This window comes from Streptomyces sp. NPDC014764 (assembly GCF_043082785.1).
Lineage (GTDB): Bacteria > Actinomycetota > Actinomycetes > Streptomycetales > Streptomycetaceae > Streptomyces > Streptomyces althioticus.
In genome coordinates, this window is the sequence record NZ_JBIBXY010000003.1 from 338,946 (window position 1) to 395,240 (window position 56,295).

A 56,295-nucleotide genomic window follows, 5' to 3' on the forward strand; every position below is an offset into this window, starting at 1 on the left:
ACCTGCTGCTGGGCATCGGCGGCACCCCCGAGGGCATCATCTCGGCCTGCGCCGTGAAGTGCCTGGGCGGCACCATCCAGGGCAAGCTGTGGCCGAAGGACGACGAGGAGCGGCAGCGGGCGATCGACGCGGGGCACGATCTGGACCGGGTGCTGACCACGGAGGACCTGGTCACCGGGGACAACGTGTTCTTCGTGGCGACCGGCATCACCGACGGCGAGCTGCTGCGGGGTGTGCGGTACCGGTCCGAGACGGCTACGACCGACTCGATCGTGATGCGGTCGAAGTCGGGGACGGTGCGGCGGATCGACTCCGAGCACCGGTTGAGCAAGCTGCGGGCGTACAGCGCGGTCGACTTCGACCGCGCCAAGTAGCGGCGCGGTGCCTGCGGCGCTTGGCGGGTGCGGGTGCGTGGGGGTTGGCCGCGCAGTTCCCCGCGCCCCTGAGGGTGCCGCTCCGGCCGGTGTCGGGACGGCATCGGCGTCCCCGCGCCCCCGGGTGAGCTGAAGAAGGGCGTTCCCTGTGCGGAGGGGACGCCCTTTTTCGCTGCTCGGCGGTCAGCCTGCCGCGGGTATGCGGTTCTGGCGGGTGGCCTTCTTCAGTTCCATCTCGCGGCGCCTGCGGCGGGCCAGGACGACGCGGCGCTCCGCCGCGGTCAGGCCGCCCCAGACGCCGTAGGGCTCGGGCTGGAGCAGGGCGTGCTCGCGGCACTCCACCATGACCGGACAGCGGGCGCAGACCCGCTTGGCCGCCTCCTCGCGGGACAGCCGCGCGGCGGTCGGTTCCTTCGACGGCGCGAAGAACAGGCCCGCCTCGTCGCGCCGGCACACCGCCTCGGTGTGCCAGGGGGCGTCCTGGTCCCTGTCCCGCGCTGCCACTCGCTGGGCCGGAACGGCGGCTACCTGCAGGGACGAATGCGGCGGTTGCAGCACGGTCTACTCCTGACGACGGCTTCGCGAGCTGGCGAGTGCCGTGGATGCACGTGGGTCGGCCCGGCGTGAATCCCTGGCGCCCTCCAAGGAGACGATGCGTCAAGGCTTACCCGATGTGCGCGCGCCTATGCACAGAGTCCCCAACGGGCCTCGGCCCGCGCCGTGTTCAGTGCCCCAGGTGCTTGCGCATGCTGCGGTCGACCGTGCGCTGCACGCGGTCGAGGATGTCCTTCACGAGCTTGCCGCGCCTGGGACGGGCCTCAACGCTGCCGAGGATCGCCCACCCGTCGACGTAGACCACGGGGGCGTTGTCGTCCGGCGAGTCCTGCGGGGTCACCTCGAAGGCGCCGAGCACGCCGCCGCCGGTGCCGCGCAGCGACACGTTCTCCGGGACGCGGATCTCGACGCTGCCGAAGACGGAGAACGCCTTGATCATCACCTGCTGGTGGTCGAACAGCGCCTCGCTGAGGTCTATCTCCACGCTGCCGAAGACCGCGTACGCGTGGATGCGGCGGCCGGTGCGCCAGCGGCCCTTGCGGGCGGCGGCGCTGAACACCGCGACGACGTTGTCGTCGGGGTCGGCCGGGAAGACGCCGGCGGCGGGGCGCCCGGGCGCGGAGAAGGGGGCCGCGCGCCGCTCGTGGGCGGCGGGAAGGTCCTGGATGAACCCTTCCAGCTCACCCAGCGTCTTGGCGGTCAGCACACCCTCGACGCGCTCGGCGTGCTCGTCGGCCGTGAGCCGGCCCTCGGCGTGCGCGTCGTGCAACAACTCGACGATGCGGTCCCGGTCGGCGTCGGAGGCGCGCAGCTCGGCGCTCCGCGGCGTCGTGTCCGGCTGCTGGGCGTGCTTCTGAAGGTCCACGACAGCAGCGTACCCAAACGCGATAGATCGCGACTACCCCGCGGCGCGGACAACTGAGGACAACCTCACAGGATCGGCGCCCGGGGCAGGTCCTAGGCTGGGAAGGCCCGCCGACGGAGGCGGGCGGTCTTCCGTCGAGTGAGGAATGGGCGAGATGCCTGAGTTCGAGTACGCCGATCTGCTCCCCATGGGAGAGGACACCACCCCCTACCGGCTGGTGACCTCCGAAGGTGTGTCCACCTTCGAGGCCGACGGCCGGACGTTCCTCAAGGTCGAGCCGGAGGCGCTGCGCAAGCTCGCCGAGGAGGCCATCCGCGACATCCAGCACTACCTGCGCCCCGCGCACCTCGCCCAGCTGCGCCGCATCATCGACGACCCCGAGGCGTCGGGCAACGACAAGTTCGTCGCGCTGGACCTGCTGAAGAACGCGAACATCGCGGCGGCAGGCGTGCTGCCCATGTGCCAGGACACCGGCACGGCGATCGTCATGGGCAAGCGCGGGCAGAACGTGCTGACCGCGGGCCGCGACGAGGAGGCCCTGTCGCGGGGCATCTACGACGCGTACCAGAAGCTCAACCTGCGCTACTCGCAGATGGCTCCGCTCACCATGTGGGAGGAGAAGAACACGGGCTCCAACCTCCCCGCGCAGATCGAGCTGTACGCGACGGACGGCGACGCCTACAAGTTCCTCTTCATGGCCAAGGGCGGCGGCTCCGCCAACAAGTCGTTCCTGTACCAGGAGACGAAGGCCGTGCTGAACGAGGCCTCCATGATGAAGTTCCTGGAGGAGAAGATCCGTTCGCTGGGCACGGCCGCCTGCCCGCCGTACCACCTGGCGATCGTCGTCGGCGGCACCTCCGCCGAGTACGCGCTGAAGACCGCGAAGTACGCCTCCGCGCACTACCTGGACGAGATCCCCGCCGAGGGCTCGCCGCTCGGGCACGGCTTCCGGGACAAGGAGCTCGAGGAGAAGGTCTTCGAGCTGACGCAGAGGATCGGCATCGGCGCGCAGTTCGGCGGCAAGTACTTCTGCCACGACGTGCGTGTGGTGCGGCTGCCGCGGCACGGCGCCTCGTGCCCCGTCGCCATCGCCGTGTCCTGCTCCGCCGACCGCCAGGCCGTCGCGAAGATCACCGCCGAGGGCGTCTTCCTGGAGCAGCTGGAGACGGACCCGGCGCGCTTCCTGCCGGAGACGACGGACGAGCAGCTCGACGAGGCCGGCGACGTCGTGAAGATCGACCTCAACCAGCCGATGAAGGCGATCCTCGCCGAGCTGTCCAAGTACCCGGTGAAGACCCGGCTCTCGCTGTCCGGCCCGCTGGTCGTGGCGCGCGACATCGCGCACGCCAAGATCAAGGAGCGGCTGGACGCGGGCCAGGACATGCCGCAGTACCTCAAGGACCACCCGGTGTACTATGCCGGCCCCGCGAAGACGCCCGAGGGCTACGCGTCCGGCTCCTTCGGCCCCACCACGGCCGGGCGGATGGACTCCTACGTGGAGCAGTTCCAGGCGGCCGGCGGCTCGCTGGTGATGCTGGCGAAGGGCAACCGCAGCAAGCAGGTCACCGACGCGTGCGCCGCGCACGGCGGCTTCTACCTGGGCTCCATCGGCGGTCCCGCGGCGCGGCTCGCGCAGGACTGCATCAAGAAGGTGGAGGTCGTCGAGTACGAGGAGCTGGGGATGGAGGCGGTCTGGAAGATCGAGGTCGAGGACTTCCCCGCGTTCATCGTCGTCGACGACAAGGGGAACGACTTCTTCCAGGACCCGGCGCCCCAGCCGACGTTCACGTCGATTCCGGTGCGGGGGCCTGGGCTCGCCTGAGCCTGTACCGGCCCTGACGGGCCTCGTCCTCAAGCGCCGGACGGGTTGCCAACAGCCCCTCCGGCGCTTGAGGAGCGGGGTCCGAGGCAGCACCCCGGGGACGGGAAGGGGCGGAGGGGGCGAACTCCCCGGGCCCGCCCCCGCCCGTGTCCGCATACCGGAATCCCTGTACCACTTTCGGACAAACCTCGCCCCGCCCACCCCGTGCCGTTGATTCGATCAACAACCACTGTGACTCTTCCTGACAGCCCGGCATGCACATGCCATGCATGGGCCACCGCGTGGCAACCCCACAGCCACCGTCCGGAGGAGTCCAGGTGAAACGAAGATTCGCCATGGCGGGCACCCTGCTCGCCGCCCTCGTGCTCGGCTTCGGCACACTCCCCGCCGCGGCCACCCCGTCCGGCACGTCCCCCGCCTCCACCACCGCCCTCGCCGCCCCCGACATCAGCGTCGCCGCGGTCCGGGCCCACCTCGACGAGCTCAGCGCCATCGCCGCCCGCAACGGCGGCAACCGCCGGTCCACGACCCAGGGCTACCGCGACTCCGTCGCCTACGTGAAGGGCAAGCTGCAGGCCGCCGGATACACCGTCACCGAGCAGCCCTGCACCTCCGGCTGCACCAGCGGCGCCGGCCCCAACCTGATCGCCGAATGGCCCCGGGGCGACGCGAACAGCGTCTACATGTTCGGCGCCCACCTCGACGGCGTCTCCGCCGGACCCGGCATGAACGACAACGGCTCCGGCTCCGCCGCCCTGCTGGAGAACGCCCTGACGCTCGCCCGGGAGAACCCGGACATGCGCAACCGCGTCCGTTTCGCCTGGTGGACCGACGAGGAGCAGGGCCTCAACGGCAGCTACTTCTACGTCCGCACGCTGTCCTCGGCGGAACGCGCCAGGATCAAGGCGTACTACAACTTCGACATGGTCGCCTCGCTCAACGGCGGCTACTTCATCAACCACATCACCTCCGCGGCCGCCGCGCCGATGAAGGCGTACTGGGACTCGCTCGGCCTCCGCCCCGAGGAGAACACCGAAGGCGCCGGCCGCAGCGACGACTACTCCTTCCAGCGGTACTCCATCCCCACGTCCGGCTACGCGATGGGCGCGAGCGCCCGCAAGACCTCCGCGCAGGCCGCCAAGTGGGGCGGCACCTCCGGCTCGGCGTACGACCCCTGCTACCACCGGGCGTGCGACACGCTGACCAACATCAACACCACCGGTCTCGACCGCGCCGCCGACGGCATCGCGTACACCCTGTGGCAGCAGGCCGTCGGCACCGGCGGCGGAGGGGGCACCTGCGACCCGGCCGGGGCCGTCGGCAACGGCGGGTTCGAGAGCGGGACCGCGCCCTGGACCGGGACCACCGCGGTCATCGCCGCCCACTCCGGCCGGACCGCGCACGGCGGCACCCGCTTCGCCTGGCTCGGCGGCAACGGCTCCACGAGCACCGAGTCGGTGAGCCAGACGGTGACCGTGCCGGCGGACTGCACACGCGCGTCGCTGGTCTTCTGGCTGCAGATAGAGACCGCCGAGTCCGGCAGCCGGGCGTACGACACCTTCACCGTCCGGGTGAACGGGTCCACGTCGGCGACCTGGTCCAACGTGCACGCGGGCGGCGGCTGGATCCAGCGGTCGGCCGACCTGTCCGGGTACGCCGGGCAGACGGTCACCGTGACCTTCACCGCCACCGAGGACTACAGCCTGCAGACCGGCTTCCTGCTGGACGACGTGAGCCTGCAGAGCGCCTGACTCACCCCCACGGGTCCCCCGCCCCGCCGCGCTACACGCGGCGGGGCGGACGGCGTTTCGGGGAATACGCTCGTCCGACACCGCTGCTGTGCTCCACGGAGGTACACCATGACGACGACGGACGACGACCGGAACTACCGCATCGAGCACGACTCCATGGGAGAGGTGCGGGTCCCCGCGGACGCCAAGTGGCGGGCGCAGACCCAGCGCGCGGTGGAGAACTTCCCCGTCTCGGGGCAGCGCCTCGAGCGCGCCCACATCGAGGCGCTGGCCCGCGTCAAGGGCGCCGCGGCCAAGGTGAACGCCCGGCTCGGGGTGCTGGACGAGGACATCGCCGAGGCGATCCAGGAGGCGGCCGCGGAAGTGGCGGAAGGCCGGTGGGACGATCACTTCCCGGTGGACGTGTTCCAGACCGGGTCCGGCACCTCGTCCAACATGAACACCAACGAGGTGATCGCCACCCTCGCCACCGAGCGGCTGGGCCGGGACGTCCACCCCAACGACCACGTCAACGCCTCGCAGTCGTCCAACGACGTCTTCCCCTCGTCGCTGCACATCGCCGCCACCGCCGCGGTCACCCGGGACCTGGTCCCGGCGCTCGAGCACCTCGCCGCAGCGCTGGAGCGCAAGGCGGAGGAGTTCGCGGACGTGGTGAAGTCCGGGCGCACCCACCTGATGGACGCCACGCCCGTCACGCTGGGCCAGGAGTTCGGCGGCTACGCGGCCCAGGTGCGGTACGGCGTGGAGCGGCTGAACGCCTCACTGCCCCGGCTGGCCGAACTGCCGTTGGGCGGCACCGCCGTCGGCACCGGCATCAACACCCCGCCCGGGTTCTCCGCCGCCGTCATCGAGGAGGTGGCGCGGGCGACCGGGCTGCCGCTGACCGAGGCGCGGAACCACTTCGAGGCGCAGGGCGCCCGGGACGGCGTGGTGGAGACCAGCGGGCAGCTCCGCACGATCGCCGTCGGCCTGACGAAGATCGCGAACGATCTGCGGTGGATGGCGTCCGGTCCGCGCACCGGGCTCGCCGAGATCGCCCTGCCCGACCTCCAGCCCGGCTCCTCGATCATGCCGGGCAAGGTCAACCCGGTGATCCCGGAGGCCGTGCTGATGGTGTGCGCCCAGGTCACGGGCAACGACGCGACCGTCGCGGCGGCCGGCGCCTCCGGCAACTTCGAGCTGAACGTGATGCTGCCGGTGATCGCGAAGAACGTGCTGGAGTCGGTGCGGCTGCTCGCCAACGTCTCCCGCCTCCTCGCCGACCGCACGGTCGACGGGATCGTCGCCGATCGGGAGCGGGCCCGCGAGTACGCCGAGTCCTCGCCGTCCGTGGTCACCCCGCTGAACAAGTACATCGGCTACGAGGAGGCCGCCAAGGTCGCCAAGAAGTCGCTCGCGGAACGCAGGACCATCCGTCAGGTCGTGCTCGAGGGCGGCTATGTCGAGCGCGGCGACCTGACGGTGGAACAGCTGGACGAGGCGCTGGATGTCCTGCGGATGACACGGCCGTAAAGCCTGGCGCGCCGGGGGTGAACCGTGACGGGTGCCGCAGCGCTGTGTGGTCCGGCCACCTAATATCTGCGCATGACAGAGGGTGGAACCACGATGCGCGGCCACGCGGGCGGAGCGGCCCGTCACTGGGAGCCCGGGACGCAGATCCTGTGGCGGTACCGGGAGAACGGCGGCGCGCGCATCCACATCGCGCGCCCCGTCACGGTCGTGCGCGACGACTCGGAGCTGCTCGCCGTCTGGATGGCGCCGGGCACCGAGTGTGTGAAGCCCGTCCTCGCCGACGGCACCCCGGTCCACCGGGAACCCCTCGCCACGCGCTACACCAAGCCGCGCACGGTGCAGAAGGACCGCTGGTTCGGCACCGGCGTGCTGAAGCTGGCCCGGCCCGGCGAGCCCTGGTCGGTGTGGCTGTTCTGGGAGCCGGGCTGGCGGTTCAAGAACTGGTACGTGAACCTGGAGGAGCCGCTCGTCCGCTGGGCGGGCGGGGTGGATTCCGAGGACCACTTCCTGGACATCTCCGTGCAGCCGGACGGCGCCTGGCACTGGCGGGACGAGGACGAGTTCGCGCAGGCCCGGCGGGACGGCCTCATGGACCCCGCGCTGGCCCGGCGGGTGCGCGAGGCCGGGCGCGCCGCGGTCGCGGTGATCGACGCCTGGGGGCCGCCGTTCTCGGACGGCTGGGAGAACTGGCGTCCGGATCCGTCCTGGACGGTACCGTCACTTCCACAGGACTGGGACCGCACAGCGGCGCACGCGTCCCCGTGAGACCCTTGCTGCGCCCCCGGGCAGGAAACGTAGGATCGTCGTCCGCAAGGGCGCGGAGCAGCAACCACCGGAGCGCGCAGGAAGCTTGAACGGACGTCACCGAGGGGCGGCAGGACGTGAGCGAGGGGTACGGAAACACCGGCACGGGCCGACGACGGCCGGCCGGCGTCGCAGGAACAACCTCTGACCACACGCGAAATCCGTTCCGGGGGCGCCTGTTCCGGGTATCGGAGTTTCGGCGGAGCGAACCGCGCGCACGGCGTGCGCCGGACGGATGGACTCGACACGCGTGACGGAGCAGCCGACCTCCTTCGAGCGCCCCCAGCCGGGCGTGGACCCCGCGGATCCCCGCGGGGCGTTCCTGCGTTCCCCGGCCGGTACGGGGGCCGCCTTACCGGCACAGGGCCGCTCCGGCGGTGAACCGCCCGCGCCCGGCGCCGTCACCCCGGGCGGGCCCGACGCGGCGGACGGTCCCGCGTCCGAGCACTCCCAGCCGGGCGCCGGTCCGGACGCGGAGCCGGACGCCCATCGTCCGCGGCCCGCGCCGGACGGCATTCCTGTGCAGCCGGCCGACGGGCAGGGCCGGGTGGACCGGACCCCGGGCGGCAAGGACCGCCGCACCGGCCAGGTGACGCGGCCGGGCCGTCCCACGCCGATGCGGCGGGACGGGGACCGGCTGCGCTTCGTCGGCGCGGCCACCCGGCGGATCGCCCGCGGCATCGACCTGGACGAGATCGTGATGGGGCTGTGCCGGGCGACCGTGCCGACCTTCTCCGACGCGATCCTGGTGTATCTGCGCGATCCGCTGCCGGTCGGCGACGAGCGGCCGACGGGCCCGCTGGTGCTGCGGCTGCGCCGCACCGACCGTATCCCGGCCGAACGGGACACCGAGGGCGGCGGGTTCATGCCGATCGCGCCGCCGGAGCAGCCGTCGGAGCTGGACTCGGTCGGTGAGGAGCTGTGCACGGTGCGGCCCGGCAGCGCGCTCGCCGAGGTGCTGCGCGGGGTCCGTCCGGTGTTCACGGACGCCCCGGCCGCGCGGGCGGCGCTGCCCGAACTGCTCGGCGAGGAGGGCGCGGCGGCGGTGCCGGACGGCCAGCGGGCGGTTCTCGCGCCGCTGCGCGGCCGTCGCCGGGTGATCGGCGCGGCGCTGTTCCTGCGGCGTCCCGAGCGCATCCCGTTCGAGGCCGACGACCTGCTGGTCGCAGCGCAGCTCGCCACGCACAGCGCGCTGGGCATCGACAAAGCGGTGCTGTACGGGCGTGAGGCGTACATCGCGGACGAGCTCCAGCGCACGATGCTGCCGGAGACGCTGCCGCGCTGCACCGGCGTCCGGCTGGCGTCGCGGTACCTGCCGGCCGCGGAGACCGCCCGGGTCGGCGGCGACTGGTACGACGCGATCCCGCTGCCCGGCAGCCGGGTCGCGCTGGTGGTCGGCGATGTGATGGGGCACTCCATGACGTCGGCGGCGATCATGGGCCAGCTGCGCACCACCGCGCAGACCCTCGCCGGGCTCGACCTGCCGCCGCAGGAGGTGCTGCACCACCTCGACGAGCAGGCCCAGCGGCTCGGCGTGGACCGCATGGCGACCTGCCTCTACGCGGTGTACGACCCGGTCGCCCACCGCATCACCGTCGCCAACGCCGGCCATCCGCCGCCCGTGCTGCTGCACCTGGGCGGACGCGCGGAGGTGCTGCGGGTGCCCGCGGGCGCCCCGATCGGCGTGGGCGGGGTGGACTTCGAGGCCGTGGAGCTTGAGGCGCCCGCGGGGGCGACGCTCCTGCTCTACACCGACGGCCTGGTGGAGTCCCGGCTGCGAGACGTGTGGACGGGCATCGAGCAGCTGCGGGAGAAGCTCGCCGCGACCGCGCAGCTCACCGGGCCGGACCATCCGCCGCCGCTGGAGGCGCTGTGCGACGAGGTGCTCGACATGCTCGGCCCGGGCGACCGGGACGACGACATCGCGCTGCTCGCCGCCCGTTTCGACGGGATCGCGCCGAGCGACGTGGCGTACTGGTTCCTCGAGCCGGAGGACGCGGCGCCCGGGCGGGCGCGGCGTCTTGCCCGGCGGCAGCTGTCCCGCTGGGGCATGGACGAGCTGACCGACTCGGTGGAGCTGCTGGTCAGCGAGGTCGTGACCAATGCCGTGCGGTACGCGTCGCGGCCGGTGACGCTGCGGTTGCTGCGCACGGATGTGCTGCGGTGCGAGGTCGGGGACGACGTGCCGCAGCTGCCGCGGCTGCGGCAGGCGCGCGCGACGGACGAGGGTGGCCGCGGGTTGTACCTGGTGAACCGGCTGGCCCGGCGTTGGGGCGCGACCCGGCTGAGCACCGGCAAGGTCGTGTGGTTCGAGCTGAACCACGGCTAGCGGTTCGCTGACGCGTGAGGAGGGCGCCCGGTGAGGTCACCGGGCGCCTTTCTTGTGGGTCGCCGCCGAGGGCTGCCGGCCTGCTGCCAAGTGCGGGTTGTCCTGGGCTGGTCGCGCAGTTCCCCGCGCCCCTGGAAGGTCGCGACCCGCCGTGGGGGGTGCTCAGCTGTGCCGGGGGCGGGTTGTCGTGGGCTGGTCGCGCAGTTCCCCGCGCCCCTTCGGGGGCGCGGGGAACTGCGCGTGTTGTGGCTTATTCGCGGTTGTTGCCGAAGGGGTCGTCCGGGTCGCCCGGTAGGTCGAAGGTGGGGGTCGACGGGGGCGTCGCGGTCTGGGACGGCGGCGAGGTCGTCGGCGTCTGGGACGGGGGTTCCGTCGTCGGCGGCGGGGACGTGGTGGTCGGAGGAGCCGACGTCGTCGGCTCCTCCGTCGTCGGCGTCTGCGACGGCGTCTCGGACTCGGTCTCCGACTGCGACGGGCTCCGGGTGGGGGCCACGCCCGCGCCCTGCTCGGTCTCCAGGTCGAACTTCGAGACCTCGTCCATCACGCCGAAGGTGTACGCGGACCAGATCTCGGCCGGGAAGCCACCGCCGTTGACGCGGTAGTCGACGCCGCCCGCCTTGTACATCGGGACCTGCTTGCCGTTCTTCGCGTCCTCGCCGAACAGGCCGACGGAGGTGACCAGGTCGGGCGTGTAGCCGGTGAACCAGGCCGACTTGTTGTCGTCGGAGGTGCCGGTCTTGCCCGCGACCTGCTGGCCGTCGCGCAGCGGGTTGTCCCGCACGGACGTCTTCGCCGTACCGTCGTCGACCACGCCGGTGAGGACCGAGGTGACCGTGTCGGCGGCCCGCCGGCTGATGACCGACCCGCCGACCGGGTCGGGCATCTCGATGGTGCGGTCCTTGTGCTCGACCGACTTCACGATCGACGGAGTGACCTGCTTGCCGTGGTTGGCGAGGGTGGCGTAGACGCCGGCCATCTGCATCGGGCTGGCGCCCATGGTGCCGAGGGTCTGCGCCGGGAACGGGTCGAGGTTGTCGCTCATGCCGAGCGCGGAGGCCGTCTTCATCACGTCCGTCATGCCGACGTCGACGCCCATCTGCGCGAAGACGGAGTTGACGGACTTGTTCATCGCCTCCTGGACGGTGATGTCGCCGTAGTCCCGGTCGTCCTCGTTGGGCGGGGCGAAACCGACCTTCTCGCCGTCCTCGACCACGGGGCGCTTGCTGTCGCCGTCGTAGATCGTGTCGGCCGTGATGGGCACGCCGTCCTGCGTCTCGGCGCCCCGGTCGAGGGCCGACGCGAGGATCACCGGCTTGAAGGTGGAGGCCGGCTGGTAGTCCTTGCGGGTGGCGTTGTTGGTGTAGTGCTTCACGTAGTCCACGCCGCCGTACATCGCCACGACCTTGCCGGTCTTCGGGTCGACGGAGACGGCGCCGGCCTGGACGTCGGCGTCGACGGCCCGCTTCTTCGGGTCGAGCTTGCTGGTGAGCCGGTCCTTGACCGCCTTCTCCAGCGCCTTCTGCTTCTTCTTGTCGATGTTCAGCGTGATCGTGTAGCCGCCGCGGTCCAGCAGCGCCTTGGCCTGTTCCAGGTCCTCGGCGACGCCCTGCTCGACGAGCTGCTGCTTGACGGCCGTGTTGGCCGCCTCGACCAGGTAGCCGGTCTGGCCCTCCATGCCGGGGGCCGCCTTGGGCTCCTTCGGCACGGGGAACTTCATGCCGGCGCGCTCGCCGGCGTCCAGCCACTTCTGCTGGACCATGTTGTCCAGGACGTAGTCCCAGCGTTCCTGGACGAGCTTCTTGCCCCGGTCGCTGGCGATCGCCCAGTCGTACTGGTTGGGCGCCTGGAGCAGGGCGGCGAGGTAGGCGCCCTGCTCGACGGTGAGGTCCTCGGCGTCGACGCGGTAGTAGGCCTGGGCGGCGGCCTGGATGCCGTAGGCGCCGCGGCCGTAGTAGCTGGTGTTGATGTACCCGGCGAGGATGTAGTCCTTGGACTTCTCCCGGTCGAGCTTCAGGGAGATGACCAGCTCCTTGAGCTTGCGGGAGACGGTCTGTTCCTGCGTCAGGTAGTAGTTCTTGACGTACTGCTGGGTGATCGTCGAGCCGCCCTGCGCGCCCTTGCCGGACAGGGTGTTGAGGACACCGCGGGCGGTGCCCTTCAGGTCGACGCCGGAGTCCTTGTAGAACGTCTTGTTCTCGGCGGCGACGAACGTGCGCTGAACGGGCTTGGGGACCCGGGCGAGGTCGACGATCTCTCGGTTGCGGTCGCCGTCGCGGGCCATGAGGCTGCCGTCGCTGTACTCGTAGACGTTGCTCTGCAGCTCGGCGTCGGCGTTCCCCTCCGGGATGTCGATCATCATGTACAGCACGATGAAGGCGCCCATGCCGAGCAGGCACAGGGCGAAGAAGGTGCCGACGATCTTCTTCCAGGTGAAGAGGCGGCGTATGCCGGTGCGGCCGCCCGCGGCGGCAGCGCGGCGGCCCTTGGGTGCCGCACGGCGCCCGCCGCGCTGTCGTGCGCGTCTTTCTTCCGCTCGTCCCATACGCCTGTTCCGCTCCGCTTCGTATCCGTGTGCTCATGCGGCACACACGTTCGCCGCTCAGGTCAGCTCAGCAAGCTAACACCGGGAGCTATGACAAAGGGCTGCCGATCCTGCCTTTACGGACGTGACAATCAGCACCCACCCCAACGGAACCGACGTGCGAGAGACGCGGGAGGTTGCCATGAACAGGTAATGTGATATCACTTAGATAGAACGTCGATAGACAGAGCGACAGACACAGAGAAGACCGCGCCGAGGCGCGCGGAGAAGCGGGGATCCTCCATGACCACACACGACCCGCAGGTCACGGCCGACGTGCCCGAGATGCCTGCCCCGCGCGTGCGGGAGACCCCGGCGCACAGCATCGGCGGCGGACTCGCCCTGCTGCTGGGCCTGCTCGGACTGCTGGGCGGCGTGGCGATGATCATCGTGGCCACGGCGGTCGAGAGCACGGGCGCGAAGGCCGGCCTCATCACCGGCGGCATCCTCGTCGCGCTCGCCTCGTTCGTCGCGATGTGCGGGCTGAACATGGTGGCGCCGGGCGAGGCGCGGGTGGTGCAGCTCTTCGGCCGCTACCGGGGCACCATCCGCCAGGACGGCCTGCGCTGGGTGAACCCCTTCACCTCCCGCACCAAGATCTCCACCCGGGTGCGCAACCACGAGACCGCGGTGCTGAAGGTCAACGACGCCTACGGCAACCCGATCGAGCTGGCCGCGGTCGTGGTGTGGCGGGTCGAGGACACCGCGCAGGCCACCTTCGAGGTGGACGACTACATCGAGTTCGTCTCCACCCAGACCGAGGCGGCCGTGCGGCACATCGCCATCGAGTACCCCTACGACGCCCACGACGAGGACGGCCTGTCGCTGCGCGGCAACGCGGAGGAGATCACCGAGAAGCTGGCGGTCGAGCTGCACGCGCGCGTCGAGGCGGCCGGCGTGCAGATCATCGAGTCCCGCTTCACGCACCTCGCCTACGCCCCCGAGATCGCCTCGGCGATGCTGCAGCGGCAGCAGGCGGGCGCGGTCGTCGCGGCGCGGCAGCAGATCGTGGAGGGCGCCGTGGGCATGGTCGAGACGGCCCTGGCCCGCATCCAGGAGCAGGACATCGTGGACCTCGACCCGGAGCGCAAGGCGGCGATGGTGTCCAACCTGATGGTCGTGCTGTGCGGTGACCGCTCGGCGCAGCCGGTCCTCAACACCGGGACGCTCTACCAGTGACCTCACCGTCCGGGGGCCCGGCCCCGCAGCGCCGGCCGCAGCGCAAGCAGATGCTGCTGCGGCTGGACCCGGCGGTGTACGAGGCGCTGGCGCGCTGGGCGGGCGACGAGCTGCGCTCGGCGAACGCACAGATCGAGTTCCTGCTCCGCCGCGCCCTGGCGGAGGCGGGCCGCCTTCCCGGCGAGACGGGCCCCCTCCGCCGCCGGGGCCGGCCCCCTGGCACCCGCCCCCCGACGGACGGGACCCCACCCTCCGGCTGAACCGGCCCCCGCCCCACGAGGCGGGGGCCGGACGCGTGTCCGATGCCGGTGACAGAACCGTGACAACCAGCCCTCACCTGCGGTGTCCTCGGTTCGGTCGTGATCTGCACACAGCGTGTATACATACTGCGTATACACACTGTGTAGAGTGCTCCGCATGTCCATCGGTCACACCCTCCTGGGGCTCCTGGAGTCGGGTCCGCGTCATGGTTACGACCTGAAGCGCACCTTCGACGAGAAGTTCGGTCACGACCGGCCGCTGCACTACGGCCAGGTCTACTCGACGATGTCGCGGCTGCTGAAGAACGGCCTCGTCGAGGTCGACGGCATCGAGGCCGGCGGCGGCCCCGAGCGCAAGCGGTACGCCATCACCGAGGCCGGCGTCACCGACGTCGCCCAGTGGCTCGCCACGCCCGAGAAGCCCGAGCCGTACCTCCAGTCGACGCTCTACACCAAGGTCGTCCTCGCCCTCCTCACCGAGCGCGACGCCGCCGACGTCCTCGACACGCAGCGCTCCGAGCACCTGCGCAGCATGCGCGTGCTCACCGACCGCAAGCGCAAGGGCGACCTCGCCGACCAGCTGATCTGCGACCACGCACTCTTCCACCTCGAGGCCGACCTGCGCTGGCTCGAACTGACCGCCGCGCGCCTCGACAAACTCCGTGAGGCGGTGGCCCGATGACCACGTCCGCACCCGCCGGCTCCCTGCTCGCCGCGAGTGACCTGCAGAAGACCTACGGCCCGACCAAGGCACTCGACGGGGCCGCGTTCTCGATCCACCCGGGCGAGGTCGTCGCCGTCATGGGCCCCTCCGGCTCCGGCAAGTCGACGCTGCTGCACTGCCTCGCCGGGATCGTCACCCCCGACGCCGGGTCCATCACGTACAACGGCCGCGAGCTGACCGCGATGAACGACTCCGAGCGCAGCGCCCTGCGCCGCTCCGCGTTCGGCTTCGTGTTCCAGTTCGGCCAGCTCGTGCCGGAGCTGACCTGCGTGGAGAACGTCGCGCTGCCGCTGCGGCTGAACGGCACTCCCCGCAAGGAGGCCGAGCGCACCGCCCTCACCTGGATGCAGCGCCTGGAGGTCGACGACGTCCGCGGGAAGCGGCCCGGCGAGGTGTCCGGCGGTCAGGGCCAGCGGGTCGCGGTCGCCCGCGCGCTGGTCACCGGCCCGCGCGTGGTGTTCGCCGACGAGCCGACCGGCGCGCTCGACTCGCTGAACGGCGAGCGTGTGATGGAGCTGCTCACCGAGGCCGCCCGCTCCACCAACGCCGCCGTCGTCCTCGTCACGCACGAGGCGCGGGTCGCCGCGTACTCCGACCGCGAGATCGTCGTCCGTGACGGCAAGGCGCGCGACATGGAGCGGGCCGTATGAACACCCGTCAGTGGGCGCGGGACCTCGCGCTCGGCGCCCGCTTCGCCGTCACCGGCGGCCGCGAGGGCTGGACCCGGGCGCTGCTCACCGCCGTGGGCGTGGGCCTCGGCGTGGCGTTGCTGCTGCTCACCGCCGCCGTGCCGAACCTGCTCGACGGACGCGACCGGCGGGAGGACGCCCGCCAGGACCGCGCGTACTCCCAGGACACCTTGCGCCCGTCGGACGACACCCTGCTCATCGCGCACGCCAACAGCGACTTCCGCGGCGGCGACCTGCGCGGCCGGCTGGTGGAGCCCGAAGGGCCGGACGCCCCGGTGCCGCCCGGCGTGAACGAACTGCCGAAGCCCGGCACGATGGTGGTCTCCCCCGCACTGAAGGAGCTGCTCGGGTCCGACGAGGGCAAGCTGCTGCGGGACCGGCTGCCGTACGACATCGTGGGCACCATCGGCGACCCGGGACTGATCGGCTCCCAGGAACTCGCCTGGTACGCGGGCGGAACGGGCCTGGCCGAGCGGCTGGACAGCCCGACGGTCATGCGGATCGACGCCTTCGGGGCGGACCGCAGCCAGTACACCGAACCGCTCGACCCGGTCCTGGTGATGCTGACACTGGTCATCTTCGTGGTGCTGCTGGTGCCGGTCGGCGTGTTCATCGCCACCGCCGTGCGGTTCGGCGGCGAGCGGCGCGACCGGAGGCTCGCCGCGCTGCGGCTGGTGGGTTCGGACAGCCGGATGACCCGGAGGATCGCCGCGGGCGAGGCGCTCGCCGGCGCGGTGCTCGGGCTGCTCTTCGGCACCGTGTTCTTCCTGGCCGGACGCGAATTCGCTGCGTCTGTGGAGCTGTTCCGCATCAGCGTCTTCCCGAGCGACCTCAACCCCTCCCCGCTGCTGGTGCTGCTGGTCGCGGTCGCGGTCCCGGCCGCCGCGGTGGTCGTCACCCTGCTCGCACTGCGCGGCGTGGTGATCGAGCCGCTGGGCGTGGTCCGCACGGCGCGGCCGGCCCGCCGCCGGCTGTGGTGGCGGCTGCTGCTGCCGCTCGCCGGCATCGGCATGCTCGTGCCGATGCTCGGCCAGGGGCGCCACAACGGCGACTTCAACCAGTACCTGGTCGTCGGCGGTGTGCTGTGCCTCCTCGTCGGGGTCACCGCGCTGCTGCCGTGGCTCGTGGAGGCGGTCGTCGCCCGGCTCGGCGCGGGTGGTCTGGCGTGGCAGCTCGCCGTGCGCCGGCTCCAGCTGAGCAGCGGCACGGCGGCCCGCATGGTCAACGGCATCGCCGTGGCCGTGGCCGGCGCGATCGCCCTGCAGATGCTGTTCACCGGCGTCGACAGCCAGTACACCCGTGACACCGGGCAGGACGTGTCACGCGCCCAGATGCAGGTCGAACTGCCCGACGGCGTCCCGGTGGCTCCGGCCGCGGCAGCGTTCGAGAAGACCGAGAGCGTGCGCGACGTCCAGGCGCTCTCCTACGGATACGCCTACGAGAAGCTCACCGACGACCCCGAGGAAGCGGTGCGGGGAGCGCAGCTGACCGTCGGCGACTGCGAGGCGCTGCGCATGCTGGCGAAGCTGCCCGGCTGCCGGGACGGTGACGTCTTCGCGCTCACCGGCGCCGACTACGACCAGGACACGCCCATCCTCAACAAGCCCGGCCGCACCCTGCACATGCAGGCGAACGGCGACCCCGCCGCCCCGCAGCAGGACGTCGTCTGGACGGTGCCCGAGGGCGTGAAGAGCGCGGCGACCATCGAGGACCCGACCGGGATGCTGAGCAGCGGCTTCCTGCTGACGCCGGGCGCCGTGACGGCCGGTGTCGAGAAGCGGGTGTCCGGAAGGCTGTGGCTCGCCATCGACGAGTCGGTGGCCGACGCGCAGGAGCTGGTGCGCAACACGGCCGCCTCGGTCGACCCGCTGGCCCACGCCTCGACCTGGGCCGCCACCGAGCGCACCAACCGGTTCGACTCCATCCGCACCGGGCTGTTCGTCGGAGCCACCGCCGTGCTGGTGCTCATCGGGGTGAGCCTGCTGGTCTCCCAGCTCGAGCAGTTGCGGGAGCGCCGCAAGCTGCTGTCGGCCCTGGTCGCCTTCGGCACCCGGCGCCGCACGCTGAGCCTGTCGGTGCTGTGGCAGACGGCGGTGCCGATCGGGCTGGGCCTCGCGCTCTCGGCGGTGGTGGGCACCCTCCTCGGCGCGGTCCTGCTGCGGATGACGGCGACACCGGTCCAGGTGGACTGGGGCAGCGTGCTCGGCATGACGGGCGTCGGCGCGGGCGTGGTCGCCCTGGTGACCGCGCTGAGCCTCCCGCCGCTGCTGCGCATGATGCGCCCGGACGGTCTCCGCACGGAGTGAGCCCGGGGGGGGGCGTCAGTCCTCCGCCCCGTCGTCCACCGTGCGGACCGGCAGGTCGCGCATCGCTCCGCGGAGCGCCGCCGCCAGCTGTTCGTACTCCGTCGCCCTCGCCGTGCCCGTGCGCATGGCGAGGGCGATGCGGCGTTTCGGGGCGGGGTCCGCGAAGCGCGCGGTGAGGAGGCGGTCGGCGCGGCTGGTCTCCACCTCGACGGCGGTGCGCGGCAGCAGGGTGACGCCGAGGCCGCCCGCGACGAGCTGGACCAGCGTGGAGAGTCCGGCCGCCGTGGTGGTGGCCGCGACCCCCGCGCTGCCTGCCTCACGGCAGATGTCGAGGGCCTGGTCGCGCAGGCAGTGCCCTTCGTCGAGCAGCAGCAGGTTCAGCTCGCGCAGCACCGTGCGGGGTATGCCGTCGCGCCCGCCGAGCCGGTGTCCGGGCGGGGTGACCAGCACGAAGTCCTCGTCGAACAGCGGCAGCTCGGCGACCCCGGCGACGCCGAGCGGCACGGCGAGCAGCAACAGGTCGAGCCGTCCCGCGGCCAGCCCGTCGAGCAGACTCGCCGTGTGCTCCTCGTGCACCTGGAGGTCCAGGCGGGGATAGCGGTCGTGGACCAGCCGCAGCACCGTCGGCAGCAGATACGGCGCCACGGTCGGGATGACGCCGAGCCGCAGCACCCCGGTGAAGGGCGCCCGCAGGGCGTCCGCCTCCTCCATGAGTGCGCCGACCTCCGTGAGCACGGACTTCGCCCGTGCGGCGAGCTGTTCCCCGGCCGGGGTGAGCAGCACTCTGCGTGTCGTACGCTCCACGAGCGTCACACCGAGTGTCTCCTCCAGCGCGGACAGCGCCCCGGACAGCGCGGGCTGACTCATCCCCAGGGCTCCGGCGGCGTCGCGGAAGTGCAGATGCTCGGCCACCGCCGCGAACGCCCGCAGCTGGGCCAGGCTCGGCTGCCTGCGCCGGTCACCGACAGTCACTGATAGGTCCCTCCGATCAACCCGACCGAGTGTAGCTATTTCACTGATCAATGCACTCTGTGCCAACATCAATCAGGTCCAACCCATGGGAAACACTCGCAATTGGGGTGTTTCTTCGCTGCAAGGAGAGCGCGTGCTCACTGTCGGTGACAAGTTCCCCGAGTTCGAACTGACCGCCTGCGTCTCGCTGGAGAAGGGCAAGGAGTTCGAGACGATCGACCACAAGACCTACGAGGGCAAGTGGAAGGTCGTCTTCGCCTGGCCCAAGGACTTCACCTTCGTGTGCCCGACCGAGATCGCCGCGTTCGGCAAGCTGAACGACGAGTTCGCCGACCGCGACGCCCAGGTCCTCGGCTTCTCCGGTGACTCGGAGTTCGTCCACCACGCCTGGCGCAAGGACCACGACGACCTGCGCGACCTGCCGTTCCCGATGATGGCCGACCCGAAGCACGAGCTGATGCGCGACCTCGGCATCGAGGGCGAGGACGGCTACGCCAAGCGCGCCGTGTTCATCGTGGACCAGAACAACGAGATCCAGTTCTCCATGGTGACCGCCGGCTCCGTCGGCCGTAACCCGAAGGAGGTCCTGCGGGTCCTGGACGCCCTGCAGACCGACGAGCTCTGCCCGTGCAACTGGTCCAAGGGCGACGAGACCCTGGACCCGGTCGCGCTGCTGTCGGGGGAGTGAGCTGACATGTCCCTCGACTCCCTGAAGTCCCGCATACCGGACTACGCCAAGGACCTGAAGCTCAACCTGGGCTCGGTCATCGGCAACTCCGACCTGCCCGCCCAGCAGCTCTGGGGCTCGGTGCTGGCGACCGCGATCGCCTCGCGCTCCCCGATCGTGCTGCGCGAGCTGGAGCCGGAGGCCAAGGCGAACCTGTCGCCCGAGGCGTACACGGCCGCCAAGGCCGCCGCCGCGGTGATGGCGATGAACAACGTCTTCTACCGCACCCGCCACCTGCTGTCGGACCACGAGTACGGCAACCTGCGGGCCGGTCTGCGGATGAACGTCATCGGCAACCCCGGTGTCGACAAGGTCGACTTCGAGTACTGGTCCTTCGCCGTCTCCGCCATCAACGGCTGCGGCATGTGCCTCGACTCGCACGAGCAGGTGCTGCGCAAGGCCGGCGTGGACCGCGAGGTGATCCAGGAGGCGTTCAAGATCGCCGCGGTGGTCCAGGCCGTCGCCGCGACCCTCGACGCCGAGGCGGCCCTCGCGGAGTAACTCCGCGCCCGCCCCGTCGTGCACGGGCCCGTCCACCCCGCGGGGGTGGACGGGCCCGTCGCCGTTTGTCCCCCGGGGGGGGGCACCGGTCCGCGTGCCCGCGAAGGAGCCGGGAGCGGCTGCCGCTCGCGTTCCGGGGTCCTCCGTCAGCGCTCGCCCGACGGCCCGTCGGACTCCCCGGGCCGTTCGGACTCCGCGGCGGGGGGCTGGGGTTCGGGGTGCGCCGGGGCGGGGGCGTCCGGGGCGGACATGGCCGTCGCGCCCCGCGGCCGGGGCGACTGGGCGAGGGCGGCCTCGTGGGAGAACGCCCGCAGATAGCCGACGACGGTGTTGGAGACGGCGACCAGCGGCACGGCGACCACCGCGCCGCCGATGCCCGCCACCAGACCGCCGGAGGCCACCGCCAGCACCACCGCGAGCGGGTGGACCCGCACCGCGCGCCCGAGGATGAACGGCTGGAGGATGTGGCCCTCGATCTGCTGGACCGCCAGCACCACCACGAGCACCATCACACCGGTGAACACGCCCTGGGTGACGAGTCCGACGACGACAGCCAGCGCGCCGGACACCACCGCGCCGACGAGCGGGATGAACGAGAACAGGAAGATGAAGACGGCGAGCGGCACCGCGAGCGGCACGTCGAGGAAGTAGATGCCGAGGCCGATGAAGATGGCGTCGATCAGCGCCACCACCACCGTGCCCCGCACGTACGCGGTGAGCGTGCGCCAGGCGACCGGGCCGGCGCCGGCGACGCCCGGACGGGCCGCGGCCGGGACCAGCTTGAGCGACCACTGCCAGATCCGCTTGCCGTCGTAGAGCAGGAACAGCGTCGAGAAGACCGCCAGCAGGATGCCGGTGAGCGCCTCGACGACGACCGTGACGCCCTCCAGGCCGGCCGAGGTGATCTGCTCGGTGTTGGCGCCGACCGCCTCACGCAGGTTCTTGGCGATCTCGTTGATCTGCTTGTCGGTGACGTGGAAGGGGCTGTTGAGCAGCCAGTTGCGCAGTTCGTCGATGCCGTCCTGGATCTGGTCGGCGAGGGTGTCGACGTTCTCCATGACCTGCCAGGTCACGAACCAGCCGATGAGGCCCATCACGACGAAGCCGAACAGCGCGGTCAGCGCGGTGGCCGGTCCGCGCGGCACCCCGAGCCGCCGCAGCCGGGCGACGGTGGGCTGGAGCAGCGCGGTGATGAGCAGCGAGGCGACGAACGCCAGCACCACCAGCTGGACGGCGCTGATGATGCGCATCAGCACCCAGACGGTGCCCGCGAGGATCAGCAGGCGCCAGCCGGCCTCGGCGGCGACCCTGACGCCCCAGGGCACGGCCTGCGCCGGGTCGGGGCGCGCCGGGAGCACCACCTGGGTGTACTCGGAGGGCGGAAGCGTCCGGTCGGGGTCGGCGCTGTCGCGCGCGGGGTCGTCGTCCGGCCCCTGGTCGCGCGTGACTTCGGCGCGGCGCTCCTCCAGCCGTTTGCCGACCTTCGTCAGTCCGGCTCCGACCCGGTCGAGCCACCCTGGCAGTCGCGACATGATCCGTCCTCTTCCCCCGTTTCCGCCCACCAGTCCCCCTGGCACCGTCGGTCAGACGGTACAGGGCGACAGCCCCGCACCGTAGGACGGTGCGGGGCTGTCGAGGGGTCGAGCACGCCGCGGGGCGGCGGGACGGTCCGGAGGACCTAGTACCAGTGGTTGGCCTGCCAGAACTCCCAGGCGCCGCACGGGCTGCCGTAGCGGCTGTCCATGTAGTTGAGGCCCCACTTGATCTGGGTGGCCGGGTTGGTCTGCCAGTCGGCGCCGGCGGAGGCCATCTTGGAGCCCGGCAGGGCCTGCACGAGGCCGTAGGCGCCGGAGGAGGGGTTCTGGGCCTGGTAGTTCCAGGTGGACTCGTGGTCCACGATGTTGCTGAAGCACTGGAACTGGTCGGCGGGCACCATCTGGCGCGCGATGGCCTGGACCTCGGCGACCGAGTAGGAGGCCTGGGCGGCGAAGGAGGACGCGTCACGCGTGGCGGAGCGGCTGGCGGCCTTCTCGGCCTCCTCGCGCTCCTTGGCCTCCTGTGCGGCCTTCTCGGCTTCCTTCTTCTTCGCGATCGCGGTGTCGGCGGCGGCCTTGCGGGCTGCCTCCTCCGCGTCCTTCTTGGCGGTCGCGTCGGCGGCGATGGCCATCGTCTGGGCCTGCTGCGTCAGCGACGCGGTCTGCACCTGCGCCTGCTGCCCTGCGGGGATGTCCGCGAGCAGCGTGGTGCCGGCTGCCGTCGCTTCGGCGTCGTTGTTCTGCGCTGCGGTGCTGCCCGAGGCAACGCCGACGACGCTTCCGACAGCGGTGACCGCCGTGGCAGAGGCCACTGCGAATCCCCGGACCGAGATCCGGCTCACACGGTTTCCTTCCAGCATCGCCCGCTTCGGTGACCCTCGCGGACGCAATCGTGCCCCTGACACTGGCCTCCCCAACTACGGGTCACGGGAGGCACGGGCCCGGTGGGCAACTCCTTCGACGGGAGCGCCGCGTGGTGCTCGGGCGGCATACGACGACGCTATGGAGTTGAAGCAGTGTTCCTGGTGGTTCTGCAACGCTGGGGTTGCAGCTGTGTCGTATGCGGGGCCTGACAGGAGTGAGACTCTGCCGTAACCAGGCGGCGCAAGGCAATTCTCTGTTGCGTGTGAAAGCTCACATGTCGTTTGCCCCTCGGGATTACCGGAAAGCCGCACACGCGCCGACGCCGCCCGGCTAGGCTCTTCGCCTTTCCCGGACGGCGCCAACTCGCGCGTAAACACCCCGCGTTGGGGCGCGAGGGTCAGATGTGACCGTCTTCGAGCATTTCGGTCACAAGGGCCGCGATCTGGGACCTCTCGGACCGGTTCAGGGTCACGTGGGCGAACAACGGATGCCCCTTCAGCTTCTCGACGACGGCGACCACACCGTCGTACCGGCCGACCCTCAGATTGTCCCGCTGCGCCACGTCGTGCGTCAGAACGACCCGGGAATTGGCCCCGATCCGGGACAGAACGGTCAGCAGGACGTTCCGCTCCAGCGACTGGGCCTCGTCCACGATGACGAACGCGTCGTGGAGCGAGCGCCCCCGGATGTGGGTGAGCGGCAGGACCTCCAGCATGCCGCGCGCGGTGACCTCCTCGATGACCTCCCGGCTGGTGACCGCCGACAGCGTGTCGAACACGGCCTGGGCCCAGGGGCTCATCTTCTCGGCCTCGGAACCGGGCAGATAGCCCAGCTCCTGCCCGCCCACCGCGTACAGGGGACGGAAGACCATCACCTTCTGGTGCTGCCGCCGCTCCAGCACCGCCTCCAGGCCCGCGCACAGCGCGAGCGCGGACTTGCCGGTGCCGGCCCGGCCGCCCATGGACACGATCCCGACGTCCGGGTCGAGCAGCAGGTCGAGCGCGATCCGCTGCTCGGCGCTGCGGCCCTTGATGCCGAACGCCTCCCTGTCACCGCGCACCAGGCGGACGTTGCCCTCCGGGGTGACCCGGCCGAGCGCCTTGCCGCGCTCGGACTGGATGGTCAGGCCGGTGTGCACGGGCAGCTCGGCCGCCTCGGGCACGTACACATGGCCTTCCTCGAAGAGGATGTCCACCTGCTCGCCGGGCAGGGTCAGTTCGGACATTCCGGTCCAGCCGGAGGAGTCCGTGATGGCGAGCTCCGCGCGGTACTCCTCGGCGAGGAGACCCACGGAGGACGCCTTGATCCTGAGCGGGAGGTCCTTGGAGACGACGGTGACGTCGAATCCCTCCGCCTGCAGGTTGCGGGCGACCGCGAGGATGCGGGAGTCGTTGTCCCCCAGGCGGTAGCCGCTGGGCAGCACGCTGGGGTCCGAGTGGTTGAGCTCGACCCTCAGGGTCCCGCCGAGCTCCCCGGTGGGGATGGGGGCGTCGAGACGGCCGTACCGCACCCGGTAGTCGTCCAGCAGGCGCAGGGCCTGCCGGGCGAAGTAGCCGAGCTCGGGATGGTTCCGCTTGGCCTCCAGCTCTGTCACCACGACGACGGGGAGCACGACCTCGTGCTCGTCGAAGCGGCTCGGGGCATGGGGGTCGGCCAGCAGGACGCTGGTGTCGAGAACGTAGGTGCGCCGGTCTGGCTTGTGGCGCTTTGCGCTGGTCACCACGGAAGGACGAACCCCCTCGGATGAGGTCGGGGAGCGACGAGGCGGAGCTGGACCGGTCGACGGCCCTGATGCACGACGGGCCGAGAACCGGCCCTCCGCCGCTTCTTCCGTGCCGTGACCGCACGGTCGGGCTGGTGCAAAGGGCCTCCCGGGCGGACGGCTCCCGCGCCGTCCGCTGAGATCCGACACCCGTGGTTCGGGCGTCGACCTGACTGAGTTATGCCCTCGAACGAGCGCGGCCATGCCACGGCCTGTGACGGCACTCCGGTGAACGGCGCGTGACCCCTGGTGACACAAGGGGGGCGCGGGTGGAGCGGGGTGATGCGCGAGGTGCTCCGCGGTGACGCGGTGACGCCATCGTGCGGGGACGCGGTGACGCGGTCGTGCGGGGACGCGGTCGTGCGGGGAGGAGCGGGAGGCGTGGCCCCGGGGGGACGGGTGCGGGCGCTCAGCCGCCGAAGCGACGGTGGCGGGCCGCGTAGTCGCGCAGCGCGCGCAGGAAGTCCACCTTGCGGAAGGCCGGCCAGAAGACCTCGCAGAAGTAGTACTCCGAGTGGGCCGTCTGCCAGAGCATGAATCCGGACAGCCGCTGTTCGCCGCTCGTTCGGATGACGAGGTCCGGGTCGGGCTGCGCCTTGGTGTAGAGGTGACGTCCGATCATGTCGACGTCCACGGACTCGGCGAGGTCGTCCATCGGGACGCCCTTGTCGTGGGCCTCGAGAAGCATGGAGCGCACGGCGTCGGCGATCTCCTGGCGCCCGCCGTACCCGATGGCGACGTTGACGACTATTCCGTCGACGTGTGCCGTGGCCGCTTCCGCTTCCTTCAGGACCGTCTGCATCCCGGACGGCAGGAGGTCGAGGGTGCCCACGTGGTGGACCCGCCAGCGCCCGTCGGCGGCGAGGGTGCGCACCACGTCCTCGATGATGCCGAGGAGGGGGACCAGCTCCTCCTTGGGCCGGTCGAAGTTGTCCGTCGACAGCAGCCACAGGGTGACCACCTCGACGTCCGTCTCGGAGCACCAGCCGAGGAACTCCTCGATCTTCTCGGCGCCGGCCCGGTGGCCGTGCACCGTGCTGGAACCCGCGGCCTTCGCCCAGCGGCGGTTGCCGTCCATGATGACGCCGATGTGCTTCGGCACCTGAGCGGTGTCCAGGTGGCCTTCCACCCGGCGCGCGTACAGCCTGACCAGCAGGCTCCGCAGCTTGTCGCGCAGGTTCACGTGATCGTCAGCCCCTCCGTACGGATCGGACAGGCGCGGCACCCCGCCGCGTCGCGCGGCAAGCGGCCCGGTCTCGGCCGCGGGCGGCCCCTGCCCGTATGGCGGTCCCCAGGGGCGAAGCGTACCCCCGCCGGGGCAGGGGTCCCCAACGTCCGGTCTGACGCGCTTTTGTCAGCTGTGCTGCGGCGGCACGCCGTTTGGGCGGTCACAGCAGCACGCCGATCCGGACGTACGTCGCGGGCATCACGGCCTGCACCGCGGCACGGGCGGGGCCGACGAGGGCGAGGGGGTATTGGGTGGGGCGGTGCCCGGCGGAAGGCGGCGGGGCGGTGCCCGGCGGAAGGCGGCGGGACGGTGCCCGGCGGAAGGCGGCGGGACGGTGCCCGGCGGAAGGCGGCGGGGCGGAGGGCGGCGGGACGGCGCCCGACCCGATGCCCGACGGAGGGCCGGAGGGCGGCCGGACAGCGCGCCGGAGAGCGGTCGGACAGCGGGCATGAAAAAACGGGCCGGTCCGTGGGGGGGGAGACGGACCGGCCCGAGGGGGGGTTTCCACCATAACCCTTCGTAAGTGATGCTGCGTGCATCGGCGCGACACAACTACTCTCCGAAACCGCCCGACGACGCCCGGATGCCCTCGGAGGGAACGATTCAGGGGGTCTTTGTGGCCGAAAACCGGCGAAATCGTGCGAGAAAAGAGCGCTGAGGGGACTCTGTGCACGGTGTGACACCAACCCTGCACCATTCCGGCCACTCTTCCGGCCGTCCCCCCGACGGGTGACACCCACGAGGGCCGCGGCTTGACCCGAGGCGAGGCGTGGCGGCGTGGGGGAAAGAGAGCTCGGTGTGGTGGGGAGAGGGGCGATGCGAGCCCGGGAGTGCGGTCACCGCGCAGCCCCCTCCACCGCGCGGTGACCCTTCCGCGCAGCTTTGCTTGCGCGAATCAATTGGTCCGAACCTAAGCGATGCGCCGCGGCGGAGGCCAGCCCTCACCCATAACGATGCGGACACTACGCGCGTGGATCGCGGGGCCGGCTCCCTGACCTGCGGGCTTCGACGAGGTGCCGTGAGCTGTGGGCGACGAAGGGTCCCTCGGCCTCGATCCGCTCGTGCAGCTCGCGCAGTCGCGGCCGGTACGCCTCGACCGTGAAGCCCGGGACCATCCAGATCACCTTGCGCAGGAAGTGCACGACCGCGGCGATGTCGTGGAACTCCATGCGCAGCCGCTCGGCCCGCAGGTCCACGACCTCCAGCCCGGCCGCCTCGGCGTCCCGCCGCTCCCGCCCGGGGTCGCGCGCGGTGCGGCTCTCCTCGGGCAGCGGTCCGAGGAAGTACTCGACGAGTTCGAAGGCGCTGGCGGGCCCTACGTGCTGGGCCAGATAGGTGCCGCCGGGCCGGAGCACACGGGCGATCTCGTGCCAGAGCGGCCGGACGGGATGCCGGCTGGTGACGAGGGAGAAGGATGCGTCGCCGAAGGGCAGCGGCGCGTCCTCGGCCGCCGCGACGACTGTGGCGCCGTAGGGCCGGAGCGTGTCAGCGGCCTTGCGGACGTTGGGCGGCCAGCCCTCGGTGGCGGCGACCAGCGGGGGCCGCCTGGACGCCCGGCCGAGGGCGAACGCGATGACCTCTCCCCCGCCGGTCTGGACGTCGAGCACGGGCCCGTCCACCGTGCCCAGCCGGCCGGCGACCGTGGTGGCGTACCCCCAGGACGTCCGGGCCTCGGTGGCGCGCCCCTCGAACCAGGAAAAATCCCACCCCTCGGTGGGGACGGAGGCGCCTTCGGCGAGGAGCTCGTCGAAGGTGGGGGCCGTGGTTCGCGGTCGGGGCTGTCTCATGCGGCGAGGATGCCCGAGGGCGGGGCGGATCGTCGCGTGCTTTTTCCGTGCCCGGGACGGGGCGGACTACGTGAGGAGTGGCCGCACGTCCTCCGCGGCGAAGCGGACGAAGCCCTCGGGGTCGGGGTCGTCGCCGGTGGGCTGGAGGACGACCGTGTCGGCACCCGCCCCGGCCAGCCGCCGTACGGCGTCGGCGACGGCGCGGGCGTCCCCGGCGACCCCGAGGTCGGCGTCCGCGGCGTGCCCCTCGGCGACCAGCTCGGCCTCCAGCCGCTCGCGCGCCCCGTCGCCGGTCGCGGTCAGCAGATAGACGACGACCCGGTGGCCGTCCGGGTCACGCCCCGCCGCGGCGCGGCCCTCCCGGATCAGCGCGCATGCCTGCCGGACTCCGTCGGCGGAGGTGTCGGCGGTGAGGATGGTGCCGTCGGCGGCCTCCCCGGTGAGCCGTACGGTCCGGGGGCCCATGCCGCCGGCGAGGACGTCGACGGGGCCGGACGGAGGCCAGTCGAGCCTGACGCCGTCGAGGGCGACGTAGCGGCCCTTGGTCGTGACCGTCTCGCCGGCCAGCAGGGCGCGCAGGGCGAGGAGATGCTCGCGGAGCAGGGTGAGGGGCGACCCGGCGCGCGCGCCGACCTGCCCCATCCAGTCCTGCACGCCGTGCCCGACGCCGAGGATCGGGCGGCCTGGGAACATCCGGTGGAGGGAGGCGGCCTCCATGGCGGTCACGGCGACGTTCCGCAGGGGGACGGGCAGCAGTCCGATGCCGACGCGGACTCGTTCGCTCCACGCGAGGGCGGCGGCGCCGGTGGAGATGCCCCCCTCCCGGAAGCAGTCCTCCCACAGCCACAGCTCGTCGAGCCCGGCCGCGTCGGCGGCACGCACGACGGAACGCAGCCGCTCGGGAGCGAGCTGGGGGCGGAACACGGCGCCGAGTGTCGTCGTCATGCGGGTGTACCTACCCACAGGGGCCCGCCCCGGGAAACCTCGGCCGGGGCGGGCGGGGGTGGTGGTGCGCGTCGGGTCAGCGGTTGACGGACTGGATCTCCTGGACGACGACCTCCTGGGTCGCTCCGAACTCACCGTCGGGCAGGTCGCCGCCCGCGCCGCCGGAGCCGTTCCAGTGGACCTCCCAGGTGACGGTCGCCTGCAGCGGGAAGGTGCTGTCGCCCGAGGAGCGGAGGTACTTCACCCCGCACGGGGGCGTCCGGTTCGCCTTGCCCTTGGCGTAGGGCTCGCCGATCCGACCGTTGTTGATCTCGCAGACACCGGAGGCGGGGTACGTCTCGGCGTCCTTGGTGCCGGGCTCGATCTTCAGAGCGACCGGCTCGGCGGTGGCCGTCGCGTAGATGCCGATCTCCGGCACGGAGGCGGTCACCGACACCGGCTGGAACTCGGCGCCGTCCAGCCACGACCACGTCGGCAGGTTCACCTTGGTCGCCTGCGCAGGCGCGAGGGTCACCTCGGTGCCGGGTACGCGGATCTCGGAGTAAGCGAGTTCGGCGAGGATTTCCGGTGTGACCGCGTTCTCGACGTCCGCTGGCGGCGGGTCGCCACGATCCACCCAGAAATAGTCCTTGGTGCAGGAGTCCCAACCGGGCGGGAAGCTCTTGTCGACGTACGAGTCCCACCAGTAGCCCTCGCCGGACTTGTGCTTGTTGAAGTCCTTCTCGGGGTCGTCGGGGTTCGTGTACTTCTTCCGCTGCTCGTTGTCCCACTCGTGCCCCGTCGACCCGGCCTCCCAGATCGGCTCCAGGTACGCCTGCAGCTCCTCCGGCGAGTACTTGGGCGCGTACCAGCAGGGCGGAGGCGACCACGAGGTACTCGACGTGAGCGCGCCGACCTTGCCGCCTTTGCCGTTCTTGGAGTGGTCGAAACGGACGCCTCCGGCGGAGACGGAGAGGGTGCCGTCGTCTGCCAGGCCGGCGTCTTTGTCTTCACCCTGGGTCCCGTTGCCCAGGTCGTCGTCGGCGTGGGCCACGCCGGGCAGGGCCAGAAGGAACACGACCGCGCCGACGGCGGCGAACGTCCGGAAAGTGCGGGTCACGGCTGGCACTTGGCGCTCCCACTCTGCGAGACGATCTTCTGAATGACCCACACGCCCTTGTCGTTCTTCTTCAGCGACGTGTGGTAAACCACGTAACTCTTGGCGGTGACCTCGGTCTTCTTGATCTTGTTGGTCTCGAGGTACTTCACGAAGGCCTTGCCCTGGTCCTCGCAATAGCTGAGCGAAGCCGTTCCGTCCTTGCCGACATTCACTTCGGGTGCGTAGAAGCGGTAAGACCCGGTGATCGCGGCCTTGTGGTCCACGTAGTCCTGCACGAACTTCTCTGTCTCGGCCGCGGCTTCGCCCTCGTAGTAATAGAGGTACGCCTTGTCCAGTGCGTTCTGCTTGACGATCGCCTGGTCCACCGCCTTGATGGACTGCTCGCTGTCGGCCAGGACCGCGTCCTTCTCCTTGTCGCCGGTCTTCGGCCAGTCGAAGGTGTAGGAGAGGTCGCTGGGCAGCTCGATCTTCGGGCGGTCGTCCGACGCCGGGGCGGACGTGGACGGCGAGGGCGACTTCTTGCCGCCCGTGTCCGCTCCCGCGATCGTGTCCTTGTCCTTCGCGGGTGAGTCGTCGTCGCTTCCGCACGCGGACAGCGTCAACGCCGCGGTGGCGGTCAGCGCAAGCGCTGCGAGCAGGGTGGGACGGCGGTTCACAGTCGGCTCCCGGTGGGGCGAGGCGTCACATCGGCGCGCCAACGCTATCCAGCGGTCGCAGGGGGACACCAGAGCGAATGGAGCAACTGCAACACACCTAATACCGAATTGGGACGCGGGACCCCAGCCGCACTTTCGTCCTCGCATTGCACACGGTGGCGCGGGTACCGTCGCCGGGGTGAGGGGAGGCGCGGTCGTGCAGTGGCGGGACGGGCGTGGGGAGCTGGTCGTGCGGGGGTTGCCGGACGGAGGCGTCAGCGCCCGGGTGCCGTTGGAGATCGCGACCTCTTATCGGGCGCGGACGCGCGGACTGCTCGGGAGGGAGAGCCTCGAAGGCGCGCTGCTGCTCTCCCCCGCCAACAGCATCCACACCTTCCGCATGCGCATGCCCATCGACGTCGCCTACCTGGACCGGCGGCTCCGCGTCCTCGCCGTGCGCACCATGCCGCCCGGACGGCTGGGACGGCCGCGCGTCCGGGCACGGCACGTCATCGAGGCCGAGGCCGGGGCCATGGAGGGGTGGGGGCTCGGCGTGGGGGCGGTGGTGGAGGTGCGTGCACTTCCCTGAGCCGCTCAGTTCGTGCCGCGAGGGAACGAGATCTCCACCCGCCGGTTCTTCTTCCGGCCCTCCTCCGTCGAGTTGTCGGCGATCGGGTAGTCCTCGCCGTAACCGCGCACCTCGTACGTGAGGTTCGCGTCGCTCAGCTCCTGCTCGAGGATGCCGTGCACCGCGTTGGCCCGCTTGCGGGACAGCACGTCGCCGTGCGCGGACGAACCGAGGTTGTCCGTGAAGCCGAAGACACGGATGCGCGTCGCGTTCTGCGTCTTGATCTCGTTCGCGATGACGGAGATGCGGGCCCTCGCCTGCGCGGAGATCTTGGCGCTGTCCTTGCCGAAGAGGACCTCCGCCTGGAGGGCGAACGTCACGTTCGTGTTGGTGTCCTCGCGGCGCTCGTCCCCGCTCTGGTCCTCGACGACGGACTTGATGTCCAGCACCTTCGGCTCGGCGAGGGTGGCGCCGTCGGGGAGCTTCAGATCGGGGTCGTTGGGGTCCAGTTCCACAGGCGCGGACGCGCTGGCTTCCGTGCCGGGCGGGACGCTCGGTCCGTCGTCGGCCCGGGCCACGGCCGGGCCGGCGGCCAGCAGGGTGGCGACCGTGCCGATGAGTAGGAGGCGCGTGTGTGTCATCCCAGCCTCACCCAGAGATCTGGATGGTGCCGCTGGCGAACATGGGCAACTGGAGGGTCACCTCGGCCGTGTCTGTAGGCGGCGCGGGGAACTGCATGAAGACCGGCACCGACTCACCCGACTTGATTCCGGTGATGCCGGTGGTCGTCAGCGGACGGCCGTCCGTGTCGCGCAGGACGTAGTAGCGCTTCTTGCCCTTGCTGTCGACCAACGTCGCCCCTCCGAGCGAACGGCCGTTACGGATGACCTCGGTCTCGTTGCCGCTCAGTTGCGCGGGCAGGTTCAGCGACTTGTCGCTGTCGTTCTTCAGATTCCCGTTGACCGTGACGAAGCCACCGTCGTCCCGCTCAGCCGAGGTGACCTGGAGGAGCAAGCCATCCGGCCCCCTGAGCTCCGCGAGTGTCTCTGCGGCTTCGTTCTCCTGAGCGCTCGGTGCGGACCCGCGCTCCTGTGATGTGGACGCGGTGCTCTCCGGCTTGCCGTCGTCGTCCCCGCCACCGCCGCAGCCGGCCACGCCCAGGGCCAGTCCGGCCGCAACAACCAGCGCGACGGCCCCGCTGCGGGCCCTCGTCGTGAACCGAACGCTCATACCCTGCATCCTCAGTCACTCGTCGTTAGCTTGTCAGTCGGCCAGGTGAACGTCGAAAAGGTCCTCGGGCTTCGGTAGCAGATCCTTCGGCGCCTCGGGGTCCAGTTCCCAGTCGTCTCCGTCCTTGCAATTGAGCGCCGGAAGCTTCTCCTCTTCGTCGGCTTCCTCACCCTCGGCGGGGAGTTCGAAGCCACAGCGTGGCTCGATCACTGCGCTGGCTGTTGCCCGCGACTTCTTCGTCTCTGTACCGGGCACGATGGAATCGCCGACCGTCTTGTTCGTCTGCACTTCGACCGTGTAGCCGAGGAGACCGTCCCCATCACAGCTCAGGACCGTCGCGTCGTTGGCGGCGGCCAGTTGCTCGGCCCTCCAGCACGAGGGTGTCAGCCCTTCCGCCATACCATCGAAGATGTCCTGCCACTTTTCGGGGTCGAGGAGATTCTCCACCCACGCCCGGGACAGCTGGTCGCGCCTCTCCTGTGCGGCTGCGAGAGCCGCAGCGTCGGCAGCGGTCTGCGCGCCGTTCCGGTTCGCGGCAGCCTGACCGACAGCCAGGTAGGCGAACGCGAGAAAGAGCAGACCTCCCACCACCGTGATGTAGATGGGAAAGGCCTGCCCGGAATCAGCGAAGCGCCGTCGACGGGTCAGATGCCGGTGACCTCGCTGATCTTGTCGGTGATGGCGTTGAAGATCGTCTGCCCGATGTCCGTCCCCGTGATCGCCAGCACAATGGCCACCACCACCGCGATGATCCCCAGGTACTCCACCGCCGTCTGACCCCGGTCGTCGCGGCGGGATGCGCGGGACTGGAGGTACCTGACCGTCGTGTTGATCCAGTTGCCCATGGTGTTCCCCTCCGACTGACGCGGTGGCGGCCTGGGTCCCGGGGCCGCTGTCGACCTCGGCACCGTACGAGGGGTTGGTCAGGCGCCTCAAGGGTCCCGGGGCCCATTTCCGGACCCAAAGGCGGGCCCATCGCGTCGTCGGTGTGCGCCTCACCACCGGCCACCCCCGTCCCGACCCTGACTCCGTTCCTCGCCGCGCCACTTCGCGGCGGCCTCGGCGCGGCTCGTGCTGTGCAGCTTCGCGAAGATGCGGTTGATGTGGTTCTTGACCGTCTTCTCGCTGATGAAGCAGGTGGCGGCGATCTGCTGGTTGCTCATGCCGGACGCGATGAGCTCCATGATCTCCGCCTCCCTCGCGCTCAGCCCGTACGTCGACCTGTCAGACACCGACTGTGCCATATCCGGTTGCAGTTGCGAAAGGTTTTTCGTAGAAGTAGGCCCCGTTGGCGCCCAAGTACCGCCCGATTCACCACCGGAAGCGGAATCCACCGCACCCCCCTCCCGCAATTGCGCCAGCAACCTCCCCGCCGCCGTCGGCGTCAAGTGCGGCCTCCCCCGCCTCGCGTCCCGCACCGCCGTCACCAGCTCGTCCGGCGTGAACTCACCGTGCACCAGATACCCGTTCGCACCCCGGCGCAGTGCCTCGTGGACGATGTCCGACTCCCCGCTGTACGTCAGCATCAGCACCGCCGTCAGCGGCACCAGGTGCGGGAGGGCCGTGAGGCCGTCCACCCCAGGCATGCGGACGTCCAGCAGGACCACGTCGGGACGGTGGGCGAGTGTCGCCTCGTACGCCTCGCGGCCGTCCGCCGCCTCCGCGACGACCTCCAGGCCCTCCCTCCCGGTCAGGAGGGCCGACAACCCCGCGCGCACCACCGGGTTGTCGTCGGCCACGACCACGCGCAGAGGCTCGGGAGGCCGCACCTCCCCGAACGGATTCGCTTCACCGGTCATGGGCGGTCTCCGTCCTCCGTAACGCGAGCGGCCACTCCACACGCACCTCCGTGCCGCGCCCCCGCTCGCCCCGTTCGAAGCTGATGCGCGCCCCGACCGAGGCGGCCCGTTCGGCCATGCCCACCAGGCCGAAGTGGCCCGAGCGGCGCAGCCGGTCGAGGTCGGGGGCGGCGGGGAGGCCGGGCAGGCCCGTGCCGTCGTCGCGGACGCCGACCGTCAGAACGCCGCCCCGCACGCCGGCCCGTACGTCCACCCGGGCCGCCCCCGCGTGACGGTGGGCGTTCTCCATCGCCTCCTCGATGATGGAGAGGAGCTGGCGGGCCACCGCCGGGGGGACCGACGAGGGCCCGTCGCCCTCACCCGTCCTGCTGTACGTCACCGGCGCCCCGCACCTCGCGCGGAAGGCCCGCACCGCACACGCCAGTTCGGCCAGGACGTCCACCTCCCGCCCCGGCTCCCCCTCCCTCCGCAGGTCCGCCAGCAGTTCCCGCGACTCCGCCGCCGCCCTGCGCGCCGACCGTGCCACCAGTTCCGCCTGGCGTTTCACCAGCGTCGGGTCCATGCGGGCGGCCCCCGCCGAGCAGGCCAGGCCGTCCGCCGCCAGGGCGACCCCGTGCAGCGTCTTGGCCACCGAGTCGTGCATCTCCCGCGCCAGACGCGCCCGTTCGGCGTCGACCGCCTCCGTGACCGCGAGGCGGGCCCGGACCGCGGCCAGGGCGCGGGTCGCCTCCCCGAGGTGGAGCATCAGCTTGCGCAGGCTGGAGCCGACCGCCCCCGCGATCACGCACAGGCCGGGCAGGATCAGCGTCTCGGCGGGTTCGGTGTGCGGGTTGTCCAGCGTGGCGTGGACGAGCAGCAGGATCACGCCCTGGAGGGAGGCGAAGACGGCCGCGCCGCGCCAGCCGTAGATGAGGCCGGCGAGCAGGGGTGTGCAGACGCTGACGTAGGCGAGGGTGGTGTCCGGGCCGGCGGAGACCAGCAGCAGGGCGCCGAAGAGGGTGTCCGCCGCGAGGAGCGTGGGGTGGCGCAGGAGGAGAGGGCCGAAGCGCTCCCAGTCGCGGAAGAGGGCGTACGACACCATGAAGGTGACGACGACCGCGATGCCGACCAGGCGTACGCCCCAGCCGGGGCCCGCGTTGAGGAGGGCGGACGGGGCGGCCACGGCGATCATCGCGAGCCGGAAGCCGAAGGCCTGCCGGCACAGGGCCTGGAGGGCGTTCACCTGGAGCTGCGTGTCCGGGACGGTGTCCGTGGCCGGTGCGGCGAGCGGCTCCTGAGCTACGTGAGCGGTATCAGACGCACCCCCCGGGTCCGCCTGAGCTACGTGAGAGGCATCAGACGCACCCCCCGGGCCCGCCTGAGGTACGTGCGCGGCATCAGGCGCACCCCCCGGGCCCTCCGCCCCCGTCACTCCCTGCGGCGTCCGCGCACGCGCCGCCACCGCCGCCACCGCCGCCACCGCCGGGCCCGGCGCCACCGTCGCGCCCGGCGTGACCGGCACGGACGGCCCCGCTCCGGCCCGGTGCCGAACCGCCGGGCCGCGGCGCCGCCGCCACGCCCGTCCTCTCCGTGTCCGAGTCGTCGTCATCGCGCTCCGCCTCCCGTCACTCGCCCGTGAGTGAGCCGAAGTCGGTGCCGGAGCCGAGGATCAGGCCGGCGCCGAGGAGGATCATCGTGGCCGGGACCATGAACGTGGTGATCATCAAGGTGGCCTTGGGGACCGCGCGGGCCGCCTTGCGGCGGGCGTTCTGCGCGTCCGTGCGGCGCATGTCCTTCGCGAGCGCCACCAGTGTGTCGACGATGGGCGCGCCCAGTTCCTCGCCCTGCTGGAGGGCGGTGACGAACATGGCGACCTGTTCCGAGTCGTTGCGGCGGCGCAGCTCGGCGAAGGCCTGCCGGCGGCTCATGCCGAGGTCCATCTGACGCAGGGTGATGCGCAGTTCGTCCGCCCAGGGGCCCTCGTACTGGGAGGAGACGCGTTCCAGGGCCTGCCGGAAGCCGAGTCCCGCGCTGACCACGACGGCGAGGACGTCGAGGAAGTCGGGCAGGGTCCGCTCGATGACGTCCTTGCGGACGCGGATCGCCGACAAGATGCCGACCTCCGTCCAGAACGCGCCGAACGCGAGCAGCAGCAGCGCCACGAACAGCTGGCCGCGCATCAGGAACACCAGGAAGCCGAAGCCGCCGAGGGCGCCGTAGACGGCGCGGCGGGCGGCGTAGCGGTGGATGGTGAGGCCGCCGGGGTTGCCCGCCAGGTCGATCTTGCGGCGGTACCTGGCGACCTGCTTCGGTCCCATGAGGCGCAGCACGGCGGGGGCGTAGCGCATGCCCATGCGGTCGATGAGGGAGTCGACCGCGCCGGTGCGGGTGGAGCCGACCTCCAGGGCGAGCATCAGGTCGCCGGGGAGTTTCGCCTCCGCCCGGTACATGCGGATGCCGGCGAAGATGCCGCACACGGCGAGGGCCATGAGTGCGGCGAGCAGGAGTGCCATGTCGTCGTCCCCTTTCCCGGCTCAGACGTCGATGCGGGACAGGCGGCGGATGAGCAGGAAGCCGACGGCGTAGAGGCCGAAGGCGACGAGGACCGCGATCTGTCCGGCCGTCGATCCGGTCATGCGCTCCAGGGCGCCGTCCTTCACCCCGTTCATCAGGAACAGCGATCCGACGCCGAGCACGGGCACGGCGTACGAGGTCATGCTGACCTGGGAGAGCTGGGTGCGGACCTCGCGCCGGGTCTCCTTGCGTTCCTCCAGCGTCTCGGTGAGGTTGCGCAGGGCGCTCACCACCTGGCCGCCCGCCCGGTTGGCCAGCACCAGCGTGGTGACGAGGACGACGAGTTCGCGGGAGGGGAGCCGGTCGGAGAGTTCGCCGAGGGCGTCGTCCATGGAGGCGCCCACCGCCAGTTGGTCGGCCACCTTGGCGAGTTCCTCGCCGGCCGGGGCCTCCAGCTCCTCCGCGGCGATGCCGATGGCGGTGCGCAGGGCGAGGCCCGCCTGGGTGGCGTTGGCGAGGATGCGGGCCAGCTCGGGGAGCTGGTTGATGAACCGCTCGATGCGCTTCTGCCGCTGCCAGTCGAGGAACTGCACGGCCGCCCACACGCCGAGCAGTCCCGCGATGGGGCCGAAGAAGGGCGCGAGGGCGGCCTGCCCGGCCATCCACAGCGCGGCGACGGCGACGAGCATCGCCACGGAGAACTCACCGGGTGTGACGTCCAGTCCGGTGGCGAGCAGACGCAGCTCCAGCTTGCGTCCGAGGCGGGTGCGGCGCAGCCTGCGGTCCAGCGTGGGGAAGCGGCGCCGGCGGCCGCCGGACGGGAGCTCGCCGGTGGCCGACAGCCGGTCCACCAGGGCCTGCCGCTGCGCCCGTCCGGCCGCGTGGACGTGCACGCCGGCGACCGCGAGGACGCAGGTCAGAAGGGTGACGCCGGTGGTCAGCGTGATCAGGGTCTGCAGCTCCATGGGGGCGGTACCTACCTGGCTTCTCGGGTGGCGAGCTGGTCGGCGGAGTGGGCGATGCCGAACGTCTGCGGCACGGGCTGGCCCGCCATGTAGAGGCGGTCGGCGGTCCGCCGGGGCAGGGGGTGGTGGACGAAGGAGCCGTGGACGCGGCCGTCGTGGGTCATCGGCAGCGCGTCGAAGCGGGCGACCGTGGCCAGCCGGTACGGCTCCCCGCCGTGGCTCTCCAGCAGGGCGATCTCGGTGATGCGGCGGGCGCCGTCGGCGAACCGGCTGAGCTGGACGATCACGTCGACGGCGCTGTTGATCTGGTCGTGCAGGGCGACGAAGGGGATCTCCACGTCGGACATGGAGGCGAGGGTCTGCAGCCGGGTGAGGGCGTCCTCGGCGCTGTTGGCGTGGACGGTGGCGAGTGAGCCGTCGTGGCCGGTGGACATCGCCTGGAGCATGTCCAGGGACTCGCCGCCGCGGACCTCGCCGACGACGATGCGGTCGGGGCGCATCCGGAGGGAGTTGCGGACCAGGTCGCGGATGGTGACGCGGCCCTTGCCCTCGACGTTCGGCGGGCGGGATTCCAGGCGGATGACGTGCGGCTGCTGCAGCTGGAGTTCGGCGGAGTCCTCGATGGTGATGATGCGTTCGCCCTCGGGGATCAGCCCGGACAGGGCGTTGAGGAGGGTCGTCTTGCCGGTGCCGGTGGCGCCGGACACGATGATGTTGAAGCGGGCCTGCACCAGCCCGGCCAGCAGGTACAGCATGGGCTCGTCGAGCGAGCCGAGGCCGATCAGCTCCTGGAGGGTGAAGGAGCGGGGGAAGCGGCGGATGGTGAGGACCGCGCCGGTCAGGGACAGCGGCGGGATGATGACGTTGACGCGCTCCCCTGACGGCAGCCGGGCGTCGACCATGGGGTTGGACTCGTCGACGCGGCGGTTCACGGTGGAGACGATGCGCTCGATGGTCTGCATCAGCTGGTCGTGGGAGGCGAACCGCAGCGGCAGCTGCTCCACCCGGCCGCCCCGCTCGACGAAGACGGCGTCCGGGCCGTTCACCATGATCTCGGTGACGGACGGGTCCTCCAGCAGCGGTTCGAGGATGCCGAGGCCGAGGGCCTCGTCGACGACGCGGCGGATCAGCTGGGAGCGTTCGACCGTCGACAGGACGGGGCCCTCGCGGCTGATGATGTGGCCGAGGACGCGTTCCAGCCGGGCCCGGCGCTCGGCCGGGGACAGCGCGCTCATCTCCGCGAGGTCGATCTCCTCCAGGAGCTTGGCGCGGAAGGACGCGACGAGGTGACCGTCCTCGCCCCGTCCGGTCTTCTCCTCGGGGGAGTTGATGCGTGCCCGCAGGCTCATGAGTGGCTCGCTCCTCGTCGTCCTCGTCCCGGTGCTGGTTCGTCGGGCGCTCCGGTGGTGGGGGGGGTCAGTGGTCGACGGGCATCGTGGCGCTCCTCCCCGCCGATCCGAAGTCCCAGCCGGGCACGATGGACGGGATGTCGACGCGGGCGGTGACGGTGACCTCGTCGCCCCCGCCCGACGTGCCGCAGGAGGTGCCGCCGGCCAGCCAGGAGCTGACGGCGGCGGCGCAGGCGGCCTGGGCGCCCCGGTCCAGGGAGGCGCTGCGGGCGCCCGCGCGGGCGGCGGTGCCGGCCTGCTGGGCGGTGTAGGCGATCAGACCGAGCTGCACCCCGGCCATCGCCACGATCAGCAGGATCGGAAGGAACCCCAGGTACTCGATCGCCACCTGCCCCCGGTCGCGGCCTCCGTCCTCGCGACGGTCCGGCCGGCCGGGTGCGTACGGCGTGTCGGGTCGGTGCGCCATCAGTCCGTCTCCTCCTCGACCGCGCCCGCGTGACCGGTCACGTCGAACGGGAACGACAGGGTGCCGGGGAAGAGGATCGGCACCCTGATCCTCACGTCGGCGGTGACCATGCCGCCGCCCGTCGCGCAGGTCACGGTGGCGCCGCTGCCCCAGGCGCCCGACAGCTTGTCCGTGCCGGCCGCCCGGCAGGCGCCCTGGCGTGCTCCCGGGGACGCGGCCGTCCCGGCGCGGGCCGCCTCGTCGGCGGCGTTCCCGGCGAGGGTGAAGGTGTAGCCGACGAGCACGAGCTGCCACAGCACGACCAGCGTGACGAGGATCGTCGGGGTCATGCCGAGGAACTCGACGGTCACCTGTCCCCGGTCGCGGTGCGGCCCCGTCACCCCCGCCCGCCTGCCGCCGCTCATCCCGTACCGTCCCTGCGCCGCCGGAAGCTGACCGCGCCCCGGTCGCCGCGCAGCCGGCCGCCCTTGTGACCGGTCTGCGCGGCCCGCACCAGGCCGAGTTCGCCGGCCAGCGCCCACATCGCCTGCTTCACGGTGCTCTTCGCCTCCAGTTCGTGCACGCGTCCGGCGTCCACCACCCCCTGGAGTTCCTTGAAGTGGGCGGGGACCGTGGTGGCGGCGACCGCGGTGCCGGTGATCCGCGCGATGAGCGGCGGCTGGATCTCCGTGGACCGGGTGTGCCGGTTGACGACGACCGTGGTCTCCTCCGCCTTGCGGATCTGCAGCCGGTCCCACATCCGCACGGTCCGCTTGGCGCCCCGTACGGCGATGACGTCGGGGGTGGTGACCAGCAGGGCCCGGTCGGCCATCTCCACGGCCGCCGCGCCCGCGCCGCCGAGCTGGGCGCCGCAGTCGACGACGACGACCTCGTAGCGGGAGCGCAGGGCGCCGACGATGTGGCGGGCGGCCCGGTCGGTGACCTCCTCGCCGCGTTCGCCCTCGGCGGGGGCGAGCAGCAGGGCGAGTCCGCTGTCGTGGCGGAAGACGGCGTCGGCGAGGACGCGCGGGGAGATGTCGCTGATCGCGGCGAGGTCGACGACGGACCGGCGGAACTGGACGTCCAGGTAGGAGGCGACGTCGCCGGTCTGGAGGTCCATGTCGACCAGGGCGGTGGTGCGTCCGGAGGTCTGGGCGGCGAGCGCGAGCTGCACGGCGGTGAGGGTCGCGCCGACCCCGCCCTTGGCGCCGCTGACGGTGACGACGGTGCCGCCGGCGCCGGGGACCGGGTCGCCGCCGGCGCCGAGGTGGCGCCGTACGCCGGCCGACCACTGGGCGACCGCGTGGACGCGGCCGGCGAACTCCTCGTAGCTCAGCGGGAGGGCGGCCAGGCCGCGGGCGCCGTGGTCCATGGCGGCCTGGAAGAGGACGGGGCTCGCGTCGGAGGTGACGAGGACGACGCCGACGGCGGGGAAGCGCAGGGCGACCTCACGGATCAGTTCCAGCGCGGGGACGGGGCCGATCCGCTCGTGGACGACGACCACCTCGGGCAGTTCGTCCAGGGACTCGGCGGCCAGCCGGGCAAGGGTGTCGACGAGCTGCGTGGAGTCGGTCACCGGGGCCAGCGGCTCCGCGTCGGGGAGCTGGCCGATCAGGGTGGTGAGGGACCGGACCGCGTCCGCGTCACCGACTGCCGGGAGGATCCTGGTGGACATGCGGGCCTCTCACTTGTCCTGCGCGAGTTCGTACGTCCGGTCCTTCTCGGGGACGCCCGTGTCGCCCCCGGGTCCGACCAGCGCGAGGCGCACCCGCTGGGCGAACGACTCGGCGTAGGTGATGCGCTGGGCGTCGAGGGTGGACAGCGCGAAGGTGATGGGGACGGCGTCGGCGGGCCCGCGGCGGTCGTCCTCGTCGGGCTGGAGGGCGGTGAGCCGGCCGACGTCGAGGACCTGGGCGCCCGTGACGATGATCTTCGACTGGTCGGGGTCGCCCTCGCGCCGCCCTTCGAAGGTGGCGTACACGTTGACCGTGGAGCCGGGGGTGATCTTGCCGGCCACGCCGGTCGCCGCGTCGATCATGATGGCGACCTCCTGCTGGCCCGGCTGGAGGGCGGGCCGGTCCACGATCATGTCGGTCTGCAGCAGCGAGCCCTTGCGCAGGGTGGTGACGGCGATCTTGCCGCGGAGGTCGTCGAGGTCGGTGACGGCGTTCTCCGACAGCCAGCGCTCAGGCATCTCGATCCGCTCGAACTGGTCGGCGCCGAGCGTGGTGTAGGGCGCGATGTCGGCCTTCAGGCGGTAGGCGGCGACCTCGGGGCCGACCTTGGAGCGCACGTCGTTGATGACGGAGAGCACGCCGGCGAACGCGCCGAGGGCGCACAGGACCGACAGGAGGATGAGTATCACGCCGCGGCGCTGACGGGAGTTCATGAACCGTACAACCTCGTTGGGGGGTGGCGGTCGAGCGGGACGGTGCGGGCTCGCGCGGTGGACGGACGGGTCAGGTGCGTCGGGTGAGGGCCGGTCTGGCCTCGGGGGCGGGCGGGGTGGCCGAGCAGAACACGCAGCGGTCGCCGATGACGTCGATGCCGCACCAGTGGCAGGTGCCGCGCCGTACGGACGTGACCAGTTGGTAGAGCACGGACAGGTCGGGCAGGAAGGTGCAGAACTCGACGAGCTTGCCGGTGCCCCACCAGGCGGGCGACTCGGCGGGCGGCGGGACCTCGTGCAGGCCCTGCACGCGCCAGGCGGGCGCCAGGGTGGTGGTGACCCAGTCGGACGGGAGCTGGCCGCGGGCGACGAGCATCCAGGTGCCGAACTCGGGTCCGTCCAGTTTCGCGTCGGGGCCGAGGCGGACGAGTTGCGGCTGGGGGTGGGCGAGGACGGCGAACTGGCTGCCCGGCAGCCAGGACTTGGCGTGCTGCTTGAGGTCGACGGGGACCCGGTCGAGGCGGGCGACGGAGCCCAGCAGCGCCCCGGCGTGCAGGTAGTGGGTGAGCAGCCGGCCGGCCGAGGCGAGCACGCCCGGTCCGATGTCGCAGGAGGCGAGCTGCCGTAACTGGCGGGCCAGTACGGCCACGGCGAGCGGCGGCAGGTCGGGGCGGAACAGGGCTATCCGGTCGCTCTCGAGCAGGGAGCGCAGGGTGTGGAGCCGCCGCAGGACGGGGGCCGGGGTGGCCGGGGAGCACACGACGACGACGTGGCCGTGCGCCTCGACGACGGCCTGGAGTTCGGTCAGCACCTCGTCGAGCGGCCGGCTGTCGACGTCGCGCAGCACGACGGCGGGCAGGGTCCGTTCGTCCTGCGCCGGAAGCGCCATGTCGGCGCCGGTCACGGCAATGGCGGTTGGCACGCGCGGCTCCCCGTTCTCCCCATGCCCGTCGGCCCACCGGGCGTTACTCCGGTGCACCCTCGTGACTTCACTGCGTGACTACCTCAGCACTGTATCCGCGGGTCTGTGACCGGAGAACAGCCTTTGAGCAGCCGAACAGCAACTTCTGGTACTCACAATGCGCCAAATCGGGGCAGGTCGATCATCTCGCCGGTCTCAATACGGCACCGTGCGTGTGGGTTTGGTGCACCCGGCTTGACGCCGGACCCGCCCCTGACCCTCCGGGCCACGCTTCCCACCCGTCCGTCGGCCTACTCACGCACGGGCGCTGCCGTTTCCGGTCTGGACCTATTGACAAGCGGATTGGTCTGGACCACGGTGTGACGCATCAACGGTGGCCACCGTCGCTTCCCTCCCCAACTCCCCCACCGGAGGCCCCAAGTGGACCGCGCACCCCGTACGCCCGGACGCGGCAGACGCCCCTGGGCGGCCGCCCTCGTCTCCGCCCTGGCCCTCGCCCTCCCGCTCGCCGGAGCGGGCCAGGCGACCGCGGCCGACGTCAACAACGCGAAGAACGCCGGGTTCGAGTCGGGCCTGAGCGGCTGGACCTGCACCGCGAACAGCGGCGCCGTCGTCTCCTCCCCCGTGCACGGCGGCGCGGCCGCGCTGAAGGCCACGCCCGCCGGTCAGGACAACGCCCGCTGTTCCCAGACGGTCGCGGTGCGGCCCAACTCCACCTACCGCCTGACCGGGTGGGTGCAGGGCGGCTACTCCTACCTGGGCGTGACCGGCACCGGCACCACGGACGTGTCCACCTGGACGCCGGACTCCTCCGCCTGGAAGCAGCTGTCGACCAGCTTCTCCACCGGCTCGAACACCACGTCGGTGACGGTGTACACCCACGGCTGGTACGGCCAGCAGCCCTACTACGTCGACGACGTGTCCGTCCTCGGGCCCGACGGTGGCGGCGGCGGTGACCCGGAACCGACGGTCCCGGCCACCCCCGGCGGGCTGACCGTCTCCGGCACGACGGCCGGTTCGGTGACGCTGGCGTGGAACGCGGTGTCCGGAGCGACCGGCTACGCCGTCTACCGTGACGGCACCCGGGTGACCGCCGTGACCGGCACCTCGGCGACCGTGACCGGGCTCGCGGCCTCCACGTCGTACAGCTTCCAGGTCGCGGCGACCAACGCGGCGGGCGAGTCCGCGAAGTCGGCGGCGGTGTCCGTGCGCACCCGGGAGGACGGCGGCGGGGGCGGAGACCTGCCCCGGCACGCGGTGACCGGCTACTGGCAGAACTTCAACAACGGCGCGGCCGTGCAGAAGATCTCCGACGTGCCGTCGCAGTACGACATCATCGCGGTCGCCTTCGCCGATGCCACCGGTACCCCGGGCGCCGTCACCTTCAACCTGGACTCGGCGGGCCTGAACGGCTACACCGTCGAGCAGTTCAAGGCGGACGTCCGCGCCAAGCAGGCGGCCGGGAAGAAGGTCATCATCTCGGTGGGCGGCGAGAAGGGCACCGTCGCGGTGAACGACTCGGCCTCCGCGACGAACTTCGCGAACTCGGTGTACGCCGTGATGCAGGAGTACGGCTTCGACGGCGTCGACATCGACCTGGAGAACGGTCTGAACGCGACCTACATGACGCAGGCGCTGCGGTCGCTGTCCGCGAAGGCGGGCCCGTCGATGATCCTGACGATGGCGCCGCAGACCATCGACATGCAGTCGACGTCCAACTCGTACTTCCGGACGGCGCTTAACGTGAAGGACATCCTCACGGTCGTCAACATGCAGTACTACAACAGCGGTTCCATGCTGGGCTGTGACGGCAAGGTCTACAGCCAGGGCTCGGTGGACTTCCTCACCGCGCTGGCCTGCATCCAGCTGGAGAACGGCCTCGACCCGTCCCAGGTGGGCCTCGGCCTGCCGGCCTCCACGCGGGGTGCGGGCAGCGGCTACGTGGCGCCGTCCGTGGTGAACGCCGCCCTGGACTGCCTGACCCGCGGCACCAACTGCGGCTCCTTCAAGCCGTCGAAGACCTACCCGGGCCTGCGCGGCGCCATGACGTGGTCGACCAACTGGGACGCCACGGCGGGCAACGCCTGGTCCAACGCGGTCGGCCCGCACGTCCACGCGCTGCCGTAACCGGCACGTCCCTCCTCCCGACGGCGTCCTGCTCCGGATCAGCTGATCCAGAGCAGGACGCCGTCCCCGTCCCGGGCCGCCGCGCGGAAGTACGGCACCAGGGCCTCGTAGTGGGCGGTCACCTCGTCCAGCGGCTCACCGCGCTCCCAGACGATCGCCGGGTAGATCTCCGCCGCGGCCAGGTCGGCCGGGGTGACGCCCTCGGTGAGCCGGGCGGAGGGCGTGGCGGCGAACGCCTCGGCGGCGGCGCGGACCTGGTCCGGGGTGAGGCAGCGGGGCGGCCCGTAACTCCAGTCGTCCGCCCCGGGTATCTCCTCCTCGCCGAAGACGACGTCCACGGGGAAGCCTGCGCGCCGCAGCAGGAAATCCAAGGCGTACCACATCTTGTCGGTGTCGTGGCGGCGCGCCCGGTCCCACGGCAGCCCCGCGTCCCGCTCCTGCTCGCTCAGCTCCTGGACACGCTCGTACGCCCAGTCCGGGTCGCCGACCGCGCGCTCGAACTCGGCGGCCGTCAGGCGCGCGTACTCCCCGATCATGCCCACGGTGGCTCCCCCACAGGTCGACGGCCGGCGCCGGTGTGCGCCGATGACGCGGTGATCCTGGCAGCGGCCACTGACAACGGACCGGGCGCGCCGAGTCCGCCGCCCCGTGAAACATTTCTCCGGGTCCACCGCATCAACGAGGTGAGAGCGGTTCGGGGAGTACGACGGGGGACGGAATGAGACAACAGCGGAGCGCGGACTACGCGGAGTTCGCCTCCGCGCGGGCGGGACACCTGTACCGGTCCGCGTGCCTGCTCACCGCCGGGGACACGCACCTGGCCGAGGACCTCGTGCAGGAGACCTTCGGCCGGCTGTACGTCCGCTGGGGGCGCGTCTCGCGGGCGGAGAACCCGGCCGCGTACGCGCAGACCGTACTCACCCGGACCTACCTCGCCCACCGACGGCTGCACAGCAGCCGGGAGCGGGCGACCGACACCTTCGCCGACCTGCCGGGCGCCGACGGCGGTGACGCGCCGCTGCGGCTGACGCTGATGGCCGCGCTCGCCCGGCTGCCGGCCAAGGACCGCGCCGTCGTCGTCCTGCGCTACTGGGAGGACCGCTCGGTGGAGCAGACCGCCGACGTGCTGAACGTCAGCTCGGCGGCCGTTCGCACCCGGTGCGTCCGCGCGCTCGGCCGGCTGCGGGAGCTGCTGGGCGAGGACCTCCGCGAGTTCTCCCGGCCCTGACACCGGCCGTTCATCGACCTCATACCTCACACCCGCAGAAAGGTGGGTTCGTCATGCCCCAGAACCAGCACGAGGACCCCTTCGAGGACCGGTTCGCCGCAGCGCTGCGCGACACCGGCCACAGCTTCCGCTCGGACGACCCGGCCGCCCTCGTCGGCAGGGGCGAGGTGCGCGGGCGACGCAAGCAGCTGCTGCGGCGTACGGCCGTGCTGGGCGGGATGACCGGTGTCGCCCTGGTCGGCGTGGGCGCGACGCTGCTCCTGCCGTCCGACGTGCACGACCCCCGGCGGACCTCCGCCGCGGCCGGTCCTGCCGCGACCGCGAGCCCGTCGGCGGCGAGCCCTTCGCCCGCCGCGGCCTTCACGGGCGACGACATCCTGCGCTCGCTCAAGGAACTGCTGCCGCAGGGCACGTACAAGGAGGAACAGGCCCAGGGCGCCGGCTCACTGATGCCCCCGCACGCGCACGTCGTGTTCGACGACGGCAAGGGCGCGGCGGCCCTCGGGCTGAACCTCGACCACGTCGAGCCCGGCAGCGAGCAGGCCCGGCAGCGGGCGACCTGCCCGGACAAGGCACTCGTCAAGTACGACGACTGCACCACCGCCAAGCTGCCCGACGGCTCCCGGCTCGCGCTGTTCCAGGGCTACGAGTACTCGGACCGGCGGGCGGACACCAAGCGCTGGTACGCCGAACTGCTCACGCCCAAGGGGCACCACGTGGTGCTGACCGAGTGGAACGCGCCGGCCGAGAAGGGCGCCCCGGTGTCCCGGCCGCAGCCCCCGCTGTCCGTGCAGCAGCTGAAGGAGGTCGTCACCGCCGCCGTGTGGCCGCGGGTGGTGGACTCCATGCCGTCGCGCCGGGACCGGTCGGCCACCACCGAGGCGCCCTCGCCGGGGATGCGGGGCAAGGCGATCGCCGACACGCTCGCCGGTCTGCTGCCCAAGGAGCTGAACGTGATCGGTGAGGGTGGCGAGGGAACGGAGTACGCCTACCTCGTCGTCGACGACGGCAAGGGCGGGAGCCTCGTCCAGATCAATGTGCAGCCCGGCATGTCGGACGTGGCCGGCACGCTGTTCGAGGACGCCGGGGAACTGGCCGACGGCAGGCTGGTCACCACCCGGCAGTCGCCCGGGGAGAAGGGCGCCGAGGGAGTCGTCATGTGGACGGTGGACACCCTGCGTCCCGACGGACTGCGTGTCGTCGTCAGCGCCTTCAACACGCCCGCGCAGCACCAGGACGCCACACGCGACGCCCCCGCGCTCACCATGGAGCAGCTGCGGGAGATCGCGCTGAGCACGGTGTGGGACGCGGGGGCGTGAGCCGGGTCCGGCGGGGCGTCAGAAGAACTCCGACCACGGCTGGTCCCAGATCTGCTTGACCGCCAGGACCAGGAACAGCAGACCCGCGACCGACAGCATGCCGTTGCTGAGGTACCCGTTGCGCCATTCGCGGGGGGTGCGGGAGGAGTTCAGGAGCCACATCAGGGTGAGGGCGAGGAACGGCATGAAGGCCGCGCCCAGCACGCCGTAGATGATGATCAGACGGAACGGCTCGTCCTGGAAGAGCAGGATCATCGGCGGGAAGGTCAGCCACAGCAGGTACGCCCGGAAGGACCAGGAGCGTTCCCGGCGGCCGGAGGCCAGCTCGTCGGCGCGTGCCTGCCGCTCGCCGCGCCGCCGGGCGAGGAAGTCGGCGAACATCAGGCTCACGCCGTGCCAGACGCCGATCAGCGAGGTGAAGGAGGCGGCGAAGAAGCCGACCAGGAACAGGGTGCCGGTGGTCGTCCCGTAGCGGTCGTCCAGGATGTCGCCGAGCTGGACGAGGCCCTGGTCGCCTCCGGAGATGGCGATGTTCGCCGAGTGCAGCAGCTCCGCGCCGACGAAGAGCATCGCGACGACGAAGATGCCGGTGGTGATGTAGGCGACCCGGTTGTCCAGCCGCATGACCTTCATCCAGCCGCTGTTGGTCCAGCCCTTGGCGTTGACCCAGTAGCCGTAGGCGGCCAGGGTGATGGTGCCGCCGACGCCGCCGATCAGGCCGAGGGTGTTGAGGATGGAGTCCTTCTCGTCGGGCACCACGGGGAGGAGGCCGGCGAAGGCGTCGCCCAGGTTGGGCGTGACGCGGAACGCCAGGTAGACGGTGACCACGAACATGACGCCCACCAGGACGGTCATGACCTTCTCGAACACGGCGTATTTGTTGAACCAGACGAAGACCAGGCCCACCAGGCCGCAGGCGATGCCCCAGTACTCGAGGTCCATCACGCTCGGGAACAGCGCCTGTAGCGGCAGCGCGCTGGACGACATGGCGGCGGCGCCGTAGACGAAGCCCCAGATGACGGCGTAGACGGCGAAGAACCAGGTGGTCCAGGGGCCGAGGCTGGCCCAGCCGTCGAACAGGGTGCGTCCGGTGGACAGATGCCACCGGCCGCACGCCTCCGCGAGGGAGATCTTCACCAGGCAGCCGACGACGGCGGCCCACAGCAGGGTGTAGCCGAAGTTGCTGCCGGCGATGAGAGTGGCCACGAGGTCGCCGGCGCCCACGCCGGTCGCGGCGACGACGATGCCGGGGCCGATGTAGCGCCAACTGGACCGGCGCGGCTGGGGGCCGGGCCCGTCCTTCGCGCCGAGGTCCTGGGTGTTTCCCGTGGTGTCCGCCATGGGGTCAAGAAAGCGGAAGGGTGCCGGTCCCACAAGAGGGCGTGCCGGGATCTTCACCGGTTCCCCCTGGCGGGGCGGCCGGCTCGCCCTCTTGATCTGATCATGTCAGATCCCGACCATGACCGCACCGCACCACGCACGTCGCCATGAACCACCCCACCTCCTCACAAGGAGAATTCATGCGACTCCGTTCCCGTGGCGGACGCCCCGCCGCGCTCGCCGCACTCCTCGCCCTCGCGCTCGCCGCGCCCCTGTCGCTCACCGCCGCCGCCCCGGCCGGCGCCGACGGGGCGCACCGGGCGGCCCCCTCCGCGGACGACATCCGCCAGTACGAGATCCACCGGCACACCACGCCCGTCACCCGTACGGCCATCCAGCAGGCCGGCGTCACCGTGGACGAGGCCGACGAGGAGACCGTGGTCGTCTCCGGCCGCGCCGACCAGATCCGCCGACTCCGCAGCCAGGGCTACGAGATCACCCCGCTGGGCGCGGCCCCCGACCGCTCCACGGCCGCCGACGGACCGCGCCTGTTCGACTTCCCCTCGGCGGACTCCCGCTACCACAACTACGCCGAGATGAACGCGGAGATCGACCAGCGGATCGCGGCCCACCCGTCGATCATGAGCAAGCGCGTGATCGGGAAGTCCTACCAGGGCCGGGACATCGTCGCCGTCAAGGTCAGCGACAACGTCGGCACCGACGAGTCCGAGCCCGAGGTCCTGTTCACCCACCACCAGCACGCCCGCGAGCACCTCACCGTCGAGATGGCCCTGTACCTGCTGCGGGAGCTGGGCGCCGGCTACGGCAGCGACGCCCGGGTCACCAGAATGGTGCAGGAGCGGGAGATCTGGATCGTCCCCGACCTCAACCCGGACGGCGGCGAGTACGACATCGCCACCGGCGCCTACCGCTCCTGGCGCAAGAACCGCCAGCCCAACTCGGGCTCGTCGTACGTCGGCACCGACCTGAACCGCAACTGGGACTACCGCTGGGGCTGCTGCGGCGGCTCATCGGGCAACAAGTCCTCCGAGACGTACCGGGGTTCGGCGCCCGAGTCGGCGCCCGAGGTGAAGGTGGTCGCCGACTTCGTGCGCAGCCGCGTCGTCGGCGGGGTGCAGCAGATCAAGGCCGGCATCGACTTCCACACCTACAGCGAGCTGGTGCTGTGGCCCTTCGGCTACACCTACTCCGACACCACCACCGGGATGACGGCCGACGACCACGCCGCGTTCAAGGCCGTCGGCCAGAAGATGGCCGCGAGCAACGGCTACACGGCCCAGCAGTCCAGCGACCTGTACATCACCGACGGGTCGATCGACGACTACCTCTGGGGCGCCCACAAGATCTTCGGCTACACCTTCGAGATGTACCCGAGGTCGGCGTCCGGCGGCGGGTTCTACCCGCCCGACGAGGTCATCGAGCGGGAGACGTCCCGCAACCGTGACGCCGTCCTCCAGCTCCTGGAGAACGCCGACTGCATGTACCGGGTGATCGGCAAGGAGGGCCAGTACTGCCGTTAGGCGCGGCCGGCCGCCCCGGTCTCGTCCTTCTCGCCGGAGGGGTCGTCCTCCGCCTCGGACTTCTCGTCCTTCGCCTCCGGCGCCTCGGCGCCGTCCTCGAAGTACGCGTCGAGGACCTCGTCCAGGGCGGCGTCCCACTCGGCGAACCGGCGGCGTGAGTCGGCCTCGATCTCGATCGGGTACCAACGCCGGTCGGGGGTGTGGACGGTGACGGTGAACCGCTTGCCGAAGCGGGCCGTCTCCGTCTCCACCGCGCCGATCTCGTCCCAGCGGAACTCGCACTCCTGCTCGTCCAGCTTCAGCCGCACGCCGCGGTGGTCGGCGACGAGGGCGGCTCGGCGGTCGGACGCCTCGAAGGCGGGCCCCGCCGGGGCGGGTTCGGGCTCGTCGTCGTGCTCGGTCTTCTCGGCCTCGGCGGCCGGTGAGTCCTCGGACTCCCCGGTCTCCTCGGCCTCGTCCGGGGCGGCTTCCGTCACGGTGTCGTCGACGGCCCCGTCCTCGCCGTCCGTGCCGGGCGCGTCCTTCGTGTCCTTCGCCTCCTCCTCGCGGCCGGTCGCGGGCGCGGTGAGCCCGGGGATGAAGGCCGGGTCGAACCCGGCGCCCTCCAGGGGCTTGCTGCTGCTCGAACCTATGCGCTGCTCCACACCGCAGGAGTATGGTCGACGATCCTGTGCGCGTCACAGCCAGCCCCGACTTCGTTATCAGACGCCTACACGGGCACCACGCGTCACCGCGCCCGTCGGGGTCACACCACCAGGCTCAGCGCCGCCGCGACCGCGAACCCGGCGACGGACAGCACGCTTTCGAGCACGGTCCACGACTTCAGCGTGTCCCGCTCGCTGATGCCGAAGTACTTGGCGACCATCCAGAATCCGCCGTCGTTGACGTGCGAGGCGAAGATGGAGCCCGCCGAGATGGCCATGATGACGAGCGCGACGAACGCCTGCGAGTGGTCGCCCTCGGAGAGCAGCGGCGCCACGATGCCGGCCGTGGTGACGATGGCGACCGTCGCAGAACCCTGCGCGACCCGCAGCACCACGGAGATCAGGTACGACAGCACGATGACCGGCAGACCGACGTCGTTGAAGGTGTCCGAGAGCGCCTGCGCGACCCCGCTGCCCTTGAGGACGGCTCCGAAGACGCCGCCCGCTCCGACCACCAGCAGGATGTTTCCGACCGGCTTGAGGGACGACGTGGACACGGTCTCCAGGGACTTGCGGGACCAGCCGCGCCGGATGCCCAGCAGGTAGTACGCGAGGAACAGGGCGAGGGTGAGGGCCACGAACGGGTGGCCGAAGAACTCGACGACCGAGCGCAGGGTGGACGGGTCCAGCGCGATGGACGAGAAGGTCGCCGCGAGGATGAGGAGCAGCGGCGTGCCGATGATGCCGAGGACCGTGCCGAGCGGCACCGGCGTCTCACGTGGTTCGACGCCCGACGCGCGCTGTTCGGCGGCGACGGCGTCCTTGGCCTCCTGCGCCGCCTCCACCATGTCCTGCGGGACGGCGACGAAGACGCGCTTGCCGATCCACGCGGAGTAGACCCACGCGGCGACGACGGCGGGGATGCCGCAGACGACGCCCATGAGGATGACCCAGCCGAGGTCGACCTGGAGCAGTCCGGCGGCGGCGACCGGGCCCGGGTGCGGGGGCAGGAAGGCGTGGGTGACGGAGAGACCGGCGAGGAGGGGGAGGCAGTAGAGCAGGATCGACTTGCCGGAGCGCTTGGCCGCCGCGTAGACGATCGGGGCGAGGACGAAGATGCCGACGTCGAAGAAGACCGGGATGCCGAAGATGAGGCCGGTCATGCCCATCGCCAGGGGCGCGCGCTTCTCGCCGAACAGCCCGAGCAGCCGGGACGCCAGTACCTCGGCGCCGCCGCTGACTTCGAGGATCGCGCCGAGCATGGTGCCCAGGCCGATGATGATCGCGACATGGCCGAGGATGCCGCCCATCCCGGACTCGATGGTGGACACCGCGTCGGACTTCTGCACGGTGCCGAAGAGTTCGGTGACCGACAGTCCCGCGAGCAGGCCGACGGCTATGGAGACGCCGAGCAGCGCGACGAACGGCTGGAGGCGGACCTTGATGATCAGGAAGAGCAGCAGGGCGATGCCGATGGCGGCCACGGTGAGCAGGCCCGCGGTGCCGTCGATCAGGAGGAGCAGTCCTCCGGTGTGCGGTGGTGTCTCGGGCGCGGAGGCGGCGAGCGGGAGGGACGGATGGGACATCGGGCGGTCCTCTGGGTAAGGGCATGGGGCTTTCGGGCAGGGGGGATCCCGGCACGGCGTCCCGGGGTTTGGGGCGCCGTGCCGTGACCACGTGCGGTGTGCGGGTGGTGAGGCGGCTCAGCCGAGGACGGCGAGCGCGTCGATCTCGATGAGGAGTCCGGCGGGGAGACCGACGTAGACGGTCGTGCGGGCGGCCGGGGGCTGGGTGAGACCCTGCTCCTCGAAGTAGGTGTTGTAGAGGTCGTTCATCTCCGCGAAGTGGTCCACGTCCGTGAGGTAGACGCGGATCATCATCACGTCGTCCCAGCTCGCGCCGCCCTCCTCGAGGATCGCCTTGACGTTGGCGAGGGTCTGGAGGGTCTGCTCGCGCAGGGTGGGACCGGCGGGTGTCGGCGGCTTGCCCTCCTCGGCGGGCAGGAAGCCGACCTGGCCGGCGACCTGGAGGATGTTGCCCTTGCGGACGCCGTGCGAGAACTTCGCGGGCGGGGTGGTGTGGGTCTTCGGGGTCAGCGCGACTTTCTCGGTCATGCGGGGGATGTCCTTACTTCGGTTCTGCCGGGGTACGGCCGGAGTACTCGCCGCTGATGGCGTCCGCGGTACGGCGCACCAGCGGGAGCAGGGTGAGGAGCTCGTCGGCGGTGACGACGACGTTCGGCGCGGAGACCGACATCGCGGCGACCACCCGGCCGTCGGCGCCGCGGATCGGCGCGGCGACGCAGTTGATGGACTCCTCGTGGCCGCCGAGGTCGGTGGCCCAGCCCTGTTCGCGCACCTTGGCCAGCTCCTGGAGGAACGCGGCCGCGTGGGGCGTCGAACGGGGCGTGTACATGGGGTAGTCGAGCTTCTCCGCGAGGGCGCGGCGCTCGTGTTCGGGCAGGTCGGCGAGGAGCAGCTTGGCCACGGCGGCGACGGTGATGGCGACGGGCTTGCCGATGCGGGAGTACATCCGCACGGGGTAGCGGCTCTCGACCTTGTCGATGTAGAGGACCTCGTTCTCCTCGTACACGGCGAGGTGGACCGTGTGCCCGCACTGCTCGTTGAGGCGTACGAGGTGGGCGTGGGCGATCTCGCGCACGTCGAGGTTCTCCATCGCCTCCTGGGCGAGGGCGAAGAGGCGGGCGCCGAGGCGGTAGCGCTGGTCGGACTGGCGGTAGACCAGGCCGTGCTCGTGCAGGGTGCGGAGCAGGCGCAGGGCCGTGGACTTGTGCACGCCGAGGCGGTCGGCGACCTGTCCGAGGTCGGCCGGGCCCTCCGCGAGCAGCGGAAGGATGCTCAGGGCGCGGTCTACGGTCTGGCTCATGGGGTGCGTGCCTCCTCTGCGGCCTCTGCGTCGGCTGCTGTCCAGCCGGGGCCGAGTCGCAGTCTCCCCCACGCGGGGTCGTCGAGGGCGGCGAGACGGTCGGCGAGGGGCCGGGGCGGGGGCGGGGCGAGGTCGCCGGGGGTGGTGAGGGCGGCGGCGGCGGTGAGGTGGCCGTGGCGCAGGCGTGCCGTCAACGGCAGGCCGCGCAACGTTGCGGAGAGAAAGCCTGCCGCGAAGGCGTCGCCTGCGCCGGTTGTCGCGACTACGTCGACTTTCAGGGCGGGGGCCGTTGCGGCTGGGCGGGGGGTGGTGTCGCAGCCCGGCGATGGCGGGGTGCCGTCCGCGCCCGCCCGTGCCGCCCCAGCGGCACGATCGCCCGCGGAGGGGCGGTAGAAGGCGACCGCCCTTACAGCGCCCTGCTTGACCACCAGCACCTCCGGTTCGGGCAGGGCCTCTCGAATGGCGACCGGGCCGCCCGTGATGTCCCAGGCCTCCTCCGCCTCGTCCTCGCCCACGAAGACGATGTCCGCCCTGCGGGCCAGATCCAGCAGCACCTCCGGGCCGTACACCTCCCCCCACAGTCCCGGGCGGTGGTTCACGTCGAAGGAGATCAACGGGCGGCCCGGGCGGGGGGTGGTCAGCTCACGCATCAGGTCCAGGCAGTCCGGGGACAGCGCCGCCGTGATGCCCGACAGGTGCAGGACCCGTCCGGCGCGCACCGCGGCCAGGTCCACGCCGGTCGGCGACATCGCCGACGCTGCCGAGCCCGCCCGGTAGTAGGCGACCTCGTGGGCGTCGTCCGCGCGGTCGCCGGCCGTGCGGAAGTAGACGCCGGTGGGGCGGTCAGGGTCGCGGCGGACGTGCGACACGTCGACGCCGTACGCGCCGATCGCCTCGACGAGGTGGTCGCCGAAGCCGTCCGCGCCGACGCGGCTGACCCAGCGTGTGGTGTGGCCGGCCGCCGCGAGCGCGCACGCCACGTTGGACTCCGCGCCGCCGATCGACCGGTGGAAGGAGGGGACGTCGGCGAGGCGGCCGGGCCGGGCCGGCAGGAACGTCACCATGGACTCGCCGAGCGCGACGACGTCCACGACGTCGGGGGCGTTGCCGGTTCCGGTGACGGTCACGATGGCGGGGCTCCTCGTCGGGGCGTGGGGTGCGGTGTCCGTTGACCGCGTGTGGCGGAGATGTTAGACAGCGGTGAGCGATATACGCAATGAGTGTTGCACTAAATGCAACGCACCTGATCAGGGAGGCTGTCATGGTCCTCGATGCTCTCGCCCGCCTCGCCGAGGAACGGGTCGGCCACCGCTTCAAGGGCCTCCCGCCGGACGCCGCGGACCTCACGGTCGGCGAGCTGGCCGCACAGCGCCGGAACCTCTTCACCGACGGCTTCACCACCCCCGTGCTCGCGCTGTCCGCCGAGCGTCTGGAGCACAACCTGGCGGCGCTGGAGACGTACGCGGAGCTGCACGGGCTGGCGTTCGCGCCGCACGGCAAGACCTCCATGGCGCCGCAGCTCTTCCACCGCCAGATCGGGCGGGGCGCGTGGGGCATCACGCTCGCCGTCCCCCACCAGGTGCGCGTGGCGCGGGAGTTCGGCGTCGAGCGGGTCTTCCTGGCGAACGAGCTGGTGGACGCGGCGGCCCTGCGCTGGGTCGCCGCCGAGCAGGACGCCGACCCGGCGTTCCGGTTCGTCTGCTACGTCGACTCCGTGCGCGGGGTGGAGCTGATGGACGCGGCGCTGGACGAGGCGTCCCGGCCCGTGGACGTCGTGGTCGAACTGGCCGCCGGCGAGGGCGCGCGCACGGGAGTGCGGACGGAGGCGGAGTGCGCGGCCGTCGCCGACGCCGTGGCCGGGTCGCGGGCGCTGCGGCTGGTCGGGGTCGCCGGATACGAGGGCGAGGTGCCTCAGGCCGACCCGGAGCGGGTGCGGGCCTGGCTGCGGCGGATGGTGGCGCTGGCCGTGGACTTCGACAAGGCGGGCAGGTTCGCGGGGCTGGACGAGATCGTGGTGAGCGCGGGCGGCAGCGCCTGGTTCGACGCGGTGGCGGACGTCTTCGCGGAGGTGCCGGAGCTGTCGGCGCCGGTGCTGAAGCTGCTGCGGTCCGGGGCGTACGTGTCGCACGACGACGGGCACTACCAGCGGCTGACCCCGTTCAACCGGGTGCCGGGCGAGGGCGGTCTGGAGCCGGCGTTCCGGCTGTGGACGCAGGTGGTGTCGCGGCCGTCGGCGGAGCAGGCGTTCACCAACGCGGGCAAGCGGGACGCCGCGTACGACCTGGATCTGCCGGTGGCCCGGGTGGTCCGCCGGGACGGGGCGGAGCAGCCGGCCACGGGGGTCGAGGTGACCGGTCTGTCCGACCAGCACGCGTGGCTGCGCACCTCTTCGGAGGCGGACCTGGAGGTGGGAGACTGGGTGGGCCTCGGTCTGTCGCACCCCTGCACGTCCTTCGACAAGTGGGCGCTGATCCCCGTGGCGGAGGCGGACGGCACGGTCGTCGACTACATCCGTACCTTCTTCTAGGAGGCAGGACCGTGGAAGAGCTCGTCATCCGGGACGCGGACGTCGTCGACGGCTCCGGTGATCACTCCTACCGCGCGGACGTGGTGGTGGACGGCGGCCGCATCGCCTCCATCGTCAAGGAGGCGGCGGACGCGGGCTGCCAGCGTCCGAAGGCGCGGCGCGAACTGGACGCGGAGGGGCTGGTGCTCGCCCCGGGCTTCATCGACATGCACGCGCACAGCGACCTGGCGCTGCTGCGCGATCCCGACCACAGCGCCAAGGCGGCGCAGGGCGTCACCCTCGAAGTGCTGGGCCAGGACGGGCTGTCGTACGCGCCGGTGGACGACCGGACGCTGGGCGAGGTGCGGCGGGCGATCGCCGGGTGGAACGGCCCGGGTGACGACGTGGACTTCGACTGGCGGTCGGTGGGCGAGTACCTGGACCGGCTGGACCGGGGCGTCGCGGTGAACGCGGCGTACCTGATCCCGCAGGGCACGGTGCGCGCGCTCGCCGTCGGCTGGGAGGACCGGGAGGCGACACCCGAAGAGCTGGACCGGATGCGGCAGTTGGTCGCGGAGGGCATGGAGCAGGGTGCGGTCGGCATGTCGTCGGGGCTGACGTACACCCCGGGCATGTACGCCCCGGACGCCGAACTGACCGAGCTGTGCCGGGTGGTGGCGTCGTACGGCGGCTACTACTGCCCGCACCACCGGTCCTACGGCGCCGGCGCTCTGGAGGCGTACGCGGAGATGGTGGCG

The 56,295-nt window shown here is 71.5% G+C and carries 53 protein-coding genes (2 of these 53 running past the window's edge); 20 read left to right on the forward strand and 33 right to left on the reverse strand.

The genetic code is table 11. From position 1 onward, the window contains the following. Positions 1-374: the 3' end of a class II fructose-bisphosphatase gene (gene glpX / locus ACF1AG_RS10280; protein ID WP_191881033.1), read on the forward strand. 661 nt of this gene lie to the left of the window's left edge; only the last 374 of its 1,035 coding nucleotides appear in the window; its start codon lies off the left edge, out of view; its stop codon occupies positions 372-374. 183 nt (positions 375-557) lie between these two features. On the opposite strand, the gene ACF1AG_RS10285 is transcribed toward glpX, so the two are convergent. Both ACF1AG_RS10285 and ACF1AG_RS10290 read right to left on the reverse strand, forming a co-directional pair. Beyond that, positions 558-932, reverse strand: a complete 375-nt coding sequence (locus ACF1AG_RS10285) for a WhiB family transcriptional regulator (RefSeq protein ID WP_359606871.1) — start codon at positions 930-932, stop codon at positions 558-560. 166 nt (positions 933-1,098) lie between these two features. Further along, positions 1,099-1,794: a DUF1707 domain-containing protein gene (locus ACF1AG_RS10290; RefSeq protein ID WP_359606869.1), complete on the reverse strand. Its 696-nt coding sequence runs from the start codon at positions 1,792-1,794 to the stop codon at positions 1,099-1,101. Positions 1,795-1,939: 145 nt separating this feature from the next. Between ACF1AG_RS10290 and ACF1AG_RS10295 the strand changes: the two genes are divergently transcribed. From ACF1AG_RS10295 to ACF1AG_RS10315, 5 genes are all read left to right on the forward strand, one after another. Then, positions 1,940-3,616 carry a fumarate hydratase gene (locus tag ACF1AG_RS10295; RefSeq protein ID WP_359606867.1) on the forward strand — a complete coding sequence of 559 codons (1,677 nt, stop codon included), beginning with the start codon at positions 1,940-1,942 and terminating at the stop codon, positions 3,614-3,616. Positions 3,617-3,951: 335 nt separating this feature from the next. Further along, positions 3,952-5,367 carry a M20/M25/M40 family metallo-hydrolase gene (locus ACF1AG_RS10300; RefSeq protein WP_359606875.1) on the forward strand — a complete coding sequence of 472 codons (1,416 nt, stop codon included), beginning with the start codon at positions 3,952-3,954 and terminating at the stop codon, positions 5,365-5,367. Between the two features lie 108 nt (positions 5,368-5,475). Then, entirely contained in the window at positions 5,476-6,879 is a 1,404-nt protein-coding gene (locus ACF1AG_RS10305) for a class II fumarate hydratase (protein ID WP_359606865.1), read from the forward strand. A gap of 72 nt (positions 6,880-6,951) precedes the next feature. Continuing rightward, on the forward strand, positions 6,952-7,644 hold the full coding sequence (locus tag ACF1AG_RS10310; protein WP_359606863.1) for a DUF402 domain-containing protein: 693 nt from the start codon (positions 6,952-6,954) through the stop codon (positions 7,642-7,644). Between the two features lie 274 nt (positions 7,645-7,918). After that, positions 7,919-10,012, forward strand: a complete 2,094-nt coding sequence (locus ACF1AG_RS10315) for a SpoIIE family protein phosphatase (protein ID WP_359748402.1) — start codon at positions 7,919-7,921, stop codon at positions 10,010-10,012. 250 nt (positions 10,013-10,262) lie between these two features. On the opposite strand, the gene ACF1AG_RS10320 is transcribed toward ACF1AG_RS10315, so the two are convergent. Further along, a complete protein-coding gene (locus ACF1AG_RS10320) occupies positions 10,263-12,554 on the reverse strand; it encodes a transglycosylase domain-containing protein (protein ID WP_391809594.1) in 2,292 nt (763 codons plus the stop codon). Positions 12,555-12,836: 282 nt separating this feature from the next. On the opposite strand from ACF1AG_RS10320, the gene ACF1AG_RS10325 reads away from it, so the two are divergent. The 5 genes from ACF1AG_RS10325 to ACF1AG_RS10345 all read left to right on the forward strand — a co-directional run bounded on the left by ACF1AG_RS10325 (position 12,837) and on the right by ACF1AG_RS10345 (position 17,751). After that, positions 12,837-13,772: an SPFH domain-containing protein gene (locus ACF1AG_RS10325; RefSeq protein ID WP_387794925.1), complete on the forward strand. Its 936-nt coding sequence runs from the start codon at positions 12,837-12,839 to the stop codon at positions 13,770-13,772. Next, entirely contained in the window at positions 13,769-14,032 is a 264-nt protein-coding gene (locus ACF1AG_RS10330) for a hypothetical protein (RefSeq protein WP_391809595.1), read from the forward strand. The genes ACF1AG_RS10325 and ACF1AG_RS10330 overlap by 4 nt, the downstream gene beginning before the upstream one ends. 157 nt (positions 14,033-14,189) lie before the next feature. Further along, on the forward strand, positions 14,190-14,714 hold the full coding sequence (locus ACF1AG_RS10335) for a PadR family transcriptional regulator (protein ID WP_359607190.1): 525 nt from the start codon (positions 14,190-14,192) through the stop codon (positions 14,712-14,714). Beyond that, positions 14,711-15,406: an ABC transporter ATP-binding protein gene (locus ACF1AG_RS10340; RefSeq protein ID WP_359607192.1), complete on the forward strand. Its 696-nt coding sequence runs from the start codon at positions 14,711-14,713 to the stop codon at positions 15,404-15,406. Before ACF1AG_RS10335 ends, ACF1AG_RS10340 begins: the two co-directional genes overlap by 4 nt. Continuing rightward, positions 15,403-17,751, forward strand: coding sequence for an FtsX-like permease family protein (locus ACF1AG_RS10345; RefSeq protein WP_359607194.1), 2,349 nt, complete (start codon positions 15,403-15,405; stop codon positions 17,749-17,751). Before ACF1AG_RS10340 ends, ACF1AG_RS10345 begins: the two co-directional genes overlap by 4 nt. Positions 17,752-17,766: 15 nt before the next feature. Here the strand turns inward: ACF1AG_RS10345 and ACF1AG_RS10350 are convergent, their stop codons facing one another. Then, the gene (locus ACF1AG_RS10350) at positions 17,767-18,723 is read right to left on the reverse strand and encodes a LysR substrate-binding domain-containing protein (RefSeq protein ID WP_359607196.1); all 957 of its coding nucleotides are present in this window, start codon (positions 18,721-18,723) and stop codon (positions 17,767-17,769) included. Positions 18,724-18,856: 133 nt separating this feature from the next. Here ACF1AG_RS10350 and ACF1AG_RS10355 point away from each other — a divergent pair, with 133 nt between their 5' ends. Together ACF1AG_RS10355 and ACF1AG_RS10360 are read left to right on the forward strand one after the other, a co-directional pair. Continuing rightward, positions 18,857-19,411, forward strand: coding sequence for a peroxiredoxin (locus tag ACF1AG_RS10355; protein WP_033272205.1), 555 nt, complete (start codon positions 18,857-18,859; stop codon positions 19,409-19,411). Positions 19,412-19,417: 6 nt separating this feature from the next. Beyond that, the gene (locus tag ACF1AG_RS10360) at positions 19,418-19,951 is read left to right on the forward strand and encodes an alkyl hydroperoxide reductase (RefSeq protein WP_359607198.1); all 534 of its coding nucleotides are present in this window, start codon (positions 19,418-19,420) and stop codon (positions 19,949-19,951) included. A 146-nt stretch (positions 19,952-20,097) separates the two neighbouring features. Here the strand turns inward: ACF1AG_RS10360 and ACF1AG_RS10365 are convergent, their stop codons facing one another. The 8 genes from ACF1AG_RS10365 to ACF1AG_RS10400 form a co-directional block, all read right to left on the reverse strand. Then, a complete protein-coding gene (locus ACF1AG_RS10365; RefSeq protein ID WP_359604421.1) occupies positions 20,098-21,483 on the reverse strand; it encodes an AI-2E family transporter in 1,386 nt (461 codons plus the stop codon). 146 nt (positions 21,484-21,629) lie between these two features. Further along, complete coding sequence (locus ACF1AG_RS10370; protein WP_359604419.1) at positions 21,630-22,346, reverse strand: transglycosylase SLT domain-containing protein; 717 nt, start codon at positions 22,344-22,346, stop codon at positions 21,630-21,632. A gap of 401 nt (positions 22,347-22,747) precedes the next feature. Beyond that, positions 22,748-24,073, reverse strand: a complete 1,326-nt coding sequence (locus tag ACF1AG_RS10375) for a PhoH family protein (protein ID WP_048455862.1) — start codon at positions 24,071-24,073, stop codon at positions 22,748-22,750. A 448-nt stretch (positions 24,074-24,521) separates the two neighbouring features. Continuing rightward, a complete protein-coding gene (locus ACF1AG_RS10380; RefSeq protein ID WP_359604417.1) occupies positions 24,522-25,295 on the reverse strand; it encodes an isoprenyl transferase in 774 nt (257 codons plus the stop codon). 1,007 nt (positions 25,296-26,302) lie between these two features. Next, a complete protein-coding gene (locus ACF1AG_RS10385; protein ID WP_391809596.1) occupies positions 26,303-27,127 on the reverse strand; it encodes a class I SAM-dependent methyltransferase in 825 nt (274 codons plus the stop codon). 66 nt (positions 27,128-27,193) lie between these two features. Further along, on the reverse strand, positions 27,194-28,072 hold the full coding sequence (locus ACF1AG_RS10390; RefSeq protein WP_391809597.1) for an LLM class flavin-dependent oxidoreductase: 879 nt from the start codon (positions 28,070-28,072) through the stop codon (positions 27,194-27,196). Positions 28,073-28,148: 76 nt separating this feature from the next. Further along, on the reverse strand, positions 28,149-29,180 hold the full coding sequence (locus ACF1AG_RS10395) for a hypothetical protein (protein ID WP_359604412.1): 1,032 nt from the start codon (positions 29,178-29,180) through the stop codon (positions 28,149-28,151). After that, complete coding sequence (locus ACF1AG_RS10400; protein WP_359604410.1) at positions 29,168-29,827, reverse strand: hypothetical protein; 660 nt, start codon at positions 29,825-29,827, stop codon at positions 29,168-29,170. Before ACF1AG_RS10400 ends, ACF1AG_RS10395 begins: the two co-directional genes overlap by 13 nt. A gap of 178 nt (positions 29,828-30,005) precedes the next feature. On the opposite strand from ACF1AG_RS10400, the gene ACF1AG_RS10405 reads away from it, so the two are divergent. After that, positions 30,006-30,395, forward strand: a complete 390-nt coding sequence (locus ACF1AG_RS10405) for a DUF192 domain-containing protein (protein WP_391809598.1) — start codon at positions 30,006-30,008, stop codon at positions 30,393-30,395. 5 nt (positions 30,396-30,400) lie between these two features. On the opposite strand, the gene ACF1AG_RS10410 is transcribed toward ACF1AG_RS10405, so the two are convergent. From ACF1AG_RS10410 to ACF1AG_RS10475, 14 genes are all read right to left on the reverse strand, one after another. Next, on the reverse strand, positions 30,401-31,015 hold the full coding sequence (locus ACF1AG_RS10410; RefSeq protein ID WP_359604407.1) for an OmpA family protein: 615 nt from the start codon (positions 31,013-31,015) through the stop codon (positions 30,401-30,403). A 7-nt stretch (positions 31,016-31,022) separates the two neighbouring features. Beyond that, positions 31,023-31,604, reverse strand: coding sequence for a hypothetical protein (locus tag ACF1AG_RS10415; protein WP_391809599.1), 582 nt, complete (start codon positions 31,602-31,604; stop codon positions 31,023-31,025). Positions 31,605-31,637: 33 nt separating this feature from the next. After that, a complete protein-coding gene (locus ACF1AG_RS10420) occupies positions 31,638-32,252 on the reverse strand; it encodes a pilus assembly protein TadG-related protein (protein WP_391809683.1) in 615 nt (204 codons plus the stop codon). Further along, positions 32,249-32,449, reverse strand: a complete 201-nt coding sequence (locus ACF1AG_RS10425; RefSeq protein ID WP_048455871.1) for a Flp family type IVb pilin — start codon at positions 32,447-32,449, stop codon at positions 32,249-32,251. Before ACF1AG_RS10425 ends, ACF1AG_RS10420 begins: the two co-directional genes overlap by 4 nt. 150 nt (positions 32,450-32,599) lie before the next feature. Then, entirely contained in the window at positions 32,600-33,403 is an 804-nt protein-coding gene (locus ACF1AG_RS10430; protein WP_391809600.1) for a response regulator, read from the reverse strand. Continuing rightward, positions 33,393-34,574 (reverse strand): sensor histidine kinase, encoded by a 1,182-nt coding sequence (locus tag ACF1AG_RS10435; protein WP_391809684.1) that lies wholly within the window; start codon positions 34,572-34,574, stop codon positions 33,393-33,395. Before ACF1AG_RS10435 ends, ACF1AG_RS10430 begins: the two co-directional genes overlap by 11 nt. A 433-nt stretch (positions 34,575-35,007) precedes the next feature. Continuing rightward, the gene (locus ACF1AG_RS10440) at positions 35,008-35,895 is read right to left on the reverse strand and encodes a DUF5936 domain-containing protein (RefSeq protein ID WP_391809601.1); all 888 of its coding nucleotides are present in this window, start codon (positions 35,893-35,895) and stop codon (positions 35,008-35,010) included. Between the two features lie 21 nt (positions 35,896-35,916). Further along, positions 35,917-36,861 (reverse strand): type II secretion system F family protein, encoded by a 945-nt coding sequence (locus ACF1AG_RS10445; protein ID WP_391809602.1) that lies wholly within the window; start codon positions 36,859-36,861, stop codon positions 35,917-35,919. A gap of 11 nt (positions 36,862-36,872) precedes the next feature. After that, complete coding sequence (locus ACF1AG_RS10450) at positions 36,873-38,210, reverse strand: CpaF family protein (protein ID WP_359748439.1); 1,338 nt, start codon at positions 38,208-38,210, stop codon at positions 36,873-36,875. Between the two features lie 67 nt (positions 38,211-38,277). Further along, positions 38,278-38,676, reverse strand: coding sequence for a TadE/TadG family type IV pilus assembly protein (locus tag ACF1AG_RS10455; protein ID WP_359748441.1), 399 nt, complete (start codon positions 38,674-38,676; stop codon positions 38,278-38,280). Continuing rightward, complete coding sequence (locus tag ACF1AG_RS10460; protein ID WP_359604391.1) at positions 38,676-39,080, reverse strand: TadE/TadG family type IV pilus assembly protein; 405 nt, start codon at positions 39,078-39,080, stop codon at positions 38,676-38,678. Before ACF1AG_RS10460 ends, ACF1AG_RS10455 begins: the two co-directional genes overlap by 1 nt. Further along, the gene (locus tag ACF1AG_RS10465) at positions 39,077-40,330 is read right to left on the reverse strand and encodes an AAA family ATPase (RefSeq protein WP_359604389.1); all 1,254 of its coding nucleotides are present in this window, start codon (positions 40,328-40,330) and stop codon (positions 39,077-39,079) included. The genes ACF1AG_RS10460 and ACF1AG_RS10465 overlap by 4 nt, the downstream gene beginning before the upstream one ends. A 9-nt stretch (positions 40,331-40,339) precedes the next feature. Then, complete coding sequence (gene cpaB / locus ACF1AG_RS10470) at positions 40,340-41,044, reverse strand: Flp pilus assembly protein CpaB (RefSeq protein ID WP_391809603.1); 705 nt, start codon at positions 41,042-41,044, stop codon at positions 40,340-40,342. 70 nt (positions 41,045-41,114) lie between these two features. Next, entirely contained in the window at positions 41,115-41,948 is an 834-nt protein-coding gene (locus ACF1AG_RS10475) for a hypothetical protein (RefSeq protein WP_359604423.1), read from the reverse strand. Between the two features lie 438 nt (positions 41,949-42,386). Between ACF1AG_RS10475 and ACF1AG_RS10480 the strand changes: the two genes are divergently transcribed. Then, positions 42,387-44,093, forward strand: a complete 1,707-nt coding sequence (locus ACF1AG_RS10480; RefSeq protein WP_359604385.1) for a glycoside hydrolase family 18 protein — start codon at positions 42,387-42,389, stop codon at positions 44,091-44,093. A 38-nt stretch (positions 44,094-44,131) separates the two neighbouring features. Here the strand turns inward: ACF1AG_RS10480 and ACF1AG_RS10485 are convergent, their stop codons facing one another. Continuing rightward, on the reverse strand, positions 44,132-44,635 hold the full coding sequence (locus ACF1AG_RS10485; RefSeq protein WP_387794930.1) for a YfbM family protein: 504 nt from the start codon (positions 44,633-44,635) through the stop codon (positions 44,132-44,134). Positions 44,636-44,811: 176 nt separating this feature from the next. On the opposite strand from ACF1AG_RS10485, the gene ACF1AG_RS10490 reads away from it, so the two are divergent. Then, positions 44,812-45,321, forward strand: coding sequence for a SigE family RNA polymerase sigma factor (locus ACF1AG_RS10490; RefSeq protein ID WP_359601566.1), 510 nt, complete (start codon positions 44,812-44,814; stop codon positions 45,319-45,321). 53 nt (positions 45,322-45,374) lie between these two features. Continuing rightward, on the forward strand, positions 45,375-46,640 hold the full coding sequence (locus ACF1AG_RS10495; protein ID WP_359601567.1) for a hypothetical protein: 1,266 nt from the start codon (positions 45,375-45,377) through the stop codon (positions 46,638-46,640). Positions 46,641-46,658: 18 nt separating this feature from the next. On the opposite strand, the gene ACF1AG_RS10500 is transcribed toward ACF1AG_RS10495, so the two are convergent. Then, entirely contained in the window at positions 46,659-47,981 is a 1,323-nt protein-coding gene (locus tag ACF1AG_RS10500) for an Nramp family divalent metal transporter (RefSeq protein WP_359601568.1), read from the reverse strand. A 179-nt stretch (positions 47,982-48,160) separates the two neighbouring features. Here ACF1AG_RS10500 and ACF1AG_RS10505 point away from each other — a divergent pair, with 179 nt between their 5' ends. Beyond that, positions 48,161-49,501: a M14 family metallopeptidase gene (locus ACF1AG_RS10505; protein WP_359601569.1), complete on the forward strand. Its 1,341-nt coding sequence runs from the start codon at positions 48,161-48,163 to the stop codon at positions 49,499-49,501. Here the strand turns inward: ACF1AG_RS10505 and ACF1AG_RS10510 are convergent. The 5 genes from ACF1AG_RS10510 to ACF1AG_RS10530 all read right to left on the reverse strand — a co-directional run bounded on the left by ACF1AG_RS10510 (position 49,498) and on the right by ACF1AG_RS10530 (position 54,158). Continuing rightward, the gene (locus ACF1AG_RS10510; protein WP_359601570.1) at positions 49,498-50,145 is read right to left on the reverse strand and encodes a hypothetical protein; all 648 of its coding nucleotides are present in this window, start codon (positions 50,143-50,145) and stop codon (positions 49,498-49,500) included. The genes ACF1AG_RS10505 and ACF1AG_RS10510 overlap by 4 nt on opposite strands. 101 nt (positions 50,146-50,246) lie before the next feature. After that, positions 50,247-51,731 carry a GntP family permease gene (locus ACF1AG_RS10515; protein WP_391809604.1) on the reverse strand — a complete coding sequence of 495 codons (1,485 nt, stop codon included), beginning with the start codon at positions 51,729-51,731 and terminating at the stop codon, positions 50,247-50,249. Positions 51,732-51,848: 117 nt separating this feature from the next. After that, positions 51,849-52,259 carry a RidA family protein gene (locus ACF1AG_RS10520; RefSeq protein ID WP_033272231.1) on the reverse strand — a complete coding sequence of 137 codons (411 nt, stop codon included), beginning with the start codon at positions 52,257-52,259 and terminating at the stop codon, positions 51,849-51,851. A gap of 13 nt (positions 52,260-52,272) precedes the next feature. Further along, positions 52,273-53,031 (reverse strand): IclR family transcriptional regulator, encoded by a 759-nt coding sequence (locus ACF1AG_RS10525; RefSeq protein ID WP_019522387.1) that lies wholly within the window; start codon positions 53,029-53,031, stop codon positions 52,273-52,275. Continuing rightward, on the reverse strand, positions 53,028-54,158 hold the full coding sequence (locus tag ACF1AG_RS10530) for a sugar kinase (protein WP_387794934.1): 1,131 nt from the start codon (positions 54,156-54,158) through the stop codon (positions 53,028-53,030). Before ACF1AG_RS10530 ends, ACF1AG_RS10525 begins: the two co-directional genes overlap by 4 nt. A gap of 134 nt (positions 54,159-54,292) precedes the next feature. Here ACF1AG_RS10530 and ACF1AG_RS10535 point away from each other — a divergent pair, with 134 nt between their 5' ends. Both ACF1AG_RS10535 and ACF1AG_RS10540 read left to right on the forward strand, forming a co-directional pair. Next, a complete protein-coding gene (locus tag ACF1AG_RS10535) occupies positions 54,293-55,558 on the forward strand; it encodes an amino acid deaminase (RefSeq protein ID WP_391809605.1) in 1,266 nt (421 codons plus the stop codon). A gap of 11 nt (positions 55,559-55,569) precedes the next feature. Beyond that, positions 55,570-56,295, forward strand: the beginning of a protein-coding gene (locus tag ACF1AG_RS10540) for an amidohydrolase family protein (RefSeq protein WP_391809606.1). 885 nt of this gene lie beyond the right edge of the window; the window shows 726 of its 1,611 coding nt (coding positions 1-726); its start codon is at positions 55,570-55,572; its stop codon lies off the right edge, out of view.

What these genes read in the sequence shown, in the direction of transcription:
- ACF1AG_RS10455 (WP_359748441.1), bottom strand. Translation starts at nt 38,676, where the DNA reads ATGGCGCACCGACCCGACACGCCGTACGCACCCGGCCGGCCGGACCGT.
- ACF1AG_RS10515 (WP_391809604.1), bottom strand. Translation starts at nt 51,731, where the DNA reads ATGTCCCATCCGTCCCTCCCGCTCGCCGCCTCCGCGCCCGAGACACCA.
- ACF1AG_RS10520 (WP_033272231.1), bottom strand. Translation starts at nt 52,259, where the DNA reads ATGACCGAGAAAGTCGCGCTGACCCCGAAGACCCACACCACCCCGCCC.
- ACF1AG_RS10315 (WP_359748402.1), top strand. Translation starts at nt 7,919, where the DNA reads ATGGACTCGACACGCGTGACGGAGCAGCCGACCTCCTTCGAGCGCCCC.
- ACF1AG_RS10385 (WP_391809596.1), bottom strand. Translation starts at nt 27,127, where the DNA reads ATGAGACAGCCCCGACCGCGAACCACGGCCCCCACCTTCGACGAGCTC.
- ACF1AG_RS10415 (WP_391809599.1), bottom strand. Translation starts at nt 31,604, where the DNA reads ATGAGCGTTCGGTTCACGACGAGGGCCCGCAGCGGGGCCGTCGCGCTG.
- ACF1AG_RS10450 (WP_359748439.1), bottom strand. Translation starts at nt 38,210, where the DNA reads ATGAGCCTGCGGGCACGCATCAACTCCCCCGAGGAGAAGACCGGACGG.
- ACF1AG_RS10345 (WP_359607194.1), top strand. Translation starts at nt 15,403, where the DNA reads ATGAACACCCGTCAGTGGGCGCGGGACCTCGCGCTCGGCGCCCGCTTC.
- ACF1AG_RS10335 (WP_359607190.1), top strand. Translation starts at nt 14,190, where the DNA reads ATGTCCATCGGTCACACCCTCCTGGGGCTCCTGGAGTCGGGTCCGCGT.
- ACF1AG_RS10490 (WP_359601566.1), top strand. Translation starts at nt 44,812, where the DNA reads ATGAGACAACAGCGGAGCGCGGACTACGCGGAGTTCGCCTCCGCGCGG.
- ACF1AG_RS10370 (WP_359604419.1), bottom strand. Translation starts at nt 22,346, where the DNA reads ATGCTGGAAGGAAACCGTGTGAGCCGGATCTCGGTCCGGGGATTCGCA.
- ACF1AG_RS10390 (WP_391809597.1), bottom strand. Translation starts at nt 28,072, where the DNA reads ATGACGACGACACTCGGCGCCGTGTTCCGCCCCCAGCTCGCTCCCGAG.
- ACF1AG_RS10430 (WP_391809600.1), bottom strand. Translation starts at nt 33,403, where the DNA reads ATGACCGGTGAAGCGAATCCGTTCGGGGAGGTGCGGCCTCCCGAGCCT.
- ACF1AG_RS10310 (WP_359606863.1), top strand. Translation starts at nt 6,952, where the DNA reads ATGACAGAGGGTGGAACCACGATGCGCGGCCACGCGGGCGGAGCGGCC.
- ACF1AG_RS10425 (WP_048455871.1), bottom strand. Translation starts at nt 32,449, where the DNA reads ATGGGCAACTGGATCAACACGACGGTCAGGTACCTCCAGTCCCGCGCA.
- ACF1AG_RS10295 (WP_359606867.1), top strand. Translation starts at nt 1,940, where the DNA reads ATGGGCGAGATGCCTGAGTTCGAGTACGCCGATCTGCTCCCCATGGGA.
- ACF1AG_RS10525 (WP_019522387.1), bottom strand. Translation starts at nt 53,031, where the DNA reads ATGAGCCAGACCGTAGACCGCGCCCTGAGCATCCTTCCGCTGCTCGCG.
- ACF1AG_RS10495 (WP_359601567.1), top strand. Translation starts at nt 45,375, where the DNA reads ATGCCCCAGAACCAGCACGAGGACCCCTTCGAGGACCGGTTCGCCGCA.
- ACF1AG_RS10435 (WP_391809684.1), bottom strand. Translation starts at nt 34,574, where the DNA reads ATGATCGCCGTGGCCGCCCCGTCCGCCCTCCTCAACGCGGGCCCCGGC.
- ACF1AG_RS10320 (WP_391809594.1), bottom strand. Translation starts at nt 12,554, where the DNA reads ATGGGACGAGCGGAAGAAAGACGCGCACGACAGCGCGGCGGGCGCCGT.
- ACF1AG_RS10410 (WP_359604407.1), bottom strand. Translation starts at nt 31,015, where the DNA reads ATGACACACACGCGCCTCCTACTCATCGGCACGGTCGCCACCCTGCTG.
- ACF1AG_RS10500 (WP_359601568.1), bottom strand. Translation starts at nt 47,981, where the DNA reads ATGGCGGACACCACGGGAAACACCCAGGACCTCGGCGCGAAGGACGGG.
- ACF1AG_RS10340 (WP_359607192.1), top strand. Translation starts at nt 14,711, where the DNA reads ATGACCACGTCCGCACCCGCCGGCTCCCTGCTCGCCGCGAGTGACCTG.
- ACF1AG_RS10440 (WP_391809601.1), bottom strand. Translation starts at nt 35,895, where the DNA reads ATGGCACTCCTGCTCGCCGCACTCATGGCCCTCGCCGTGTGCGGCATC.
- ACF1AG_RS10305 (WP_359606865.1), top strand. Translation starts at nt 5,476, where the DNA reads ATGACGACGACGGACGACGACCGGAACTACCGCATCGAGCACGACTCC.
- cpaB (WP_391809603.1), bottom strand. Translation starts at nt 41,044, where the DNA reads ATGAACTCCCGTCAGCGCCGCGGCGTGATACTCATCCTCCTGTCGGTC.
- ACF1AG_RS10300 (WP_359606875.1), top strand. Translation starts at nt 3,952, where the DNA reads ATGGCGGGCACCCTGCTCGCCGCCCTCGTGCTCGGCTTCGGCACACTC.
- ACF1AG_RS10445 (WP_391809602.1), bottom strand. Translation starts at nt 36,861, where the DNA reads ATGGAGCTGCAGACCCTGATCACGCTGACCACCGGCGTCACCCTTCTG.
- ACF1AG_RS10365 (WP_359604421.1), bottom strand. Translation starts at nt 21,483, where the DNA reads ATGTCGCGACTGCCAGGGTGGCTCGACCGGGTCGGAGCCGGACTGACG.
- ACF1AG_RS10360 (WP_359607198.1), top strand. Translation starts at nt 19,418, where the DNA reads ATGTCCCTCGACTCCCTGAAGTCCCGCATACCGGACTACGCCAAGGAC.
- ACF1AG_RS10465 (WP_359604389.1), bottom strand. Translation starts at nt 40,330, where the DNA reads ATGTCCACCAGGATCCTCCCGGCAGTCGGTGACGCGGACGCGGTCCGG.
- ACF1AG_RS10460 (WP_359604391.1), bottom strand. Translation starts at nt 39,080, where the DNA reads ATGAGCGGCGGCAGGCGGGCGGGGGTGACGGGGCCGCACCGCGACCGG.
- ACF1AG_RS10325 (WP_387794925.1), top strand. Translation starts at nt 12,837, where the DNA reads ATGACCACACACGACCCGCAGGTCACGGCCGACGTGCCCGAGATGCCT.
- ACF1AG_RS10505 (WP_359601569.1), top strand. Translation starts at nt 48,161, where the DNA reads ATGCGACTCCGTTCCCGTGGCGGACGCCCCGCCGCGCTCGCCGCACTC.
- ACF1AG_RS10535 (WP_391809605.1), top strand. Translation starts at nt 54,293, where the DNA reads ATGGTCCTCGATGCTCTCGCCCGCCTCGCCGAGGAACGGGTCGGCCAC.